The sequence below is a fragment of the Microcoleus sp. N3A4 genome, from assembly GCF_036701805.1.
GTDB lineage: Bacteria > Cyanobacteriota > Cyanobacteriia > Cyanobacteriales > Microcoleaceae > Microcoleus.
The window spans coordinates 1-50,346 of record NZ_JAUBRJ010000060.1 but is presented as its reverse complement, the minus strand read 5'-3'; the positions used below and the strand labels follow the sequence as shown (position 1 = coordinate 50,346).

Genomic DNA, 50,346 nt, shown 5'->3' with positions numbered 1-50,346 from the left:
AGCGGAATGATGGGAAACTATCACGTTCCGTTTTGGAGAGCAGTGGAGGAGGCGACTCCTTCACTGACTTTAATTATTGTTTTGAACCGCTATCCAGAAAACTCCCTTTTCACTGTTGTCGCCTGCTTGATGTGAGCCTTCCCCATGACTGTCAATGGAAAATTTTCCATTGGCGTCTAAGGTGCAGGTTCCTCTGTGCTCTCCTGCAAGGGTGCGGAGTTGGAAGACAGGGCGGTTCAGGCTGTCTGCGTTTATCCATCCCCTGTCGTGTAGCAGGTCAATTAATTCGACTGGCAGACAAGCATTTTCTATCAAATTGCTTCGTACAGACTCCCAGTTAAGTGAGTCGAACCCCGATGTTTCGGGATCGTCAGGCGAGTCTAGTTCGCTTACATCTTCTGACTCAGCGATTAGAGAATCTTTGTCGGTTTCTGAGGAAGTCCCTGTACTGCTTCCTTCTCGCTCTGGTCTGTCAATATTAAAGTTACTCTGCCAGTATATTGGTGAAGAATTGCTCTCGATGCTGCTGTTCCTCATTTCATCGCAGTCATCAGTATCACTATCGGTGTTAGCGTCGCTATTTGGTTTAAAGTTTTCTGTTTCTAAAATCCCGTTCAATTCTGGCTCTTGCAATGGGGGAATGGCTTCCACATTTCTGTCAGTATTAGCAGAGTAAGTGACTCCTCTGTATTTTTGCAACCCCTTGAAAGTGTAAGCTTTGCCTAGATGAGTGCCGCTAAAAGCAATATTGCCTAATTTGTAGCTAATGCCTAATTCGCCTGCGGGGGTGGGTTCTATTTTTACACTAATGCCTTGTTCGACGAGTCGGTCAATCAAAAGAGCGATCGCGGGACTATCAACCGTTGCTAAATCAATTGCTGTTTGCAGTTGCTCCCGCGTACTAATTTCCCCCGTTCTTGCTAACCGTCGGCGTTCGCCTGTCGTGGGAGAGCGGCGTTCTTTATCAAAACTGCGTGCTGCGGGTGTTAAGTCGTACTTTTCTTCTAATTCTTCAATTAACTTTTCGCTGCGTAGGTAGTTCCAGCTATCTGATACGCAAGTTCCTCGTTCATCCAATTTGATGCGGCTGGCTGCAATGTGAATGTGGGCGTGGTCGCGGTCGGTATGGCGGATGATAGCAAATAGGTTTTTATCCAGTCCCATTCCTTCTAGATAATCAAGAGCGATCGCCCGCCATTTGGCATCGGGAATATACTCGCCAGAAGGCACGCTTAAGGTCGCATGATAAACTGGTTTTTCAACTCTAGGGTTGAGTTGTTTGGAGAACAGAAACTCCGCAGCTAATTCCTGGACATTTTCTCCTACCATATTTCCTCCAATCAGTGAAGCTCCTTCTTTGGAGAAGAGGTAATTGAGCAATGGGGTAAAAGTTTTACCGATTTTTTGCTTGCCAATCATTACTAAGCTTAAAAGTTGTGTAGTAAAAAAGTGATGATTTGTGGAGGTTTTTATTAATAATCTTCGCTAGGACATTCTAAATTTCCCTCAATATCGCTTAAATTCATTAGAAGTGGTACGTTCATTTGCTGTTGCTGTACTTGCTTGAGCAGTGCCAAAGTTTGCTCAATCAGATCCTCAAAGTTGGCTGGCTGTGTAATTTTTTCCCCCATCCATAATGCTTGTTCTGTAGCAAGGGCAATCGGTTTGAGGCGGAGGTTAAGTTCGGCTAATTTTTGGCACAAAGCTGGTTGATGTTGTTGTTTAAAAGTGTGGTATCGGAACAGACTGCTGATGCTCACCTGGAGATTTTTAGCCATTGTCTCAGCAAGTTGAAGTTCTTCTGGCGTTAGGTATATGGCTATTCTTTTGATTCGTTTGGATCTCGACATGGCTAGTTTGCTCGCTATTTGGTGTTGGGTAACGAACTTTATCCTTCGGCTGCGATCGGGTAGCGTGCGCGGAGGGCAATCGCGCCTCAGCCACCTGCCGATCGCTTGTTGCCAGGAGTGGCTTTAACGCATGGAAACTTGATGTCAGCCTTTCCAATGGAAAATTTTCCATTGCCACAGGGGCTCAGACTCTGGTTTGGTTGGGTTCGACTCGCGTAGGAATTTCTAGTGGAAAATTTTCCATTGTCACGGAGGCCGAGATCCAGATTTGGCTGAACTTAACAGGCGTGGGAATTTCCAATACACATCTCCGAAAATCAATGATGCGTGCTCTTCCACTTTTGCTTGTATACCCGATCGCCCTTGTCTCTACATCTTTTTTCGAGATGTCTGTCTAATGGAAAATTTTCCATTGAACAGCGACAGGCTGGCAGCAGCGCTCTCCTCAGAGGGGTACTATCCCGTTAGAGAAAGCAGTTTGCACGCACCTCTGACACAGCTTGCTACCAAAAGCTTTGTCCCAGCCTAAGCCGTGAGTCCGATTTTTGTAGATGCTGGAATTCAGACAACTGGCTGAGGGAGGGGAGGTTTTAGGAGGGGTTAATAAGTAGTAAGTGCGTTTTAATCCTTGAATAGTTGTTGTTTTACAGCCTCCTTTTGAGGTGGCACGCTTGGCTTAGCGTAAGGGTTATTTCTGCACGTCCAAACTTACAGGGCTGTTTGTTTACCACTCTTAAAACTTCAATTAGGAAGACCTGCGATATGAGCGAAACTACTATCGAAACTATCTGGCCTCAAGCGATCGCGGCCTGCGATTACGGGGGGTCAGCTACCAAAATTCTCTACGCAGGGGCAAAGAATCAAATTCGATTGCTCTGCATGGAACCGGAGGTCGTATCTGTACCGCAGGAATCTATTTTGGCTTACGGCAGAGACCAATTGGGGTCAGCCGAGCCTGAGAATACGGCTTGGGTTGCCTTTAGAAACGATTACAGGGCAGTGGGGTATTTGGCAAAAGAGAGGTTTCACGCCAATGCCGGCCTTTCGGAGCTCAAATACGAGAGGGCGCTGCACAAAACTCTGGCGGCGATGTGGGCGATTAAGGAAAAGCTGAATTTGCCTGCGAAATTTACGGCGGCGATCGCCGTGTTGTTGCCACCGGGGGAATATGAAGACCGGGGGAGGTTCGAGCGGGTGCTGCGCGAAGCTTTAGCAGATTACCAAACTCCTACAGGTCAGATGAGCGTGGAATTGTTGGCGTTTAACTGCAAGCCAGAGGGGGGTGGCATTTACCTGATGCACAACAAGAAAGTCGGCTCTGTTTTGAAAGAGCGGGTGTGCGCGATCGCCATGATTGGCTACCGCAATGCTAGCCTGCTGGTTGTTCAGCGGGGGGATGTTAGACCTGGAAAAACGAGCGATTTGGGCTTCATCCGCATGGTGGAGAGGGTGGTAGCTAGGACTTCAGGGCAAACTGCTGAGCGATTGACTCCCGCGATCGCCGCAGCGGGTTCTGAGTTTAAGGCAGCTTCTTTGATGCGGTTGGCTCGCAGCACGACTAAGCAAGGGCGGGCGGAAGAAGTACAGCAGATGATAGCAGCAATCAAAGAGGCGCGGCCTGAATATGTGCGGAGTCTTACCAGTTGGTTGGATGAGAATTTGCCGCCGGATTGCGATGAATTGGTGTTCTGTGGTGGGACGGCTGATTATCTCCGTAAAGAGTTAAACGAACATTACGATCGCTTCCCGATTATTTGGAATGCCGATGTTGCTATGCCATCTATTTTGGCAAAGAAAGGGTTTGAAAATCGCCTCAATGATGTCTATGGGATGTTTTCGTATTTCAAGGGAAGTTTGAAAAAGCAGTTCAATTCTCAGGTAAGGGAAGACGCTGTTTGTGGGTCAAAAGATTCTGCTTTAAAGGAGATAGTGGCTCATGGCTAAGGGAAAAGAAAGGGTTGAATTTTTGTGGCGTTATCAGCCTTTTAAATCTACTCCTGATGGAGTTTTAATGTCCTATATTAAAGGCAATTTATTGTTGCCTTCGAGAGAAATGATTCTCCAAGCTCTGCGCCCTTACTGGCTGCCGTTAGCATATCTGGAAAAAGGGGATATCGATCCTATTATTTTAGGGCGGTTATTTAAAAATGCCGTCTATGTTCTGGAAAAGCAAGCTCTCTATTTGCGCGAGCGAGGCGGGCTTGAATATCCTCCTATTCATATAGGGGGAATGCCTATTTCTTCAATATCATCTTCGCGAGAATTACCTGCTGATATTGAGGAGGCAGACCACTCTATGCTGGGTGGTATGAGTAGCTTGATGTCTTCTAACCATTCCACTAGCAAATTGACTGCGGATGACTTATTTGAATTAGAGGATTTTGATGATTCAGGATTTGCGTGATTAGGCTTCAATTGTTGATTTGTTAGAAAGTAAACGTGAAATAGGGGATTGAGATATGGCAAGTAGAAGTAGGAACTCCAAGTATCAAGTTCAGCTAACAGATTCTGTGGTTAAACAGGTTGAGGAAGGAGGAGATGCAGATATGGGTACAGCGACAGAAAACTCGAATGGTTTCAAAGAGTGCGGGTTAGAGAAGGTTGAGAAGTCTGCCACTAAAATTCATCTGATTGATGGAGAGAAAGGCGGAGTTGGCAAGAGCTTATTTGCTAGGGTTTTGATTCAGTATTTCTTGGACAAGAATTTTCCGTTTTTTGCCGTAGATACCGATCGCTCTAATCCTGATGTGTCTCGAATCTATGAGAGTGTCTGCCGTGAAGCTCTGTTTAGTGAGGATGAGAAGAAGTTTTACGAAGCAGATCGGATTTTTGAATTGGCGTTTGAGAAGAGCGTGATTGTCAATTTACCGGCTCAGGTTTATCCTTTGGTGACTAAGTGGATGGGAAGGAACAATTTAATTGAGTTGGGGAAGCAGTCTCGCATTAGTTTTTGCAAGTGGTTTATTTGCACGGGTGGCTACGATAGCGTGCAACTTTTTTTGAAGTCAGTTAAGCATTTTGATAATAAGATTGCTCATGTTCTCGTCCGTAATTTGGGATTGGAGGATGATTGGAGTTCTGTGGAAGAGATGGAGGAGGTGCAGAATGCGATTAAAAAGTATGAGGTGAAGGTGATTGATTTTCCTAAGTTTTATTCGCGGGAAAGGAATGCAATTGATGCTCAGGGGATAACGTTTGATTTGGCAAGAAATAGTCAGGAACTTGGTGTGTTGGGTCGGCAGCGGATTAAGTCGTTTATGTTGTCGGCTTATGAGGCGTTTGAAACTACGGGGATGTTGCCGTGAGTTATGGTGCTGTTGATACTAAATCTTTGCTGGATATTGCTTTAGAGGGGCAATCTGAGGAGTACAGGCGCAAAGTTTTGGAGTTGGCTTTTAAGGGGAAAATTGAGCCAACTGACCCGATTTTTTTGATTTTGTTGGCTACGGGCCGATTGGAAGTGCTGATTCAAGAGAGTCCGAAACCGGAGGATTTTGAGTTGGCGTTCAATCGGTGGGTGGGGCGGATTAATAAGACTTTGGCGAGTTATGAACGGGTGGCGGTTGAGAAGCAAGAGGGGCAAATTGCTGAGGCGGTTAATTCTCTGGTGCGTCAGACGGAATTGAGGAGGGTGGCGACTTCTGCGGGTTCTTTGGTAGTGGCGGCGGGTATTCTGTTGACGACGTTGGGTATCGGTGCTTTGATGGGATGGATGGGTTTACTTTGGTCGCAAGGAGGGTTTGCGCCGGGGAAAGCGGTTCATTTGACTCAGGAGCAGGCGGAGGCTTTGCGGTGGGCAAGTAGCGCTGAGGGGAAGTTTGCTCGGAATTTGATGAAGTGGAATTCGGATAGTTTGACTAATTTAGAATGTAAAAAGGATGTTCGGCGTTTGGGGGTGACTTTGGAGGTAGCGGGTAGGCCAGCTACTTCGGGGTTCTGCACTGTATGGGTTGAACCTGTGCAAAAGCGTAAATTTAGGAATTAAATGTTTGCGGTTTTATGCGCTGTAATGGCGTATTAGACTGCAACTGCGATACAATTAACAGTTAGTTTTCACATCAAGGTTATTAAGTTACTGAGATTTTCCAAACCGATAGGTTAAAGTTAAGCACAGAGAGATTCCTAGGCAAAATGAAGAGGAAATGGATTCTATATGACAAAGATGATAGGCAAGTCACCTGGCCAACTTGCATTAACAATTTGTCACGTATTAAAAATGCTATAGGGTCAGAGTTGCCAACATGGATAAAGCAGGCTTTCAATAGAAAGGGCATTTTCAATGAAGATGAAATGGTTGTTCCGATTCACCCAATTTCAGTTTTAGGACAATGTAGTACGGCTAAATACATTGACTGTCCAAATATTCCAGGACACCACATAGAAAACGCTAGAGTTTGTGGAGGGGCACGCTATCTGGATGGCATTGGAAAATATTACTGGTTTGACTTCGATCTTGTTAGTTCGGACGGGACGCTAATAAAATTGCGTATGGTGGTTAATACAGGGGATGCTGACTGCAATGATGGCTTGTGGGGAGCAGTTTGGAGACGCAATACAGGGGAGCTTGTTGCGAACATCTTGAGTAGTGGCGATATGGAAACAACAATACAAGCCGTTTCAAAGAAATGTATCGATCTGTATAAGTCTTATGATATTTGGATTCCCCTCCTTTTCACTCACAAGTATGCCAACAACCTAGAATTGGAAAAACTTGTTGACCTAGCAATTCAAATTTGTTTTTATCCGAAGGCTGAGATTACTGATACTGGAAATATAAGCCTTTGGGAGTAAGCTGTCTAAAGCACTTTGGCAAAAGCGGGTTGACGAAAGGGTTTAGTAGCTATCTCAACTACAAGCTTGTAACATAGATCGGATCGAATCAATTGAGGTAATTAAACATGAAATTAACAGCAACAATAAAAATTAAAAATCACTCCACCCATCAACAGATATTACAAAACAGAATCGCTCCTTTCTTCACCCTAACCCTAACTTCTTTCGCACCTCCTCACTACTGACAACTTTACCTGCTTTTTGCTGTTGTTTGGAGCGATCGATAATGTTTAAAAACTGAGGATTGCTACTTAAAGAAACCCTTTCAATATCAGCTATAGCTACCAAAAGAGCTACAGGTTTACTTTCAAATGCTGCGATCATCGGTTCTCTTCCCAAACTACGGACATAATCGGCTAATGATGCTGCACAATCTGACGGTTGTTGCTGCAAAGATTTTTTGATTAATATTAGCGAATCTGGACTTGTTGCTAAGGGTAAATTTTCTAAGTCGGCGATTGGTGTTAGGACAGCTACAGGAGTTCCCTTGATGGTAACAAGCAATGGCTCTTTCCCCAAAAATTGAATATATTTACCCAACGATTCAGTTGCTTGTGCGAGTTCTACTGATTTCATAGTTCAATTTCCTCCTGACCGATCCGAACTCGGTTGCGGTTCTTGACTCCAACTGCTTGAATATAGACTACAGAAACTGTATTTTCTTCTACATCGTAGTACACCCGTAAATTTCCGATCCGCAATTCCCAGGTTGCTAAACTGTTAGGTTCCATCGGTTTGCGATTTCTTGTCTCAATTAGGGGTTCATATTTTAGTTGTTCGTCTACAGTATCTAATACAGTTCGTTGCTGCCGAGTTGTTAAAAATTTTAGATGCTCAATAGCAGCGTCAGCATATTCAATTTGATAACTCAACGATCCTCATCTCAATGTTAATAACATATCCAAACATTCGTCTTTCTCCACGCCACCCGACATAAAACATCAGATAGCGATCGTGCTCAGTTCTTACTTATAGCTCAGGTACGCTTCTTTTGGGTAAAATCTCCAGTATCCTTTCAGCTAGAGCATTACCCAATTCCCTCGGTTCCAGCTTATGCAGCCCACCCCCATAAACGCGACCCTCACCCATCAATGCCTCATCAGAAATGCGATCAAGCGCCTGCCACACCTCTTTCAGCAATTCTGGCTTCTCTAAAAGGACTTTGGCAAGAGCGGGTTTAGGATACAGCATTAAATAGACATTGGTAGCCGTCGCCCTTGAATGATTCAGAATAAATCGAAAAGGTCTACCTCTACCAGTATCCTGACGACCCATATAGGTACAGAGCAACGGGGAAGGAAGACGCTTTTCCTGTGAGTACCATGGAGAGCGATGCTTGCACAGGTAGCGATCGCAAATTCCCTGTTTTACTCCCACCTGCAAATATTCCCAAAGCGACGGATACTTAGCTTTCACCTCCAAAGGGGGCAAATCGCACGATAGTAAGAATAATCGACGATCGAGAATCGGATTTCCCAAGTCATTTGCTTCAATTTCATCCAATGATAACAGTCGGGGACTGGGCAAAACCTGCTTGAGAAATTCAAAGGGCAATTGGTAAGCAGAAACTTGCTCTGGTGTCAACACAAAAAAATTGTTTGCTCCCGTCGCCAGTCCCCGTTTGATAGTGAATAAGTCCTTAAGTTTCAACGGCTGCTCTTGAGAATTCATGCTGCCAGACATCAGTCCAAACTTAGTCCACTTAGCTGCACTGCGTAGCGACTCCACCGACACGATCAGCGACATTTTAGATGCTGTCAAACTCCCTCCATAGGTAAACTCAACAGCATGATTAGCAGGTGGCAAAGCTTTCTTAAACCAAACCACTGCTGACGTACATAGTGCATCTTCAAACTGCACCTCAGCAGGATCGAAACAGTGAATTCGCAGTAGAGTAACGCGATTTAGTAAGTAATCCTTAATTTGCTGTCCGTAATTCACATCCATAAATCCACTGGGAATCAGCCACCCCGCTAAGCCGCCAACAGCCATACTCGCATCCGCAATGCACAAAAAATGGCAGTAAAGACTAGCCAACTGACTGAGTTTAACTCCCGCTGTTTGCTGTGCTAGCTGTTGCAGCCGCAGCTTTTCAAGTCGATTCAAATGATGGTGTCGGACATAGGGAGGATTGCAAATGACTAAGTTAGCTTTTTCCTCGTCAGAGTTAGGTGGTGTCGCTTGCGTAAAGTCAGCGATATTCAGATGTAACGAAGTGTCACTCCAAAGCTTAATCGCTTCGTTTCCGTAATGGGGGTCAATTTCATAGCCGACTGCTTTAACAATTTGCGATCGCCCAAATTGCTGCAATAATGCCGAGTAAAAAGAACCTGTACCAAAAGCCGGGTCGAGAAAACGAATCTTAATATCTGACGGCAACAGCATTGAAGCATATTTGATAATATCTGCTGCCAGTGTTGGAGGCGTAGCAAACTGACCTAGCTTATTTCGCTGAGCTTGAGTTCTAGCTTCATCCAGTTGCGATTGCCGCAACATTCGTGTCAATTCAATTGTTGCAGTTACATTCATATTTCAAATAACGCTAAATCATCAATCCGATGTTCCCAAACCCAGTCAATTCCTTCGGCCGCTTCGTAACCCAAATAGCCACTGTCAAAGTAACCGCAAAGAAACAAAATAAAACGCACGTTATTGCCGTAGTTACTCCTCAATTGAGTCATTTTAACTAGACAGACGGGAATTTCCCCGCTATAGGTGTACTCATCTTAGTGGCGGGACGGGCGGGCCGCGTGTGAGCGATTGCCCCGCCGAACAAATTGACTCTTCATAGCTCTTGAGATAGCTCTTGAGATAGAGGGGGGATATGAGTAATTGAACAAATCTATTGTACTTTCCTAGTATCCTTGATACAATATTAGCAGAGATATTAATAAGCGATAATGTATCAAGCCTATAAGTTCCGAATCTACCCAACAGCCGAGCAGCAGACGTATTTTGCGGGTGCTTTTGGTTGTTGTCGTTGGTTTTGGAATTATAGTTTGAACAAGAGCCAGCAAACCTATAAAGATACTGGTAAAGGACTGAGCAGAAGTGTAATTCAAGGATTACTTCCGAATCTCAAAAAGGAATACCCTTGGTTGACAAATGCCTACTCTCAGTCACTCCAAGTAGTTGCGCTAAATCTATCTACTGCCTACAAAAACTTCTTCGAGAAACGAGGTGGGTTTCCCAGCTTCAAATCAAAGCATGGTAGGCAGTCAATTAGTTATCCTCAGAACGTCAAAGTAGGTGATAGCTCCATCAAGTTACCAATTATTGGTGAGGTGCATTGTCGGATTCATCGACCCTTAGATGGCACGGTCAAAACAGTTACTATTTCTAAAAATACTGATGGTAAATACTATGCTTCTATTTTGGTTGATGATGGGCAAGAGACCCCTGAAGGTAATCTAGAAGGCAAGGCAATTGGCTTGGATGTAGGATTGATTGATTTTTGCATCACAAGTGATGGCAGTAAATATGTCAATCCCAAGCACCTCAAGAAACACAGTCGCAACTTAAAGCGTAAGCAGCAGAAGCTAAGTCGTAAACAAAAGGGAAGTAATACCAGACACAAGGCTAAGAAATTAGTAGCTAAAGTTCATTCAAAAATAAAAAGAGTACGCGAAGATTTTCTGCACAAGCTATCCCGCAAGATAGTAGACGAAAACCAAGTTATTGCAGTAGAAAATCTCAACGTCAAAAGCATGATACGCAATCACTGTCTAGCTAAAGCTATTAGCGATGCTGGATGGGGGATGTTTGGAACAATGCTCAAGTATAAAGCTGAAAAACTAGGTAAGATATACATTGAAATAGATCGATTTTTCCCCAGTTCTAAGACTTGCAATAATTGTCTCCACAAAGTATCAGAAATGCCCTTGAACGTTCGTCATTGGGATTGCCCTAAATGTCACAACCGCAACGATAGGGATATCAACGCGGCGAAAAACATTCGGGATGAAGCCTTGCGGGTTTTGGCATTGGGAACCAGTGCTGCTGCCAATGGACGGAATGTAAGTCAACCTGGGAAGATTTCGGTTTTGTCAGATGCTGTTTCGGTTGAAATTGGAAGCCCCTTTCATAGTGGTACTCCACTTGAATGAGGTAGTTCACTAGCTTCTTCCTTGCGTCACTTATTGGGATTGGTATAGTCACCGGCAGATTTCGCTTCAATCAGTAACGGGAATTCACCAGGGCTCGAATTAATTGGCGCAATCGCAACGTCAATAGGGATATTAATTTGTTTGCTGCCGGACTGTAAAAGTACCGGAATATTGAGCCGAAACGAGAAAGTCCCAGGCTGCATGGTTTCAAAACTTAATCCGGCTCCTCCTCTAACATAGGAATAATCGCGCTGTTCCAGCCATTGCTTAATCATAGCAAGCTGCCTTCGTTCTTGAGCGTTACGAACGATCGGGTCAGAAATAGCACCGCAAAGGCGATCGGCAACAATTGTCGCTGCTCTTTGAACTTCAGTCTCCGTTGGCTGCTGTCCGCTTTCTAGCCAAGGAAAAATATCTTTGTCGAGCAGCCGTGCAATAATTTGACTGATTTTTGTTAGTTCAGCATCCAGAGTTGTAATGTCTGCCCGGGGCGGAATTCGCTGTTTTTCTTCCATATTTTTGACCAGGTTTGGCGACACTCCTGCTAAACCGATCAGGCGATCTCGCGCAATTGGCGGCGCTGCCGCCATGCGTAAAATGGGCAAAACCTCTGGATGCTGTCGCAGCAGGGCGGACGTGATGTTGCTCAGATTGGCTGTCTCTGCTAGGGCGGATTTAACTTGTTGAGTTGTAACAATGCGAGTGTCGCGGTAGGCTTTTGGAGCGAACAGCATGAACCAATTGTTATAAAAGTCTACCGACAGAGCAATATCGGGTTTCCACAAGTGTGGTTTGTCGGCATTAACTGGCACTGCACCTCCTCTAATCGCGACCCTCGCCTAAATAGCTTAGATTGCTGGAACGTCTCTGTTGTATTATCCACCAAGCGGTTGCTCTTGAAGCGGATTTAGTCAACTAAACCCGCGCGAAGGGCTCTGACAGCCGCTTGAGTGCGATCGTCGCAAGACAGCTTATTAAGGATGTTACGCACATGAGTTTTCACAGTACCGAGAGAAATGTATAGCTGCTTGCAGATTTCCTCATTGCTGCAACCTTCGACAATCAACTCTATAACCTCTTTTTCTCGTTCTGTTAAAGGGTTCGCCATTAACAACTGACTGTATTCTGGCTCGACTCCATTGATTGACACAGTGGAAATAGTTGCTGAATTAACAGATTCCTTGAAAGGATTATTCATGCGAGCCAAAACGATTCTGGCAATTGAAGAATCGATCCAGTTTTCGCCAGCGTTTGTCTCAACAACGGCTTCCACTAACTTTTCAAAACTGACATCTTTCATGCAGTAAGAGTCGGCTCCCGCTGCAAAAGCTGCCAGCACCGATTCTTCGTTATCCTGCATAGTCAAAATCAACACTTTCGGTTGGTTATCCACGCTGGGGGTTTTTGGAGTTTGTATGTATTCTTTGAACCTTTTGGTCAGTTCAATTCCGTCTACCAACCCCGGTAGTCCGATATCAACGATCGCTACATCAGGCAGGGTTTTCTCCAGTAAAGTTATCCCTTGCAGGCCGTTAGCTGCTTCTCCGATAAATTCGAGTTCTTCGCAGTCTTCTAAAGCTGCTTTGATTCCAGCCCTTGTCAGGTGGTGGTCTTCAATTAAGGCAACACTAATTTTATTCATGGTTTGTTTAAAGAAAGGACAATTGTACTTCAGCGACACCAGTGTGTCCAAGGTAGAACGTATGCGCTCTTTTGTATCCAAACAAAACTTTTAGAGTGAGATGGGGAGCCGTACAGTAAATGTGCTGCCTTGGCCCACCGTTGATGTCACGTCAATGCTGCCAGAATGGGCTTCTACAATCCGGCTTGACAAATGCAGTCCCAGGCCGCAACCTGCTCTAGCATGGTTTCCGGTGCGGAATCTTTCAAACAACGTGGCTTGTTCTGAGGTTCTGATGCCGGGGCCGGTGTCTGCTACGCTAATGCTTACCGACTTGGCATCTGGACGGACAACGACTTTCACACAACCAAAATCGGTGAATTTAATGGCATTTCCGACTAAGTTGGTGATGACTCGGCGGAGTTCAAGGCGATCGCCCTCAATCCGCAGCGGTTGCGAGTCTGACTCGTCGAAAGTTAGGACAAGTCCTTTATCAATAGCCACAGCCTCCTGTTCCTTAACGACTTCTTTGACCAGTTTTTTGAGGTCAAAGGGGGCGATCGCCAGAGTTTTGCAACCAGATTCAAATCGGTGAACCTCTAGTAAAGTATTGACTAACGAAAGCAAATTTTGGTTACTGTTGCCGATCGTGGCGATCGCCTCTACCGCTTGAACGGGCAGTTCACCGAATTTCCCTCGTTTGAGCAGGGTCAGCATTCTATCAGCGGCAACTAGGGGAATCCGCAAGTCGTGGGTAAGACGAGCCACAAAATCCTCTCGTGCCTTTGTCATTTCCAGCATCGCATCTATGCTGTGTTTGAGCCGGAGGAGGCTGCGGACGCGAGCCAGCAAATCATTTACCTGGATGGGCTTGCAAACAAAATCGTCAGCGCCCAAGTCGAGTCCATCTGCTATGGTCATTGAGTTGTCAGCCGCAATTAACAGAATGGGGATAAAGGGAAGTTGAGGATTTGAGCGAATTCTGTAAGTCACTTCGTAACCGTCTACTTCTGGCATCATTACATCCAACAGGAGTAAATCTGGTGGCGACTCCTCAACCTTAGTTAAAGCATCAAGTCCGCTGGAGCTCGTGCTGACGCAGTAGCCTTCTTCTGAGAGAATAGCCTGCATAATAAATAAGTTGTCAGTTGTATCGTCAACCGCCAAGATTTTACTGGGTTTATCTCTCATTGCCCTGAATTTTTCTCCCGCCTCCATCCAAAGCTTACGAAGGAGTCCATATCTTCTGACTCAGCCTTTTGGCGGATAAAACTTAAAAACTGTTGATAATCTTGAAGCTGCTTGGATTCTTCCAACTTTCGCTGTTTTCTGATTCGCAGCAAGTAGTCTTTGAGGCGAACGTACCGCCAACCAACTTGAAACCCCAGTTCGTATATTTGAGTTGCTTTTGGATTCGCGCTCGCTTTGAGTAAGGTTTGTGCGACCATTGGCGAGTGGAAGTCACAAATTGTTCTCCTGCTATGTTTTCCATCCTTGCAACCTCTCCAAAACGCTTGGCTGTTAGTTGAAGTGTGGATGGAAATCTTGTACTCTTGCAGCATCGATTCAAGCCAATCTAAGTCTTGTTTTCTGTCGTTTGAGAGCGAATCGTTGGGCTGGTACTTGTTCCAAGCGCGGGCAAAAGCATTTAGCGACTTTTGAAAATCTGCCAAAAAACAGTCTAACAGGGTTTGATACTTTGACGATGGTGAAAGTCGGCTGCGGTTTGAAAGAGTGTGAGTTTGTGGCATAACTGTCAACATAAGCAAAACAGGGTTTTAGTTGGCTTTTTTCGATTTCATCTCATGTCTCCAACCTATCAACTGCCAAGCTTAAGCGAGTTCTACCTAAAAGCTGATTTTTCATTCAATAATGTTGATTAAGATGCTTGTTAGCGCGACTTTTCTTTTTAGAGGAATAGTTGTAGGACTTACACATTGACAAAATGATTATATAGATGTCAACAGGGTTCGATGGGAAGATGGAGTTAGTGATCAATACTCCGGACAGTTTTTGGAACGATACTACAAGCTTACGCGGGGCAAGGAGGATCGTAAAAAAGTCGAATTAAATGTAAGTCAGGGGTGGAGCTGACATTGATTTAATTATCCACAGGGGCTGCGAAGTCAAGCGAGCATAAGCCATTGGGCCATATAAAAACTGTCCGGACTATTGTGAATTGAGAACTTCAAAAAATAATCACGGTTGCTAACTCCAGTCAAAGGATTGATTAAAGTTAGGCGATCGCAGAGCTATCAGAGGTACTCACAATACAATCATTTTGTCAATGCGTAAGTCCTAAGTTGTTCCCTCCAGTATTGCTAAGCTTTTTTCTAATCTGCTAAGACGGATTCTAGCTCTGTTAGGATTTTTTGGAGGCGCTTCTGCTTCTTTGGATCGCTCCAAGCTTTGGACTTGTTCGCTTTTGTTAAAGCTCCCTTTATTTGGCTTTTGAGATTTTCTTCCGGTTCTTCTCCCGAAGTACCTGCCTTTAAATCGGCGATGCGCTCTTTAATCTGAGTTAAAGATAGACTAAGAGAGATCGCCGATTCTAGAAGCGACTTTCTTGCCTGCTCGTTTTTAACTTTGGCGATCGCTCGCGCCTTGGTGTATTCGATCTGACCCTGGCGCAGGGATTCTTGAATGTCTGTCGGCAGCTTCAGCAGTCCCAGCCTGTTGCTGACGAAAGACTCCCATGACATCCGCCCCAATTCGCTAAAAACCTTGACTACTATTTGCATTTCATGATGAATGATAACGTTATCATTCATCCTCTGTACGTCATTTTGCATCCGGTAGAGCAGCCGCACCACCTCTTCTAGATCGTATTCGAGGTGATGGGAGAGCAGTTGCAAGATACCCTCAGTTTCTTCGACTGGGTTGAGGTCTTCCCGCTGCAGGTTCTCAACTAATGCGACGCGCAGAGCTTGCTGTTGTGTCAAGTCCCGAATGATCGCAGGGACTTCTGTTAATCTTAATTCTATAGCAGCTCTATACCGCCTTTCGCCTGCTACTAACTCGTATTTATCCTCTCCCAAAGGACGGACTAATAAAGGTTGGAGAATTCCATCAGTTTTTACTGACTCAACCAAAGCCTGCATCGCTTGGGAGTCGAAGTATCGGCGAGGTTGAGAAGATGGAAGCTTGATCGACTCAATCGAGAGCAGTTTTTCTGCCGTTGGTTCTGCTACCTCATCATCTCCAAACAAAACGCTCAAATTTGCCTTACCTTTATAGGGCTGGTCATTCTTACTTGACATTGAGTTTCTCCATCTTGGCTGCTAGCTGGTCTAATATTTTGACAACGGGATTTTTAGGTTCGTAAACAGCAAGCGGGACTTGTTTCTCGGAAGCATCCGCAAAAGCAGTTATGCGCGGGATGGGAGTGTAAACGGGGCCGAAGGTCGTAAACTGTTCGCTGATAGCCTTGAGAGTCCGCTTGTCCTGAGAGTTGGCAGCAGCATAGCGGGAGGGAACAAAACCAGCTATCTGCAAAGAGCGGTTTCCTTTCTTTCTGATTCTCGCTACTGTTTGCAACAGGAGGTTGGTGCCCTCAAAGGCTTTGTAGTGAGTCTCAACGGGGACTAAGACGTGAGTAGCGGCTACCAGGCTGATGTAGCTGAGCAACCCTAAACTGGGAGGGCAATCTATGAGGATGAAGTCGTAGTTGTTTTGAATTGGGGCGATCGCATCTTTGAGGCGAACTTCCCGAAAATCCATGTTAACCAGTTGAATTTCAGCCGCGCTGAGGTTGATGTTGGTAGGAGCCAAATCCATACCGTGAATGCCCGTGTGGATGGACATAGGCTCCTCATTGACAATGGCATCAAACACAGTTTTATCCAAATTTTGAGAGTCAATCCCCATGAAAAGTGTCAGAGAACCTTGAGGATCGATATCGATAAGAAGAACCTTGTGGCCTCGCTTAGAGAGGTGGTAGCCGAGATTGAGCGCGATCGTGGTTTTCCCCACACCGCCGGCTTGGTTGAACAGCGAGATGATCTTTGTCATGAATTGCCCTCCGGTAGCGTGCCACCATAGTTCCACTCTTGCGTGCAAAAGGAGGCGGCGGTTAAAACTGTAAGCATATTTGCACTCTTGTTGAAGTTTGGGGATGTCTGTACTTTAGGTATGAACCGTCACTATCCCCAGACCGTTTTGTAAAAAAACTATAGTTATACTCTCATATCACGGTGATATCTCTGAAGGCGCATTAGGAATTTTTTTATTTTTTCCCACTCCCAAAGGCAATTGGCAACAGTGACCATGCCGTTGCTGTAAAAGACAACGGCAATGCGGTCAGGTATAAATGTTGGCAGGTGACGCTAAATTCTTCTAAGCTCGCTCTTTCATTGACTTGTAGGGATAAGGATAGTTGATTGTTAGTTTAAGCGAGCCAGGAAGTACCTCTGGTTGATTAACAATGCAGTAAATGAGATATCCAGCCCGTTCTACTTCTGTCCAAGCCAAAGGCGAGAACTGGGCTGACTCACAAATGGCGCGTTTAACCAGTCCCGGTCTGCTGCGGTTCTCAAACAGAGCTTGCACAAACTGGGTGGGATTGGCTATGGCAGGAGACAGAAGCTTGCAAAATTTTCTAGGATGAACTGTCCGAAGGTAATTGATAGCAGCTTGTCCATTAAATGCTTCAACTAGAGATGGGGAAATTTGCAAGTGCTGGAGCAGCAAGTCCATATCTTCATCAGTATTGGTTACTGCCCATAAATTATCCTCGAGCCACCCCCAAACTATCTGCTCAGCCTCTTTGTGAGTTGCTACCAAAAAGCGATTTCCTTTGTAGGTAAACCCTGATACGTGGGGCAGTTGGGGGAGAGACCAGTCGGCAAAAGTGCGATCGCTGTCCAGTAGTAATAGGATGGATGCTAGTATGTGCCTCCTGCTATGCCGCAGGGGATCGGCGGGTATAGGCTGTCGAGAACTCTGTTGATGGTTAAATTGCATGGGAACGGCGTTCTCCGATTAACAGTAAAAGTTACTGATTTAAGCTAAAAGCTAAAGGCTGTAAACTCAATCCGCCGTCCTTCCTAATTTCCCACCTCAAAAGTCATCGGCAATATTAATCTTGCGGACTATTAAAATGCGATCCAAATGTAAAAACTATCATCCGAGTGGCTGTTGTTTCTTGTAATTCCAGCTAGTTATAGCAATAAGCAAAAAGCGTTTGTTCGACGGCTTTTTTTCGGAACAATACTTTTTGATAAAACAATTACTGGTTCAATGTTCTATGCCTTGAGAACTAAAGTTAGTTACAACTCCAGACGTATCGAAAGCGACAAGAGCGCATGATAGGTTGATTGCTAAAAGATCGATGCGCTTTTAGATGGCGGAATACTTATGTTTTTAGACACCATACAGAGATTTTCCCCTGAGTATATTTTGAGGCTAAAACAAATAGGGCTGGCTTTTTTTGAGAAGATAGCAACTGATCGAGCAATAGCTGGAGAAACCCAAGATTTTTACCAGGGATTACTTGCAGGATTGGATCGGGCAGTTAAATTAATAGACGAAGAAAGCGGAGTACAAACGCTTAGCCTTTTAGAAGCTAAAATAGCAACTTTTATCAATGATGGAGAAGATAACTTACCCCACCAACCTCTAAGTTCGAGTTCAGTAGAAGGCGATTGTAAGCTATCCATTTGTAGGTTGCCGGCTAGCTCCATTTCTCAACTCAGACAAATTGGAAGACAAACCGATTGCGAACTTGTTATAAAAGATTGCATCTGCATCGGCGAGACTCAAGATTTCTATCACGGCTGCCTCGCTGCTATTGATTTTGCCCTCTCCTTGGCAGGTGAGAAATATGCCTATGCTCAAATCAGTCTGGTAAAAACTAATGCAGCCAATTTCATCGAATTAAACAAAGATTGGGAGCGCCGAGTTCTTGAGCTTAAAGGATTATCCTCTTCAAATAGGCAAGATGGGCAACCAAAACAAAATTTGCTGGTTTGGCTTTCGCAAGCAGATGGTGACAATCAAGTTGGGACGCTGGGTAGTGAAGCAGAGGGCGATGACGCTGATTCGCGATCGACAGAAGCGGGGGCTTTAGATACTGAAATACAGGAGCAAGATTTAAAGAGCGATCACTCTGATTCTAGCGAACTAATCGTACCTCTTGCTTTAAGCAATTTGGCTATGTTGAAAGACCAGAATGAAAGTGAAGAGGGAGTCCGAGAACAGTTTACAGAAGAGGTAGTAAAGCTGGTAGAGGAAGAGCGCTTCGAGCTAGAGAATTTGCTATCTAGGACTTTATTAGATGGCTATCAACAGTTGAAGCTGGGGAAATGCAAGGTTATAGAAGATTGGACAGCATTTTTAGAGGAGGGTGAAGCAATTAGGGTGATTTCAGATCGAGACAGTCACATTGTGCTGCGGATTACTTTAGAGGGTGAAGTGCAAAGCGCTTTATCTTATGGCGATGCAGAGGTTTTGGGTGCAACTGTTAAAGAAAACTCTGAGGATTTGGGTAACTGGTTAAAGCCGATAATTCTGAACCCGGCAGCAGGCGATTTGAATGCTGATTCAGTACCGCCAGCAGCCACAATGGATATTCAGCAGGTAAAAATGGCTGAGTCTATTCTGCCAACGGCTCAAAGAGCTTTTGAGTATTTAATCAATTATGCACGCGATCGCGTGGAAGAGAATGATGAGTACACTCGCGTTCGGGTAGGAGATTTGTACGATCTAATCGTGGGAGAGTCGGAGGGGGTTTCGGTGTCTTCTCTGACTGTTTCTGTCCGAGGGGAGTTAATCAAGGTTCGTGGAGAAGATTTGGTTTTAGCTCAGGGGATTTCCTCTGAAGATATTGATTTTTGGGCTGTGGTGGCAGATGAGCTAGATAGGATAGAGGGGAGGAGTAGGGATTGGGAGCGATCGGAATCAGATAGTCAAAGTAGTTTTCAGCACTGAAATGAAGAGTCAAAACTTTCGACATATTGGGCTAGTTACTTGATTAACAAATTCTTTATGTAAAGTAATCTCAGGATAAGTCGTCCTGCTACCATCTATTTTGATAACAATAGTTCCTCCGCAACAACTATTACTAATAAATCCTCTAGCAGGAAGAATATTTAAATGTGTAGGCTTTGAACTAGGAACACTAGCAGCACATTGTTGAGATAATTGGGTGCATAAAATATGAGCATCTGGCACAGAAGAACGCAATCCTTCTATTATTTCTGCACGGGGATTATTGCTAAAGCGATTACGATCAATTGAGAATATGATTAGTTTTGGTTGTATGAAACTACAAACTTGCTGGGCAAATGTTTTGCTATCTCCACCACCGGATCTTCCACCATGATGAGGAAAAATAAGTATGTCAGCACTAAAACTTTTTGGGTCTTGAATCAGATTGTCAAATCCTACATTGTCAATATCTGCTGCTAGTATAGCGACTCGGTGAGAATCGTGAACTATGCCGATAACTGCTGATATTGAGTTAGACGTTAATCTCCGTCCCTGTAAATCTGTTCCTCCAGCACCACCTAAAATTAATTCAGGTGTTGGTGCAAGGACTTCGATATTAACTGAACCAATGTTTAAACTCCCAGTTTTTGTTGTTGTCAATTCTGATGAAACTTTAGTTCCCCGTTGGCGTGCGTCTTTTAAAGCAATGCGTAAAACTCGCCAAATATTACTTTCCTTAATTGCATCAGGGTTTAGATGTACGTTGTGAATTTTGATATCTTTATTTGAAAGTAAGTCAATTATACCTCCAATATGATCTGCATCAGAATGGGAAATGAGGATATGTAAAATTTCTTTAATAGATAGATTTTCAAGAGTCTCTGCCAACGTACCCCCAGGTGGACAGTCAATAACGATTAAATCATTTGCATCTCTGATTAACGTACAATTTCCATGTCCAACATCTAAAATAATCAATTCAGGCAAGTTCATCATCTTCATCTGGTTCAGGCGCTAATTCAAATTTTTCAAAATACAGGTCATCAGATTTTTCTGCTCCTGTGTTTACATGAGCAAATAAACATACATTAGGCTTTAGTGAATCCCTTAAATGTTCAGGAACAAGAATAGCTGGAAAACGAACTGCCTTATGGGGATTCCAACTGGGAACAAAAGCATCTACAACAGTTTCACCAGATTCTTGAGCAATATTAGTAATACTAACTATCGTTCTACGAGTTTTTCTGGTACTCGGTATTTTACCACAAAGTTCTGAGGTACAAATTTCTATTCCCTTAGCAATACTTGAAGCATTGGTTTCTTCTCGACTTAGTAGTACAGGTATTTTATTTCTACATTTTCTAATCGAAAAAGATGTATCCATCTCTGTAAACTGAGTTACAAGCAGGGATGGAAATTTTATATCATATAAAGCTGCTACCAATTTTGCTCCATCAAAATTAGCCAGTCCAGAATTACTTAATCGATGGTCACACACAGCACCTACAGCATTGTTGCTAAGAATAAAAGATACCATTGCATTAACATCTGTAAAATTTCCATCGAACAATAAAAATGGCTCATAACCAGCTTCTATTACATCCCAGGCAGTTGTTTCTGCTAACATTTTATCATCGTCAACTACAGCTATTATTTTATTCTTTAAAACTTTTGTTATTGCCATAAAACTCTTATTATCTACTAATTGGTAATTCTACAATAAATTCTGCCCCACCTAATTCACCTTTTGGAATTGCTTTTACCATTCCTCCAAGATCAGATACAGAATCTTTAACAATTGTCAATCCCAAACCTGTACCACCGGGTCTAGTAGTTCTCCCAGGCAACCATATTTCATCTATTTTTATATCACGGATACCAAGTCCATTATCTAAAACTTTGAGCTTCACATAACCTCCTCCAGTTTCAGTAGATATAATTATTTTGCGTCCTTCATTACATCCGCCATCCACATTAAAAGCGTTGATGCTATTTGTCAAAAGGTTTATAATAATGGACTCTAGAAGAGCAATACTTCCATAAATACAAGGTTTACCATCAATCTTAATTTTTTGAACTTGAATATTACCGTCATCAAAAAAAGGTTGAAAGATTTCAATAATATCATCAATTACGCTGTGAATATCTACAACACTTGAACGGCGTTTTTCTCGTTTTAAAAAATGCAGTGGAAAATTTGAGAACCGTAGTAATGACTGACTTACTTTATAAAGCTTTGAAACAGGGTCTTCTAAAAATTCTTGGTATTTCTCCTTTAGACTTTCTCGACCCTTATTTTCTATTCTCCTCGCTATTTTTTCAATTAATGTTACTGGTTTGCCAGATTCATGAGCAAAAACTGCTGCTGTTGTTCCTGCTGTAGCCAAACTACGATAAAGCAGAAGGTCTTCACGCAATACCTTTGTTTCACGCTCTGTTACAATTTCATATTGCTGAACAGCCCCTAGGACTTTAGGGCGAGATTCTTGAGGAACTTCTGCTTCAATAACTTCTTCGATTCTTGCTTTAGCTTCTGTAATATCATGAGGAACTTGTTTCTTAACCCTTTCTCTTTGCGTTTCAGTAACCTTAAGCCTTTCTTTAGCCATCCATTCTAATACATCAATTGCAAAGCGTTTTAACTCTAAAAATGCTTCATTTTCAATAAAACCAAGTCTATCCGTTTTTTGAAGTAACATATCTTCAGAGTCTTGGACAATCACTCTACCAATAACTGTTTTTGTAGAAGGACGTACCTCTGGATTTCTAGATCTTGCATAATTTAATTTCAACCAATCATCGTCTTGATCACCATAGGGTTTTACCCGCAGCCCACGGTGGTATAGACGAACATTTCCAGCTTGAGCAAGCCATTCTCTAACTTGTGTGGTAGACACAGAAGAATTTTTAGCTGAAAAGCTTTGAGGATTTAGTAAAAATACCCACAATTCAAATTCTGTTGGGGGTGTTTTGTAAGGTTCTTGAGAATTTACTTGAGAAAGTTTACTATGTTCTGCATGAACCCTTACTTTTCCCTGCCAGTCTAGTAAACTTGCTTCTGCAATACCACTTTCATTTATATAAGCTTTTAAATGATATTCAGCATCATCAAAATAAGCATTATTGACTTGTTTTTCAATTTCAGAAAATTCTGAAGCAATAAGTTGAAGACGGAAACCAGCCTGATTATTAAATGGATCTGCTAGCAGTAAAAGTTCCCTAGCTAGTCTTTGGATATCGCGTTTAGTGAATATTTTTTTAAGATTGCTTACTATAATGTCAGTCCCATGCCGTTTATCCGTGCTACTTTTTTGGACATTAAAAGGAACATCTTCTACTACATCAGCGTCCTTAAAATCATTCCAATTAATCGTTAAAGAATATTCAACTCTTGGCTCATCTTCAGGTCTAGTTTTCAAGATTACTTGAGAACCTTGCTGTAGAGCAGCTAATCTACCTAATCCTTTATTTCCTACAGGTAAGCGACCTAATTTGGTAACTTCACGGATAGCTTTTTTCGAGCGACCTAGCACCAGCCATCCCTCGCTAATGGCATTTTTATCCATACCAAAACCGTTATCTGAAATGATAATCGAGCCACCTATGGCGCTAGTATTGATAAGTTCTACTGTGCATTCGGTAGCATCGGCATCATAAGAGTTCTTAACCAATTCGATGATTCCTTGGTCTGGATTCGGAACAAGTTCTTCTCCCAGCCTTTGCAGAATTTTTGGTGAAAATTTAAAATGCATCATTATTTAGAAGCCTTTAGAACAGCTATGTTTTTTCGACTTTTTGTTCGCGTAGCGTGTGCTTTGCACATATAGCTAACAGTTCATCATGACGTATTTGCTGCATCTAAAGCCAATTTGGGCTTGTTTGGGCTTAAATTTTGTTTAAGTCCCCTTAGCACAGTGCCATAAGTGTGATGTTAACGTCTGTATCCCGGCTTAGGGGTGAATGGTGATCGCAAAGCTTCAGGCATCATCAGAGCAGAGTGTGCGATCGCTAACTTCAACTTTCAACAATTCCTATCGTAGTCTTACAAAAACCATAAAAACCATAAATTGCTCATTTTTATTCCCCTCTTACGTCTATTTGACATGGCTTGCTATGCGACTACCCTACATATTACGAGGATTTAGGAGGATTTAGGAGGATTTAGAAGGGTCTAAAATACAAAAAATCGCGTTAAAAGCAACAATTCTTTACAAAAAATGATGAGTAGTTATACTCATTACGAGGCTAAAAGTAGGAAATAGAAGGTGTAATGAGTAATAAATGTGCTGTTTTCTCCTCTTTTTTCCTCCTTTTTTAGCCCCTTAAAATTCACATCCAGGTCAAATATAGTTCTAACAAAATAAAATAGCTCTCAATCAAAGGGTGGGTGGGTGGGTGGCAATAAGCTTCCCCACTCCTAGAATGAGGAGTAGGGAAGCTGCCCTGAACGGGCATTGACATTCTTAGTTACTCAAGCGGCTCAATCCAAATCATCGATGTCGTCGTCAGCAACATCCACTTCTTCATGTACACTTTGTGAGCTTGAAGCAACTCCGCTGCTCTGACGGGCGAGCCGTTGATTGCGAATGCCCCGATGCTTGGCGCGGCGATCGCGGATTGCATCCATGTCGGTCAATCCGTATAGGATGCGACCAGCACGCATCAATTCCTTTAAAGGTGTTTCACTGTAGTCAGCGCGAAATTGGGCATTATGTGTTTCCCAATCAAATTCGCCACCGTTAAAGCGAGCAACACTTGCCAGTTCCCGACCTGATTCTTCTCTCAAAACTTCTAGTACCATTAGGCGAAGTTTATCGTTGTAACTAATGCACTTGTCGAGGGCTTTTATTTGAGTCTTATGAGCTTTAGCGGTATGGGTTGCATTAGTCTTTTGAACTTTTTCAGTGACTCTCATTTCTCAATTTTCCTGAATTCAAGTTTGTTCATATACACAGCAGCCATCGCTGCCTCTTTAAGTTTAATTATTGGGCTTAACTTTCAAATAAAATATTAATAACTGTATTTAAAACTAATTATAGCCTTTCTCATAAAGATGAGGTATGATGTTACTGACACTCATTCATGAGGGTCAAACAGAGAACACACATCGAATGAACTATAATTATATGGTTCAGTCAAGCCACCCGAAAGCGATAGCACACATAATAGCATTTTTCTGACAGCACGAAGAAGTTGACTCACAACACGTTTACTTGTACTCCTCTTCATACATTGTTAAAAATGAAAACTTATTCGATTGATTTTAGACAAAAAATCCTTGATACTTATCATACTGAACCGATTTCACAAAAAGCAATAGCTAAACGTTTTTCTGTAGCCCTCAGCTTTGTACAAAAATTGCTTAAACAATATCGTGAAACAAAAAACATTAGTCCCCGAACTCACCGATGTGGAGTCAAAGGCAAACTGAATGCAGAGCAACTACTCATATTGGGGGAATTGATTGAATCAAACAATGATGCTACTCTTGAAGAACTTCGTTATTTACTTTATGGGAAAATTGGATTTTCCGTTAGTAGAGCGACAATAGCAAGAAGGATAAAACTCTTAGATATTACTGTCAAAAAAAAACTCTCTTCCCCTCGGACAAAGGCACCGATCGAGTTCAACTCCTGCGATGTGAGTTCTGGCAAAAAATAAAAAAAATTAGTTTGAAAGACTTAATATTCATTGACGAATCTGGAGTTAATTTAGCAATGGTTAGGTTATATGCTAGAGCTTTGAAAGGTCAAAGAGCCCGGGGGCCAAAACCAACTAAACGTGGCAAAAATGTCTCAATAATTGGAGCAATGTCAGTCAAGGAAATTTTGACATCGGTTAATCTAATAGGCCCAACTGATGCAATTACATTTGAAGCTTTTATTATCAGAAAACTTGTGCCAAAACTATGGAAAGGTGCTTGTGTAGTTATGGATAATTGTCCCATTCACTTGGGAGAAGAAGTGAAAAAAGCGGTCAAAAAAAAAGGGGCAAAATTAATATACTTATCTCCTTATTCACCAGATTTCTCACCAATTGAGAATCTCTGGTCAAAGCTTAAAATTATTCTCCGTTCTATCAAGACTACTAATTATCAAGAATTAGCCAAAGCCATAGAGTGGGCGTTCAGTCAAGTTACATCATCAGATATTTTTAACTGGTTTACACACTGCTGTTATTGTACCTCATCTTTCTGAGAAAGGCTATAACTTGAAAGTAATTAATACTTTAAATATTTCCCTGAAAGCTGAAATTTGATTAAAATACTCATAATATGAATAAAATAAAAAACTCTACTTTACCGTTTTTAGGTAGAGCAGAGTTTTACATATTCAACAAGAGCGACGGTGAAGGAAGCTGTAAAATTTGAGCGAGGGTGAAAGATTATTCTAAATCTTCGTCTTCGTCCTCATCTTCATCAGCATCATCTTCCTCATCTTCTTCCTCGGTATCGAAATCATCTTCGCTGTCTTCGTCCAAGTCTTCTTCGGATTCATCTGTTTCCTCATCTTCATCAGCATCAAGTTCATCTTCTAAGTCATCATCATCTTCATCATCGGATTCATCCTGCTTGTTATAGCTATTGCGTTTAGCCAGCGATTCTTGATTGAATTTGACAAGACCTTTAATTGCTTCTTGCGCGTCAACCTCGAAAACGTCGTACAGTTTGGCCATCACAAGAGCAATGACTTCAATATCGTGGCGCAGTGCATCAGGTTGACCGAATAAAGCTGGAAACACTTCATTATTCCAACGCTGCCAGTTCATCGTTTTGCCGCGTTTTTTCAACTGACCAGCAATATCCAAACCAAGTTTTTCTTTGGTAGCGTGACCTACCTTAGTTTGGAGACGTTTTTCGCGCAGTTGAATTTTGACTCCAAACTTTTTCAGAATGGTAGTTCGCACGCGGTCTAGAAGTGCGTCTGCTTGCTCTTCTACAGTGAGTGTCGAACGGCGACTGACCTGCGATTGGGTAGCTGTCGCTGGGCTCTTTGACTTAGCAGCACCATTGCTTTTGCCATTCAAAGTCACCGCTCCATTGGATGGGCGAGAGTTATGGTTTTTAGCTGTTGTTGTAGCCATAAAGTTTGATTTAATTAAACTACTTCACGGCTAACAGCGCCGTTAGGCGCTCTCAAATTTCATCAAATTTATAATTAGTTTTTTTTATTATCATTAATAATAATTAATAGTTTTTCCTGTGAAATAAATTTCTGTAATATTTCGGTGTATCTTTTTTTGAGTAGCCGAAATACATAATTATGTATATTGAGGAAATTAGGTAAATAATTCCTAAGAATTAAAAGGAGGTTTGGCTGCTGTAGAACTATTGGCTGATGGCAACGCTCGACCGTAGCCTATCAATGAGAAAAGTACCTTTGAATATTTCTTACCGTGGAATTTATGCGTACCATTAATGACTGGCTCGCTTTGGCCCAAAGAGGCATTAAGATTGTCGGGCTGGAGTATTACACGCCTGACCGAATCAGAGTGTTAGCACAGTTCCACAATTGGGGGCAGGAGCTGCATTTGCCTGTTTTCTTTTGGAACTCAGGGTACAGTTGCTTGCAAGAAATTGTGAGTGGAGAGGGTGAGTGTATATTACAAAATAGTGACTTGCGCCCAGATTCTGACGTGCTTCAGTTCCTATTAGAAAGTAGGAGAAAGGGAATTTACATTCTCGAAGGAGTGCTAGATTTTGACGAATCGGGTCAGGTGAGTTCGCGTCTGGGGTTTCAATTGGCAAATGCTTACTATCACTCATCTTGGTCTGCCGCTCCTCAGTTTTGGGTGATGCTGGAAAACTACATACAACTGCCGGTGAACTTGCAGCCTTTGATTCCCGTACTGACGACTCCATTACCGTCCCGAGTTGCAGCGCAAAAGGTGGTGGAGTTGTTTTGCGATCGCCATCCTGGGCTTGGCGACAAAAGTAACGAGGTGTTGCAAGCTGGTTTGGTTCGAGCTTGCCAGGGGTTGCCCCAAGGTGAGATCGAGTTAATTTTAGAGCGATCGCTAGCTTTTGCTTCGACTGTAGAGGAAATGGCGCGGTTGGTACTCGACCATAAGGTTAATAAGCTACGGGGGCGAGGCCTAGAGTTTATTGCCGAGGCAGATGTGCCGGATGCAGGTGGTTTAGACTTGCTAGACGAGTCGCTGTCAAAGGTGGCTTCGTTGTTGAGTCCAGAAGCAGAGAAATACGGACTCAAATTTCCCAAAGGAATGATTCTTTGGGGGCCGCCGGGTACGGGCAAAAGTCTGAGTGCTAAACTTGCGGCTAAGAAGATGGGAGTACCGCTGTTGGCGGCTGATTGGGGTTCGATTGTCGGTTCTTCCAGACCAGATTTAGCTTTGCGCGAATTGCTGGAACTGACTCAGGCTTTAAGTCCTACAATTCTCTATTGGGATGATTTTGATAAAGGTTTTGCAGGATGGGATTCCAATGCAGATGGCGGAGTTTCTAGGCGTTTATCCGGGAAGCTTTTAACGTGGATGCAAGAGCATCAATACCCAATTTATATCGTGGCGACGGTTAACCGTTTGGGGATGTTACCACCGGAATTAATTCGTCGCTTTGATGATATTTTCTTTGTGGATTTGCCTCACGAAGGGGCCATGTATGAAATTTTTAATCTTCATCTCAAAAAATATTTTCCTGAGTTCCGCAATGCTTGTATTTCGCCTTGGACGGATGATGAGTGGCGGATTTTATTGAGAGAGTACAGGCTTTGTACGCCTGCAGAAATAGGCAATGCCGTGAGAAAATGTGCTGAGGAGATATATTATCGCGATCGGGTACAAGGGAAACAGCCGGATGAATTGAAAGTGACTTTGAACGACCTCCGACAACAGCGCTATCAGTTTACGCCGTCGATGCTGCGCGATGAAGAGCAAATTTTAGCGATTCGCAATCAAGCGACTTATGCTCGATCGGCTAGTGGAGAGGATCGATCGCGATTTTCTATTCCGTTACAGGAATTGTTTGGTTAGTGGCTTTCTTGCGAGCGTCGCAAAGAGTGTAAATTTTTCTGAAGCAACATCGGAGCAGTTGTAACTTTGTCTTATAATTCAGAACACATTCTGCAAAGATTACTGTCGCGCGTATCAGACTTCTCAGAAAATTAGAGCTTGACGCGGCTGATTGAGAATTCCTCAAAGCTAATGGAGTAGAAACAAGCATGTCTGCATAAGAAGTAAGGTGATTTGAGGGAAGGTGACTTGTATCCAGTGTAACGATCGCCAGTCATCCAGTTGCAAGCCCAAAGTTCATTGACTAAACGCAGCTCCGATACGGGGTATAGGGTAAGCCTATGTTCGCTAACTCAAACAAAAAAAGCGACAAGCAAGCCACAGAGTCAGATAAAAGTTACGTCTCACCACCTCCGACCGTATCCCTACCCAAAGGAGGAGGAGCGATTAAAGGGATGGGTGAGAAATTTGCAGCTAACCCAGTGACTGGCACGGGTTCCATGAGTGTACCCATTGTTACCAGTCCCAGTCGATCGGGATTTGGGCCGCAGTTGTTGCTTTCCTATGATTCGGGTGCTGGTAATGGGATATTTGGTTTTGGTTGGAATCTATCGCTGCCCTCAATTACCCGCAAGACGGACAAGGGTTTACCCCGCTATCAAGATTTAGAAGAGTCCGATATCTTTATTCTTTCTGGTGCAGAAGATTTGGTTCCTGTGCTGAGAGCAGATGGCAGCCGGGAGAGCTTTAATTCACCCGATGGTCAGTTCAAGATTCAACGCTATAGTCCCCGAATTGAGGGCTTGTTTGCTCGAATTGAACGCTGGACAAAATTAGATTCAGGAGAAGTTCATTGGCGATCGCTTTCCAAAGACAATATTACCACACTTTATGGCAAAACCGCCGAAAGTCGGATTGCCGAACCCAGCGATTCAAACCGTATTTTTAGCTGGTCAATCTGCGAAAGTTATGACGATAAAGGTAATGCAATTCGTTATGAATATAGATCGGAAGATTCAGCAGGAATAATTACAGCACAGGTACACGAACGGAATCGAACTCCAGAGAGTCGATCGGTCGAACGCTACCTGAAACGAATCAAATATGGCAATAAGAATCCTCGATACCCCAATCAATATCTATCACTGCGATCGGACTGGATGTTTGAGGTGGTGTTTGACTATGGAGAACACGATATAATCAATCCAAAACCGAATGATTCAGGAGTTTGGATTGTTCGTAACGATCCGTTTTCATCCTATCGATCGGGTTTTGAAGTTCGCACTTATCGCCTGTGTCAGCGGGTGCTGATGTTTCATCACTTCTCGGAAGAAGAAGACGTGGGAGATAATTGTTTAGTGCGATCGACCGATTTTACTTATTCCTACGAAGAAAACCTCACCGATGTTCGCAATCCTCTTTACTCATTATTACTTTCAGTAAAACAGACAGGATACAAACGAAATCAGTCAGGTGGGTATATTCAGAAATCCTTGCCTCCTTTGGAATTTACTTACAGCGAAGCCCATATTGATGAAACGGTGCGGGAAGTCGATCGGGAAAGTCTCGAAAATTTGCCTCAAGGACTCGATGGTACGCGATACCAGTGGGTAGATTTGGATGGCGAAGGCTTATCGGGAATTTTAACCGAACAGGGGAATGGATGGTTTTATAAACGCAATCTCAGCCCGGTTCCGGTTAATACGCTTGAAATCGCTGGTGATAAGCAGATTAAAGCACGTTTTGCCTCCGTTGAGTTAGTTGCTAATAAACCTGCAACTGGTTTAAACAATGGCGCACAGTTTCTTGACATAGCAGGAGATGGTCAACTCGATTTGGTAACTTTACGCAGCCCTAATCCCGGTTTTTACGAACGGACTCACAACGAAGATTGGGAATCATTTGTTGCTTTTAAAGCTTTACCCAATCTGGATTGGGATAACCAGAATTTGAAATTTATTGACCTGAATGGCGACGGACATAGTGACATACTAATTACAGAAGATAATTGTTTTGTTTGGCATCCATCGCTGGCAGAGGATGGGTTTGATGCGGCGGAACGGGTGTATCAATCCTGGGATGAGGAAAAAGGGCCGCGCGTTGTGTTTGCCGACATTACCCAGTCGATTTATCTGGCAGATATGTCGGGAGACGGTCTGACAGATATTGTGCGAATTCGGAATGGTGAAGTGTGTTACTGGGCAAATCTGGGATACGGGCGATTTGGCACTAAGGTAACGATGGATAATTCGCCTTGGTTTGATGCGCCGGATATCTTTAATCAGCGACGGATTTTATTAGCAGATATTGACGGTTCTGGAACCACGGATATTCTCTATTTGAGTGGGGAAGGGGTACAGGTTTATTTCAATCAGTCGGGTAATAGTTGGTCAGTAAAGCGAGTTTTGAGCAGTTTTCCGGCGCTCGATAATGTGGTTTCGGTGACAACAGTTGATTTGTTAGGAAATGGAACGGCTTGTTTAGTGTGGTCTTCACCATTGCCGGGGAGTGCGCCCAGCGTGATGCGGTATATCGACTTGATGGGCGGGCAAAAGCCACATTTGTTAATTAAAAACGCGAACAATATGGGTGCAGAAACTGTTGTACAGTATGCGCCTTCTACGAAGTTTTATTTGCAAGATAAATTGGGAGGTAAACCTTGGATTACGAAGTTACCTTTCCCCGTCTATGTGGTGGAACGGGTGGAAACTTACGATCGCATTAGCCGCAATCGCTTTGTGACGCGCTATGCCTACCATCATGGCTATTTTGATGGAGTGGAGCGAGAGTTTCGCGGCTTTGGCATGGTGGAACAGTGGGATACAGAAGAGATTGGCACGATTCAGTCTGGAGATACTACATCCGACAGTACCAATTTGGATGCAGCTTCTTTTGTTCCCCCGGTGCTGACTAAAACCTGGTTCCACACGGGAGCCTATTTCGGTAGGGAAAAGATTTCTCAACAGTTTGAGCATGAGTATTATCGAGAACCCAATGAGTCAGACCAGACATTTGCAGCTTCGCTGTTGCCCGATACGATTCTGCCTGCTGGGTTGACGGCGGACGAAGAACCGGAAGCAGCGCGATCGCTAAAAGGGCGGATTCTCCGGCAAGAAATTTACGCCCTGGATCGTTCAGATAAACAGCCCCATCCCTACAGTGTTTCCGAGCGCAATTACGAAATTCGCCTGGAGCAAGCTCTGCAAACCAACCGTCATGCGGTGTTCTTTGCCCACGATCGCGAAACGATCGATTATCATTACGAACGCAATCCCAACGATCCTCGAATTACCCATGCAATCACGCTGGAAGTGGATGAGTTTGGCAATGGGTTGAAGTCAGTGGCGATCGCCTATCCTCGCCGGAAGCCTGCCTATCCAGAACAAGCAAAAACACTAATTACGTATACCGAAAATCGAGTTACTAATAAACCTAACGAATTTGACTGGTATCGCGTTGGTGTGCCAATTGAGACTCGCACCTACGAAATTACTGGTTTAACTTCGACAATTCCATTTGCACTAGACTTCATCCGTAGTCAGTTGTTAAATGCGATCGCAATACTTTACGAAGCAGTTCCCACATCTGGCACGTTACAAAAACGGTTAATTGAGCGAGTGAGAACGCTTTATCGCAAAGATAGCGAAGCCAATACTACCGATCCAACTCCGTTATCACTAGGAGAAATTGACTCTCTGGCATTGCCCTGCGAGAGCTTTAAATTGGCATTTACAACCGGACTACTGGCTCAGGTTTACAGCAGTAAGCTAACCTCTAGCGAGCTAAATGCGCTACTAAGTAACGAGGGGAAATACGTACAGCAAGATGGTGGCTGGTGGATTCCATCCGGTCGGCAGGCATTTGACGCAACTCAGTTCTATTTACCCGTTCAAATCAAAGACCCGTTTGGTAATCTTTATACCAGTATTTACGATACCTATCACTTACTCGTCACTCGGACAATCGATCCGCTAAGTAATACGGTGCAAATTCAGAACAATTACCGCACAATGCAACCGGAACAGGTGACTGACCCAAATGGCAACCGTTCCGAGGTGAAGTTTGATGCACTGGGAATGGTAGTTGCTACAGCCATCATGGGCAAGAAAGGTGAGAACAAAGGAGACACATTTGCGAATTTTAAAGCTGACCTGACCGATGATGAAATTAAAGCTTTCTTTGATACTAACGGCCCGCATTCATTGGCAGCACAACACCTGGGAACGGCAACGACGCGGATTATTTATGACTTGAATCGCACGCCTGTCTGTGCAGCATCTATTGTTCGCGAAACCCATATTAATGACTTAAATGCAGGACAGCAATCCAAAGTCCAACTAAGTTTTGCCTATTCCGATGGCTTTGGACGCGAGGCGCAGACTAAGGTGCAAGCAGAACCCGGCCCCCTCGATCCAAATGTGCAGAATTCACCTATTCTGAATCCGCGTTGGGTGGGTACGGGAGCGACAATCTACAACAATAAGGGCAAACTTGTCAGGCAATACGAGCCGTTTTTCAGTCCTACTCACAAATTCGGTATTGAAAAACATGGGGTCAGTAGTACGCTCTTTTATGACCCTGTTGAGCGTGTTGTCGCTACGTTGCATCCGAATCATACCTACGAGAAAGTCGTTTTCGATCCCTGGCAGCAAAAAACTTATGATGTCAACGATACGGTGACTTTTGACCCCAAAACCGATTCGGATGTGGGTGCATTTTTTACTAAACTGCCGGATGGGGATTATTTGCCTACTTGGTATCAACAGCGGATTGGTGGGGCATCAGGGATTGAGGAGAAAGGCGCAGCCCAAAAAGCATCAAAACACGCTGATACCCCTACTATTGCCTATTTAGACACGCTAGGACGCACATTTTTAACCATTGCTGACAATGGAAAAGATGCTAATGGCAATGAGCAGAAATATCGCACTCATGTTGAGTTGGATATTGAAGGAAATCAGCGTGCAGTAACGGATGCTCTCGATCGCCTGGTGATGAAATATGACTACGATATGCTGGGCGATCGTATTCACCAGTCTAGTATGGAAGCGGGCGATCGCTGGATACTCAACAATGTGGCAGGCAAGCCCATTCGGATGTGGGATAGCCGTAACCACATTCTGCGTACTAATTATGATACGTTATTGCGTCCAACTCAATTATTTGTCAAGGCTGGTAATGAGCCGGAAATCCTGACAGAAAAGACGGTTTATGGTGAAGGACAAGGCGATGTCAAAAACCATCGCGGCAGGATTTATCAGCATTTTGATAGTGCAGGTGTGGCCACAAATGTAGAATTCGACTTTAAGGGAAATCTGGAAAAAAGCAAGCGCCAATTGGTGAAGGATTACACAAAAATTCCTAATTGGTCGGGCAATCCCGTTTTAGAAACTGAAATCTTTAGCAGCAGTACCCGTTATGATGCGTTAAATCGACCAATTCAGTTAGTTGCACCCCATAGTAGCAAGCAGAATACGAAACTCAATATCATCCGTCCTGGTTACAATGAGGCGAATTTATTGGAACGGATGGATGTTTGGCTGGAAGAAACGGCTGAGCCAATAGCATTACTCATTCCGCAATCAGCTAATTTTCATACTGTCACGAATATCGACTACAACGCCAAGGGACAGCGCACGAATATTGAATATGGAAATGGGGCAAAAACTGAGTATACCTATGACGAAAAAACCTTCCGTTTAACTCATCTTAAAACCACGCGGGGTGGTGCGGTATTCCAAGACTTGTTTTATACCTATGACCCTGTTGGCAATATTACCCGGATTCGGGATGATGCCCAGCAAACTATCTTTTTCAAGGGACAGGTTGTATTGCCGCAATGCGATTATATTTACGATGCAATCTATCGACTGATTGAGGCAACGGGACGGGAACATATCGGACAAATTGGGCAGCCAGAAACCAGTTGTAATGACGAGTTTCGCGTGAGTTTGCCGCCTCCTAATGAGGGACAGGCGATGCGGAATTATACCGAACAATATCTCTATGATGCTGTTGGTAATTTTGATAAATTAATTCATCAGTCTGCGAATGGGAATTGGACTCGTGCTTATGCTTATAACGAAGGGAGTTTAATTGAACCATCCAAAAAGAGTAATCGTTTGAGTAGCACGAATGTGGGGGCAAAAACTGAACCTTACGCCTACGATGCTCACGGCAATATGATGAGTATGCCTCATTTGATGCTGATGCAGTGGAATTACAAAGATGAGTTGAGTGTAACTTCGCGACAGGCTGTGAATGATACGCCACCACCTGAGAAAGTGCCGGAGATGACTTTCTATGTTTATGATGCTAGTGGCGAGCGCATTCGTAAAGTTACGGAACGGCACAATGGTCCCCGCAAGAATGAGCGGATTTATCTGGGTGGGTTTGAGATTTATCGGGAATTTAATAGCAATGGGAATGATATTAAGTTAGAGCGCGAGACACTGCACGTGATGGATGATAAGCAGCGCATTGCTTTGGTGGAGACTAAGACTATTACTAATCCTGATGATGAATCTCCCGCGCAACTGATTCGGTTTCAGTTTGGTAATCATCTTGGTTCGGCTTGTCTGGAATTGGATGATAAAGCTAATGTCATTTCCTATGAGGAGTATTATCCCTACGGGAGTACCGCTTATCAGGCAGTGGATAAGAGTATCAAAACATCAGCAAAGCGGTATCGCTATACAGGGAAGGAGCGAGATGAGGAGACGGGGCTTTATTATCATGGGGCGCGATATTATGCACCGTGGTTGGGTAGGTGGACAAGTTGTGACCCTGCTGAAATAGTGGATGGACTGAATATTTACACATATGTGCGTAATAATCCTACAAACTTTGTAGATCCGACTGGTAATGATGCGATTAGCGCGATTGAGACAACGTACTTGATGCCTGGAAATTCTCACGCTCGTGAAAATCTAGCACTGGTTATCATGAAGCTAGGTGGTATATGCTATGACCCTAATAAAACTTCCTATGAAAAGCTTTGGTCAGAATATGTGAAGCTTAGGGATCAAAATCAACCTAAACCATACGCTTACGATGGCCCATCAATTGGCCCATCAAATGAGCCTTATGATCGTCGTCGCCGATATATCAGAACTCCTGTCGATGATCCGCTCCAATACGAACTCACTGAGGTTTACGCGACAGCCGAGGAAGCTGAGCAAATACAATCCCAGGTCAACCGTCAAGAATTTCTTAGTAGAGCCTATGCAGCCTTGGCAGCAGGTGCTTCGGCGACGCCAGGATCAACGTCAAGAGGAATTGTACCAGCTCGTGGGGGTGCTGCTTACGGCAAACCATCCACTTATGATCCACAGGGGGGTGCGAATAAGCCGACTTTACCCCCGTATGGTGGCTTAGTGCCCCCGAAGCCGGGTGCACTAGCCGCAATGCGAGGATTTCAAAATGAAGCAGAAGTAGTACGGATTACAGGTGGGCGGTTAGCTCGTGATCCACAACGTCCAGATGATGATCTAGTTATTCGCTTCAAGCGTCCAAATGGTCAAGGTGGGGCAGTACGGGTCGATGTGATTGGTTCAAATGGCGAATTGATAGCTGTAGGAGGTCCTGCAAAAGGTGCAGATTTAGGGACGTTATCTGCTCGCTTGAACGATTTAAAGGCTGCGGCTGATGCAAATGGAGTTCAGGCACAAGCCTATTTTACAAAAGACACTGGTGAAGATGTATTAGTAAAAGCAAGATATATCTTGGGATCGAATAACGTTCATTTATTTGATAGACCAAATTATAAGTATCCATAGCCCTCCCAGATTTAGCAGTGCGATCGCCCGATCTTGTTGGTTGGGTTGAGGACACAAAATCCAACATGATCTCTACAAAAGCACCAATTATATTTCAAGAGGTTTTTAAGTTATGACACAGCAAACATTGCCAATCAACGGACGCATTATTGACTGCAATACCAACAAAGGAGTCGCCGATTTACAGACTGAAGCATGGGACAAAAACCTCATCTTCGACGATCGGGTTGGTAGCGTAATTACCGATGCTCAAGGATACTTTCAGATTGAGTTTACTCAAACCCACTGGAAAGGATTGGAGCGAATTTATTACACCGTTATGCACTTCAATATCAAAGATGAAACAATCTGGCTTCAGCACAATGCAACTGACATCGATATCGGCCAATAATTGCTGGAAATGAGCGTTGCTAAAGAAGACATTATACTTGGGTTGCATCCACCTTACAAGCGTCCATATACAGGGTATGGAGTTGCTTGATAAATGCGTTACACACCAAATTACCGAAAAATAACCAAATAAGAGTAATGCCCAAAATACTAGCCGATCGCAATCCCAAAATCCAACAACGATTAGGACTCTCCCTAATCGAAATTTCTACATTTTGTCAGCAATGGCAAATTGTAGAAATGGCACTATTTGGCTCAGTGTTGCGCGAAGACTTTCAAGTCGATAGCGACATTGACATTCTCGTAAAATTTGCACCCAATGCCCGCCAGGGATTGTTAACCCTTGCCAAAATCAAACACGAACTGGAAACACGCTTTGGGCGACCCGTGGATATTGCGATTAAACAGTCGATCGAAACCAGTGAAAATTGGATTCGCCGCCACGAAATTCTTGACACAGCACAGGTGATTTATGAGCAGGGATAAGGCTTCATTACTAGATATCGCCAATGCTGTACGACGAGTTTTGCGATTTGCTGAGGGACTCGATAAATCTGCATTGGCGATCGATGAAGAAAAGCAATCTGCTATCTTTTATCAAGTCATTGTCATGGGAGAAGCTGTTAAGCGACTCTCAGCCGAATTTCGGAACCAGCATCCTGAAGTTCCCTGGCGAGATATTGCTGGAATGAGAGATATTCTCACCCATCATTACGATCGAGTTAACCTCGACACCCTATGGGATGTGATTCAAAGTGATATCCCAGAACTCCTCGCATTGCTTGAACCATTACTCCCTAATCCTGATGAAAGGGAAAATGAATAGTTTAAAAGTGCGATCGCTCATTTCTCTAAAAAAGCATCAACTTAATTTCTCAGTTAATAGGAGATATTTCACATGATCGCTCAAGCTAAATTTCAATTCATGACTCCCCAAGAGTATTTGGAATGGGAAGAAAAACAACCCATTAAGTATGAATACATGAATGGGGAAGTCTTTGCTATGACTGGGGGAATTCTGCCCCATAACTCTATTGCATTGAACCTAGCCTCTGGACTAAAAAATCACTTGCGGGGTAAAGGCTGTAAAGTCTTCATGGCAGATGCCAAAGTGGGAGTTTCGGAAAACGGACCATTTCACTATCCTGATGTGATGGTGAGTTGCGATTCGCGCGATCGCACTGCCCGTAAAGTTATTTATCATCCTTGTTTAATTGTCGAAGTGCTATCTCCTGGTACAGAAGCATTCGATCGCGGCAAAAAATTCAAACATTACCGTCAAATTGAAACTTTAAAAGAATACGTTCTGATTGAAGCCGATCGCCTGAATGTGGAATGTTACCGCATCAATGAGAAAGGCAAATGGGAACTCACGGCTTATTCCCTTGAATCAACGACCAACGACACGGAACTAGAAGTTGAGTTGACTAGCGTTGATTTCCGCTGCCCGATTTCTCTGCTGTATGAAGATGTTGTTTTTCCTGAAGATAATTCAGAAGAAACTCTTGATAACTAGGTCAGGGCATAGTGTTTGATAATCGGGGGGTGAGTAGTCTTTCAAAAAATCGTTTTAAAAAATCTAGTAAAACCAAACTTAATAATTTAGGAAAACTAAGTCATGTCTCAGAAAAAATTCCACATTTCCGGTCGCGTAATTAACCGCCAATTCCACATTGGTATTCCTAGCTTGCGAATTGAAGCTTGGGATAAAGATTTAATCTTCAATGATTTGGTTGGTAATGTTGTCACTGACGAACAGGGTAACTTTCAAATTGAGTTTACCGAAGTTCATTTTCGCGAATGTTTTCTAGACAGACAACCAGACCTCTTTTTCAAAATATTTAACCAGAATGGCGAACTTCTGGGCAGTACCGAGAATTCAGTTTTATGGAATGTAGAAGTGGGAGAAACTAAAATGACGATCGCGATCGATTTTCCGACCCCTGAAGAACCAAAACCAGATGGCGAGCAGCCTAAACCATTTATTGTTAAAGGGCAAGTTCGGAGCGAAGATGGTAACTTACTTGTCGGTGTAACTATTCGAGCATTTGATAAAGATTTGCGGAGCGAACAGTTGTTAGGAGAAAAAGTCAGCGATCGCCAAGGATACTACGAAATTCACTACACCGCTGCCCAATTCTGCCGCGCCGAAAAGAAAAGCGCAGATTTAATTGTGCGGGCATTCAATTCTCAAGGCACAGTTATAGTTACTTCACCTATTATTTTTAACGCTCAAGCTGTTGAAGTTGTAGACCTCATGGTTGGTGGCGGAGAATACAAAGGACTCTCTGAATATGAAAAATTAATGGAAGAATTGCGATCGCTTTTAGGCGCTCAGCAACTGGCAGACCTGCGAGAAGACACAGAAGAGAACCCCCAAGAAGGTAAATTCCGGGATATTAGCTTTTTGTCTGGAGAAACTGGCATTAACCCAGAGTTAATTAACTTTCTGGTGATTGCCGCTAAATTCGGAAATCAAACCGATCTACATCCTGCCGTTTTCTATGGCTTTTTCCGGCAAAACTTACCCACCGAGCTCTCTGCCTTATTAACCCAAAGTCAGGAAATTCAGCGCCGCGTATTGGAAACTGCGTTGCACGACAATATCATTCCTGCTGAATTGAAGGATCGATTGGAACAGATTCTGCAACGCCTGCAATCTTTGCAAATCCAACAACCTGAGTTTTTAGTTAAACCAGAGGTACTGTTTAGCAACTTGACTGATTTAAGCCACCTAAACGAGGAAGAATATGACTTCATTACTGCCAAGTTAAACGAGCGTCTCCGTCGTGAAATCCTCAACCTGGCAAGCAGTGTCAGTGAGGCAATGACCAACGCCTTACAAACTGCCGTTACCCGGATTAATTACCAGCAAGTCAAGGATGCTGAACTGGCAACTGTCTTGAAAGAAACTGTTTTGCCAGAAATCAAGAAAAATAAAGTCCTAGCAGAAGAAGCAATCCAAATTGAAAGTCGCCTTGCTCAGAACCCATCAGGAAAGGTTAGTGATTTGCTATATCTGGATGTGCCTTTAAAAGAAAATCCCCTATTTGATGCTGAGGTTCGTCGAGGCAAAACCTTTGCCTATACCAAACTGGCAGGATTGAATGAAGAAGTTGCCAAAAACTTGGTTGTTAAGAACATATCCCTGGACGATCTTGATGATACAGTTCTGGCAGATTTGGTCAAAGACGGGATTCTCAACGACCAACAGAAAAACACGCTGCAAGTCACGGCAGATCTGGGTAAACTCACGGGTGATAACCTGCCGTTTGTCAGCACACTAAAAAACAGAGATATGCAATCCACTGCTAATTTTATTCATTGGGACTTAGCCGACTGGCAGCAACTGATTACAAACGAAAATATTGCTTTACCCCCCAGAGAAACGACTGCTACTTATGCCGAAACAATTCTGTTTAACATTGAGAAAACCTACCCATCACAAGTTCTATTTGGCCGTCTGCTCAACTCCCAACTGACTACTCAATTCAATCTATTGGACTCAGTTAACACACTCCTGAGAAATAATGAGAAACTTATTGATGGAACAAACCCTGCCTCCATAGATTGGCGAGGAGTTGGAGCCGAAAACCGTGAAAAATTGCAAGCCGAGCTGCAAAATTTGACTACCTTTGCCAACAGGTATCAGCATTTGGGTATTGCTGACATAATCAATGACAAAACTGTTGATTTGGTTCAGAAGAAAGAGATTGTCAATGCCCGTCTACAATCTCTCGATAGGTTCTACAAAAACAATCCGAACTTAGACCTGCGATTGGTTAATTTCTTTGACACTCAAGATAGCACTCTCAATTGGAGTAACATTTCGACAACCGATCGACCTTTGGTTAAGAAACAATTAATGGCATATCAGCGATCGCTCAATTTGGCAGAAACGGTTTCTGATAGTCAAGTGCTGTTGAGTCAGGGATATGATTCTGCGATCGCGATCGCCAGTAAACCTGAAGCAGAATTTATCAAAACCAGTGGGTTAGAACTAGGCAAAACTCGGTTAAGCTACGCTAAAGCCCAAGAATCTACTCTAGCAGTATCTCACAACTTTGAAACCATCCGTGATGCAGTTTGGGGACGGTTCAAAGATATTTTTGTTGGTAACATCGATCCCGGATTGGTCAATGATTTACGAGAAATTGATGGATTTGCCGAACTATTTGGATGCCAGAATTACTGCGATTGTGAAGAGTGTAAGTCTATCTTGAGTCCGGCGGCATACTTTGTCGATTTGATGTCCTTCATCGAGCAGCATATTTCCAAGCCTGTTTTTATCAGTACAAATCGAACCAATCATCCCTTGTATCTCAAGAACCGCCGCAGCGATCTGTGGAAACTCAATCTCACCTGCGAAAATACTCACACGCTGATTCCTTATCTAACCATTGTCAACGAAGTCTTAGAAACCTATCTAAATACGGTCGTCTCCGGCGACATTTTTGAAAGACTTAGCCACAGTTCTGAAAACATTTCCTTTGGGCTACCTTTCAATCTGCCTCTGGAACAACTGCGAATTTATCTGGGACACTTCGGAATTACTCTGTCTGAGATATACCACACCTTAAAACAGACGGATGCCAAAATCTGGCGTGCTCGACTTAACCTTTCCCAGGAAGAGTTTGCGGTTATTACCACTCCCGATCTAGTTGGAGTAAAGTTCCGCTTTGGTAATCCAGCGTCGTTCAATGACTTTGATGTGCAGGACTTTATCCGACTGGCAGGCATTAGCCGAGAGCAATTGGATGAGTTGCGATCGCTCACATTTAACCCTGAATTGAAAGCCGTTTGGGTGGGTAACAAGTCGAATCCTGATGACTTACAAAGTTGTCAGGAAGTGATGAGAAATTTAACTGAAAGCCGTCTTGATTTCATCCACCGCTTCATTCGCATCTGGAAAAAAACTACCTGGAGTATTCCAGAACTCGATTTGGTGTTGACCTCGTTAAAAGATGCAAATTTGATTACTTCAGATTTGAATGATGCTGCTATCTTCTCCCTGGCTCAACTGGTCGATCTGCAAGAAAAACTGAAGCTGACAGTTGAAGAACTCTGCCCGATGGTTAATCAACTACCAGTTTCCAAGGCGTTTCCCATCCCTCCCGCCAAACAGGGCGATCGCCGCCTGTACGAGCGTTTGTTTGATCTGAAGAAAATTTTTGGAGAAAAAGACCCCAATACCCATGAAATAAATCCCACGGTCACATTCCATCATTACTCGCTCAACACAGTCAATCCTAGCGACAAGACCATCGATCCCAACACACCCCTTTTGCTCGGTGGCTTAGGTATTTCCGAAACCGAACTGCTGCTGCTATTCGATTTGCTCAAAAACGAAATGCCCTTCGATGCCAATGGTGATTGCACGCTCGATCGCAGTAGAATTTCCTTGCTCTATCGCCATGCCAGACTTGCTAGAGCATTAAAATTCAGCATTGAAGATTTTATCCAGGCACTTCGTCTCAATTTGGCTCTAACCAATTTAGTTATCACAACGTTAGAGCAAATTCATCAACTCGTAAAATTCAAAGATTGGCTCAAGTCTTCTCCCTTCAAAGTTTCTGAGCTTTGCCTTATTCTTAAAGGCGAAGAAAGTACAACGATCAAATTCAAGCTGGATCTCAGTGCTGTAGGAATATTGGTGCAAGAAGTTCAAGCAGCCTCAGAACCGAATAAAATAACAGCCCTAAAAGCCAGTCTGGCTAGAACTCTCAACCTCACTGTTGACCAGTTGACAAATGTTTTGGGTTGGGTCAACACTGACATCAACAGTACCGGAATCCAGACTGCACTGACCACGACGTTTACTAATGGCGTACCCAACAATCCGACTGACTTGAACGCATTGCTCACCTTAGTTAGGGAAGCAGAGCGCATTTTGCTGCTATTTGGCAACCTCAAATTCAAACCGGAAACCATTGCTTACTTGACTCAAAAATCAGATGTTTTGGGCATTACCAATCCCAAGAATTTGACAATCAACGATCTCAAAGCGCTGACGTTTTACAAAGACCCGATCGCTTTGAGCGATGAAGCAGAACCACTGGTTCAAGACGTGTTAGATAACTATCTGGCTGCCAGTGCCTTTTCGATTGAGGATACTGCTAAACTGGCGGATTTGTGGAAACAGGACAAAAGCCTGATTGCATCGCTAACGAACTCGCTCAGTTTACCCACTGTTGCGATCGCAGCCCTGCAATACCTCTGGGAATGCCTCAACCTTTGTCAAACTCTTGGCATCAACGGGTTTTCGCTGCAAAAACTAGCAGACGACACAGATTACACCAAGCTCATTGCTGCAAGAGATGTGGCACTAGGAGCCTTTAGCTCGAAATATGATGATGAAAAAGTTCGCAAGGAAAAACTGGAACCTTATCAAGACAGAATCAACGTCAAAAAACGAGATGCGCTCTGCGATTACATTATTGCCCGCCAAAAAGATTTAAAATTTAAGGATTTGCATGACATCTACGCCTTCTTCCTGCTTGACGTGGAGATGAGTGGTTGTTTCCGTACATCTCGCCTGGTCTGTGCCATTTCTAGCTTGCAGTTGTATGTGCATCGCTGCCTGATCAATCTGGAGCAATCTGATCTCAAGCTAAATCCAAACATTGTGGATATTCAAGTAAATCCAGCATTGATTCCAGCAGACGAATGGGACTGGCGAAAGAACTACCGGGTCTGGGAAGCCAACCGCAAAGTATTCCTTTATCCCGAAAACTACATTGAACCCGACCTACGGGACAACAAAACTCCCATCTTCCAGGAACTGGAAGACGAACTCCTGCAACAAAAAATTACTAAAGAATCTGCGGAAGCCGCTTACAAGAAATATGTCTCCCAGTTTACTGAACTTGCCCATCTCAAAATTGCTGGTAGTTATTACTATGAACACGAGAATACTAAAACTAAAACCAAAACTAAAACCTATTACTTCTTCGGTCGCACTCAACAAGACCCGCCGCAGTTCTACTACCGCAAGTGGATTGACAACAAAGTTTGGACAGTCTGGGAAAAAATTGAGTTGGCGATTAATTCTGAGCGAGTTGCAGCAGTCATTCATCTTGGTAAGTTGTACTTATTTTGGGTAGAAATCAAAACACAGGAAAAGTCAAAAATTGAAAATGGCAACAACAAAGTTGTGAGTTTCAATTACTCTGTTGTATTGAACTACTCATTCTTAGATGAGAATCATCGCTGGCACTCTCCACAAAAGTTAGACTTCACAGACTGGATGTATGAAGCGAGCGCTTTCAATAAAGTTTCACTTGAAGAATTTAATACTTATTGTGAGAATAGCAGAGCTTTCAAGAAAATTTACGCTCATGTCGCAGCAAATATAATCTATGTTCACTATCTGGAAGACAGAAAGCAACTTCACGATAATAAGGAAAAACGAAGTGAACGTTCAGCAAGACTGAACTTATTTTTCAATCGTCTTGACAAGCCTGGTCAACGCAGCAGCAACGCATTTTCAGGCGCTCACGTTAAGTTGTTTAAGAATTCTAACGCAGCTTTAGCATTGTATTGGTTTAATTCCTCTACAGTTTCTGAAGCTGAATTTCACTCAGTTACCAATGACCCTAGTGGACTGAAATTCTTGACGAATCAATTTAGCATTGAGGAGTTTCAGCCAGAAATCGCACTGATACAAGGTAAGCCAGGTGACTACATTGTGAAGATTAGCGACCAAAATTATACAGTACAATATGCTAACTTCCAGCTACTTTTTTTCTCTTTCAAACGTGTCTCTTTCAGAACTAGCACATCACTTGTAGATGAATTAGGAGAAATCCTATTTACTAAAGGACTGAAAGCATTTCTCTCACTGGAAACTCAAAAACGCAAAGAACATCCTGTAGGTATCAGTTTCACCAATCCATTTGAACTACTAGCACCATTTGATAACCCTAACCATGTCGATTTTAAAGGAGCTTATGGTGAATACTACCGCGAATTGTTTTTCCATATTCCATTCCTGATTGCCAATCACTTTAACGCCAATCAAAAATTTAAGGAAGCCAAATGGTGGTATGAACGGATCTTTGACCCGACTGCCAGTGAGCCATCCAATCCTGCAAAGCCAGCCGATCGTAACTGGCGCTACATCGAATTCAGGGATGTGACGCTTCAGAAGATGAAGGATACTTTGACGGATCAAGCCGCGATCGAGCAATACAAGCAAGATCCCTTCAATCCCCATGCGATTGCCCGTTTGCGGTTGAGTGCTTACCAAAAGGCGATCGTGATGAAATATATTGACAATCTACTCGATTGGGGCGATTACCTTTTTGCTCAAGACTCAATGGAATCGATAAACGAAGCTACGATGCTCTACGTGCTGGCATTCGATATCCTAGGTAAACGCCCTGCCAAACTGGGTCAATGCGAAACGGCTAGCGACGAAAAACTAACATACGAGAATATTGGTCCAGGGATTAGTAAAGGCTCCGAGTTTCTGATTACCCTGGAGAACTGGAGTTGGAGTAACTCGATCGCGGCAGTCACGTCTAAGATGAAAACGGCGATCGCAGTGAATGCCGGATTAGTTTCAACAACAACCTCCCGATCATTCCCTACCAATGTAGAAGCAGTCACAAGAGAAACAGTTAACCCAGCAACAACTGCTCTGAGCGATCGCATCAGCATGGTTGAACTCAAGCCTCAGTATCGAGTTGCCTCCTATGCCACCGCAGTTCAAGATAAAATACGTTATGTGGGAGCGATAAAGGATTGGGAAGTTGCTCCGCCCATCATCAAGTATCCCGGATTTCACTTCCATATCCAAACCACACCCGTTTTCTGTGTACCACCCAACTACGACTTGCTGAAGTATTGGGATCGAGTAGAAGATCGTCTGTTCAAAATTCGCAACTGTATGAACATCAGTGGCGTGCGTCGGCAGTTAGCTTTGTTCCAACCACCCATTGACCCAATGGCGCTTGTCCGGGCAAGGGCTGCTGGACTGAGCTTAGAAGATATCCTGGGTATGTTGAATGCACCCCTGCCACCCTACCGCTTCAGCTACCTGATTGAAAAAGCCAAACCGTATACTCAAACAGTTCAATCCTTTGGCTCGGCGCTGTTGAGTGCGTTAGAAAAGAAAGATGTGGAAGAACTAACGCTACTGCGATCGGTACACGAACGCAACATCCTGCGAATGACGAAGGACATCAAGAAGCAGCAGGTGAGGGAAGCACAGTATCAGTATCAGGCGCTCGTTGAAGCCAAGGCTAATGTTCAGAACCGGATTGATTACTATCAGGGATTAATTGATGCAGGATTAACAGGTTGGGAAGTTACACAACAGATTTCAAGACATACTGGCACTATTCTAAAACTCGCTGAAAGTATAGTTCATTTACAAGCTGGTATCACTTATCTCTTTCCTCAAGTTGGCAGTCCTTTTGCTATGAAGTATGGAGGTAAAGAACTAGGAGATAGTGGTGTAGAATTTGCACAATGGACTTCAAGTATGGCAGCGATCGCTGATGCCGTATCTGCCTCAGCAGGTTTAGAAGCCACATTCCAACGGCGCGAACAGGAATGGAAGCAGCAACTCCTGCTTGTTCAGGAGGAATACAAACAGGTTGAACAGCAACGACTAGCAGCCGATGTACGGCAACTCATTGCCGAGAAAGACTTAGAAATCCATGAGAAAAATATGGAACAAGCAGATGAACTGCATGAGTTCTACAAAAATAAGTTCACCAGTCTGGGACTCTACAACTACCTTTCCACTACCCTCAATCGCCTGTATCGCGAAGCTTACAACGTCGCCTATGACATGGCAAAAATGGCAGAGCGCACCTATCAGTTTGAGCGAGATGATGACACCATTTTTATTGCAGGCGATAACTGGCATTTTGATCGGGCTGGACTACTAGCTGGAGAACGATTGCTCTTGCAACTGCAACGCATGGAAAAAGCCTACCTTGAACAACACAAACGCGATTATGAAGTGACGCAATCGTTCTCGCTAACCTTATTAAACCCATCGGCGCTGGTTGGGCTTAAGCAAAGTGGAAATTGTGAATTCACAATTCCTGAAATCATGTTCGATCTGTTCTACCCAGGTCAATTCAAACGCCTGATCAAATCGGTGCGGATTACGATTCCCTGTGTAACAGGTCTCTACACCAATATCAGCGCCAAGCTCACGCTCAAAGAAAGCAAGGTCAGGAAAGCGGCAACCGCTGACCCCGCTGACCTGATTGATGTACCAAGCCAGAAATTGACCTCTATCGCCACTAGCAACGCTCAGAATGATGGTGGTTTGTTTGAACTCAATTTCCGAGATGAGCGCTATCTCCCCTTTGAAGGTGCTGGAGCAATTAGCACTTGGGGGCTTGAATTGCCATCAAAACTCCGTCCATTCAGTTATGACACAATTTCTGATGTCATCATTCACATTAGTTATATAGCGAAGGATGATGGAGCATTCCGAACTACTGTCGAAAATCAGATCGCTGATGCTCTGACTGACTACGCTGCTTCCAATGGACTCTATCGCTTGCTAAGTCTCAAACACGAGTTCCCCAATGCTTTTTATCAATTACTGCATCCATCAGGAACAACTCAGACCACTGAATTTGAATTGAGTAAGCAGCACTTCCCCTATTTCCTAGCCGATCGGGATCTAACGCTACTCTCTCCAGTGACGGTATACCTGAAACCCAAAGACAAGGACGGCATAGCAACGACTGGTCTGACGCTGAAAGTCAACAATGCTAATGTCAGTAGCTGGAACGACTTTGCTGAAAATATGAAAGCTGGAATAGTTTCCCTGTCAGGAAATCCCATCAAGAAATGGATAATCGATGCTGAAACTAACAGCATCGATAAAGACAAGCTGGATGATATTTTGATTCTTTTGAAATATACAGCTTAATACGTATTGATGCTCTAGTTGCTTATTTCAGTCCTACTGCTATCGGATGGTAATTCCAAAGCAAGCGCAACGTCTGCTTATCTACATGATTTACCGGACATTCTGGAATGGATAACTTCATTATTCAAGCCCAAGAAGACTCAATTTTTACCTCTACTTCAACCGGAACTTGCTGCAAATATAGCTCTCCAGCTTCTACCATCACTTTTTTTAGAATGCGACTGGTTCTTTTTAGATTTGTTTGCGGACACTCTAACAGAATCTCGTCATGTACCACACTGATTAACTTTGCGCCAGTCTTGGGTAAGAGCTTAAACAAACGAGCGATCGCCACTTTCAACATATCAGCCGAAGTTCCTTGAACCGGGTGATTAAGCAACTCAGAAAGCCGGGGTTTCTTTGCCCACCGTCTTCTACGTCCGCCAATTGTACGAATTTGCTTGATATCTTTGACGTACACCCTTCTCCTGATGCTGTCATGCCATCTTTTGATTCCAGCATAAGCTTGAAAGAATCGTCTTCTGAACTCTTTAGCTTCCTCCAAGGTTAAAAAAACATCGTACTTTTCTTCAGCATAAGCTTGGAGTTTGGCAGCACCCATGCCGTAAATTAATCCGAAATTAACTGATTTAGCTATCCGTCTATCCTCTGCCGTTACCTCCTCTAACGGCTTTCCCGTAATCAAAGAAGCCGTTAAAGTATGCAAATCTTCACCTTTAGCGTAGGCATCTAACATTCGGCGATCGCCAGATATTTCAGCGACAATCCTTAGCTCGATTTGGCTGTAATCTGCTTTAATAATTTGATATCCGGGAGCGGCAATGAAGCACGCACGCATCCCCTTTGCCGTACAATTTCTGGGAACGTTTTGCAAGTTTGGCTTATTGCAACTAAAGCGTCCAGAACGCGCACCGCATTGCCGATAGCTGGGGTGAATCCTCCCCGTTATCGGGTGAATGTGTTTGGGCAATGCCTCAGCAAAATTTGAACACAAAGATGCTAATTTCCGATAATTAAGTAGCAACTGGATAATCGGGTATTGACCAGCTAGAGGAATAAGTTCGCTCTTGGTTGTTGACTTGATTGGAATGTTGAGAGCCTGAAGAGCACTTAAAACTTGTACAGACGAGCGGGGATTTATAGTTTCTACCATCTCGGGAAATAGCGAAAGTTGGGGATTAGGGGCTGGTTTGAGACCGGCTTTCACTAATTCAACCAGCGTAGTCTGCTTTTGAGCTTTCAGTTCCTCCCCCACCAAATGCCATTGTTCTGCATCCAGTAAGATTCCATTTAGTTCCATTTGGGCTACAGCAGGCATCGCTTCAAATTCAATTTGGGCGGTTTCTAGTAACCCAGCACTCCGAAGTTTTGAGATGAGTCGCGCTCTAAGTTTCAGCAGGATAGAAGCATCTAAAGCGGCGTATTCTAACTGAGAAGCTGATAGCTTACCTCCGAAATTGCTCGACTGTAGGCTCTTGTCAAGTTTGATTCCTAAAAATTCAAGAGCGAGGGATTGTAGATCGTGGTTTTTCTTGAGTCCCGATCGCAACACCTGGCTCGCTAGCATGACATCAAAAAATGGGCCAGACGGTCTAAGTCCAGCTATTTCTAGTACCTGCCAGTCGAACTTACCATTTTGAAATATTTTGAGCGCACTGCTGTTTAGAAGTGCTTTTAAAGGCGATAATTCGCGATCGGCAAAAGCAGCTAGATCGACAATTATTACTGGGCGTTGGGGAACAGCTATTTGGATGAGTCGGATGCGTTCCGTAAGTGGATCTAGCCCGGTGGTTTCTGTGTCTATGGCTATAACACGAGCTTTTATTAAAGGCGAGAGAACATCATTTAGTCTGGAAAAGTTTGTAATCAGCTCGTATTCCACAATAGGATTTGGGGCGAAGTGTGGGGAATTATTCATGGGAGTAGAGGGGTTTTAAAGTAATAGTTTTAGTCGTAAAATTGATAGAACTAGCAGAGATATTGGGGCAGACATTCGGTATTGAAGTCTAAGTTACATTCTTAATATTTATTTTGAAAGATACTAATAGTAATTTGTTGAAAGGTAAGTTGTGCTGTCCCCACTAACCAAACGGTATAGTGGGGAAGCAATCGTCTATTTTTTGTCTATTACGACTAGGTAGCTCTCAACAGTCACCGGGCGATCGCTCCCCCAAAATATTTCTAAGGGAAGTTCAATTTAAAATCCGTAATTGTAACCATCTTTCCTCTGCACGATTTGACAGCATTTGAAACTAATACCTTGAACTAATTTAGTGGCGGAAATATTGAAGGAGCCAGTTGTTCTGACTGCAACTCTTCCCATATATCTGCCAACCTTTTTCCCGTTGACGACAATCGCTTTGACGATATCCCCAGTTTTAAACCCTTTGACAGACTTGAATCTAGGAACATATCGATCGGGGAATCCAAACTTATCAGTCCGGCACATTTGTCGTGTTCCATGCCCCGTAGCTTTGATTAACAATGGTTTGTTTGTTAATAGCTTGAGTGAGTCAATTTTCCCCACGCAAGCCGCATCAATCCAATGCGTTTTAGGTAAGTTTAATCGGGTTCGATTAAACTTTGTCAATCCACCAGAACCAGTCGAAATAGGTAAGCCAGTTTCTTTGAGTTTGTTGAACAGTGCCCATCGGGTTGAATTGACTGCTGCTGCATCCTTGAGGGGACGTTTTGCTTGAGCAAGAATGCGCTTTAATACCTCCGGTTTTTTAGCTAGAAACTTCTCAATTGATTGAGTGCCTTTCTTTTGGTTACACTTGGAGCAGGCTAAACAAAGGTTAGAAATTCTGTTGCTACCACCGTTAGCTTTGGGGTGAATATGCTCAACTTGTAACGGCACATTTTCAAGACCGCAATAAGCACATTTTCGCTCCCATTTGTTAGGGTCGAACGGGGTATCGCTACCCCGAACTCCCATGCAAAACCGGACGTGATAGTTTCCCGTCAT

Annotated in this window: 36 protein-coding genes and 1 pseudogene; 17 read left to right on the top strand and 20 right to left on the bottom strand. The window is 43.5% G+C overall.

Annotated features, from left to right (window positions below; translation table 11 throughout):
• Positions 1 to 69: 69 nt before the first annotated feature.
• Both QUA56_RS27215 and QUA56_RS27210 read right to left on the bottom strand, forming a co-directional pair.
• Positions 70 to 1,419: a relaxase/mobilization nuclease domain-containing protein gene (locus QUA56_RS27215; protein WP_333364237.1), complete on the bottom strand. Its 1,350-nt coding sequence runs from the start codon at positions 1,417 to 1,419 to the stop codon at positions 70 to 72.
• A 53-nt stretch (positions 1,420 to 1,472) separates the two neighbouring features.
• The gene (locus tag QUA56_RS27210; protein WP_333364234.1) at positions 1,473 to 1,778 is read right to left on the bottom strand and encodes a hypothetical protein; all 306 of its coding nucleotides are present in this window, start codon (positions 1,776 to 1,778) and stop codon (positions 1,473 to 1,475) included.
• Between the two features lie 37 nt (positions 1,779 to 1,815).
• Between QUA56_RS27210 and QUA56_RS27205 the strand changes: the two genes are divergently transcribed.
• The 7 genes from QUA56_RS27205 (at position 1,816) to QUA56_RS27175 (ending at position 6,641) form a co-directional block, all read left to right on the top strand.
• Positions 1,816 to 1,977, top strand: a complete 162-nt coding sequence (locus QUA56_RS27205; protein ID WP_333364233.1) for a hypothetical protein — start codon at positions 1,816 to 1,818, stop codon at positions 1,975 to 1,977.
• A gap of 270 nt (positions 1,978 to 2,247) precedes the next feature.
• Positions 2,248 to 2,379 carry a hypothetical protein gene (locus tag QUA56_RS27200; protein ID WP_333364230.1) on the top strand — a complete coding sequence of 44 codons (132 nt, stop codon included), beginning with the start codon at positions 2,248 to 2,250 and terminating at the stop codon, positions 2,377 to 2,379.
• 233 nt (positions 2,380 to 2,612) lie between these two features.
• Complete coding sequence (locus tag QUA56_RS27195) at positions 2,613 to 3,794, top strand: ParM/StbA family protein (protein ID WP_333364228.1); 1,182 nt, start codon at positions 2,613 to 2,615, stop codon at positions 3,792 to 3,794.
• A complete protein-coding gene (locus QUA56_RS27190; RefSeq protein ID WP_333364225.1) occupies positions 3,787 to 4,254 on the top strand; it encodes a hypothetical protein in 468 nt (155 codons plus the stop codon). Before QUA56_RS27195 ends, QUA56_RS27190 begins: the two co-directional genes overlap by 8 nt.
• A gap of 55 nt (positions 4,255 to 4,309) precedes the next feature.
• Positions 4,310 to 5,155 carry a mobilization protein gene (locus tag QUA56_RS27185; protein ID WP_333364222.1) on the top strand — a complete coding sequence of 282 codons (846 nt, stop codon included), beginning with the start codon at positions 4,310 to 4,312 and terminating at the stop codon, positions 5,153 to 5,155.
• Entirely contained in the window at positions 5,152 to 5,835 is a 684-nt protein-coding gene (locus QUA56_RS27180) for a DUF6753 family protein (protein WP_333364219.1), read from the top strand. The genes QUA56_RS27185 and QUA56_RS27180 overlap by 4 nt, the downstream gene beginning before the upstream one ends.
• Positions 5,836 to 6,050: 215 nt before the next feature.
• Complete coding sequence (locus QUA56_RS27175) at positions 6,051 to 6,641, top strand: hypothetical protein (protein ID WP_333364217.1); 591 nt, start codon at positions 6,051 to 6,053, stop codon at positions 6,639 to 6,641.
• A gap of 186 nt (positions 6,642 to 6,827) precedes the next feature.
• Here the strand turns inward: QUA56_RS27175 and QUA56_RS27170 are convergent, their stop codons facing one another.
• The 4 genes from QUA56_RS27170 to QUA56_RS27155 all read right to left on the bottom strand — a co-directional run bounded on the left by QUA56_RS27170 (position 6,828) and on the right by QUA56_RS27155 (position 9,364).
• Positions 6,828 to 7,259, bottom strand: coding sequence for a hypothetical protein (locus tag QUA56_RS27170; RefSeq protein ID WP_333364214.1), 432 nt, complete (start codon positions 7,257 to 7,259; stop codon positions 6,828 to 6,830).
• The gene (locus QUA56_RS27165) at positions 7,256 to 7,555 is read right to left on the bottom strand and encodes a type II toxin-antitoxin system RelE/ParE family toxin (RefSeq protein ID WP_333029199.1); all 300 of its coding nucleotides are present in this window, start codon (positions 7,553 to 7,555) and stop codon (positions 7,256 to 7,258) included. Before QUA56_RS27165 ends, QUA56_RS27170 begins: the two co-directional genes overlap by 4 nt.
• A gap of 97 nt (positions 7,556 to 7,652) precedes the next feature.
• Positions 7,653 to 9,212: an Eco57I restriction-modification methylase domain-containing protein gene (locus QUA56_RS27160; RefSeq protein WP_333364212.1), complete on the bottom strand. Its 1,560-nt coding sequence runs from the start codon at positions 9,210 to 9,212 to the stop codon at positions 7,653 to 7,655.
• Positions 9,209 to 9,364 (bottom strand): XamI family restriction endonuclease, encoded by a 156-nt coding sequence (locus QUA56_RS27155; protein ID WP_333364209.1) that lies wholly within the window; start codon positions 9,362 to 9,364, stop codon positions 9,209 to 9,211. Before QUA56_RS27155 ends, QUA56_RS27160 begins: the two co-directional genes overlap by 4 nt.
• Positions 9,365 to 9,583: 219 nt before the next feature.
• Between QUA56_RS27155 and QUA56_RS27150 the strand changes: the two genes are divergently transcribed.
• A complete protein-coding gene (locus tag QUA56_RS27150) occupies positions 9,584 to 10,789 on the top strand; it encodes an RNA-guided endonuclease TnpB family protein (protein WP_333364207.1) in 1,206 nt (401 codons plus the stop codon).
• A gap of 26 nt (positions 10,790 to 10,815) precedes the next feature.
• On the opposite strand, the gene QUA56_RS27145 is transcribed toward QUA56_RS27150, so the two are convergent.
• The 7 genes from QUA56_RS27145 to QUA56_RS27115 all read right to left on the bottom strand — a co-directional run bounded on the left by QUA56_RS27145 (position 10,816) and on the right by QUA56_RS27115 (position 17,372).
• The gene (locus QUA56_RS27145; protein WP_333364204.1) at positions 10,816 to 11,601 is read right to left on the bottom strand and encodes a XamI family restriction endonuclease; all 786 of its coding nucleotides are present in this window, start codon (positions 11,599 to 11,601) and stop codon (positions 10,816 to 10,818) included.
• Between the two features lie 95 nt (positions 11,602 to 11,696).
• A complete protein-coding gene (locus QUA56_RS27140; RefSeq protein ID WP_333364201.1) occupies positions 11,697 to 12,431 on the bottom strand; it encodes a response regulator transcription factor in 735 nt (244 codons plus the stop codon).
• 90 nt (positions 12,432 to 12,521) lie between these two features.
• Entirely contained in the window at positions 12,522 to 13,601 is a 1,080-nt protein-coding gene (locus tag QUA56_RS27135; protein ID WP_333364198.1) for a hybrid sensor histidine kinase/response regulator, read from the bottom strand.
• Positions 13,598 to 14,173, bottom strand: a complete 576-nt coding sequence (locus QUA56_RS27130) for a hypothetical protein (protein WP_333364195.1) — start codon at positions 14,171 to 14,173, stop codon at positions 13,598 to 13,600. Before QUA56_RS27130 ends, QUA56_RS27135 begins: the two co-directional genes overlap by 4 nt.
• A gap of 570 nt (positions 14,174 to 14,743) precedes the next feature.
• The gene (locus QUA56_RS27125) at positions 14,744 to 15,670 is read right to left on the bottom strand and encodes a ParB/RepB/Spo0J family partition protein (RefSeq protein WP_333364192.1); all 927 of its coding nucleotides are present in this window, start codon (positions 15,668 to 15,670) and stop codon (positions 14,744 to 14,746) included.
• A complete protein-coding gene (locus QUA56_RS27120; RefSeq protein WP_333364189.1) occupies positions 15,660 to 16,421 on the bottom strand; it encodes a ParA family protein in 762 nt (253 codons plus the stop codon). Before QUA56_RS27120 ends, QUA56_RS27125 begins: the two co-directional genes overlap by 11 nt.
• 324 nt (positions 16,422 to 16,745) lie before the next feature.
• On the bottom strand, positions 16,746 to 17,372 hold the full coding sequence (locus QUA56_RS27115; protein ID WP_333364186.1) for a hypothetical protein: 627 nt from the start codon (positions 17,370 to 17,372) through the stop codon (positions 16,746 to 16,748).
• A 393-nt stretch (positions 17,373 to 17,765) separates the two neighbouring features.
• Here QUA56_RS27115 and QUA56_RS27110 point away from each other — a divergent pair, with 393 nt between their 5' ends.
• Complete coding sequence (locus tag QUA56_RS27110; RefSeq protein ID WP_333364183.1) at positions 17,766 to 19,337, top strand: hypothetical protein; 1,572 nt, start codon at positions 17,766 to 17,768, stop codon at positions 19,335 to 19,337.
• 9 nt (positions 19,338 to 19,346) lie between these two features.
• Here QUA56_RS27110 and QUA56_RS27105 read toward each other — a convergent pair whose 3' ends face one another.
• The 4 genes from QUA56_RS27105 to QUA56_RS27090 all read right to left on the bottom strand — a co-directional run bounded on the left by QUA56_RS27105 (position 19,347) and on the right by QUA56_RS27090 (position 24,252).
• On the bottom strand, positions 19,347 to 20,333 hold the full coding sequence (locus tag QUA56_RS27105) for a ComEC/Rec2 family competence protein (protein ID WP_333364180.1): 987 nt from the start codon (positions 20,331 to 20,333) through the stop codon (positions 19,347 to 19,349).
• The gene (locus QUA56_RS27100) at positions 20,317 to 21,021 is read right to left on the bottom strand and encodes a hypothetical protein (protein ID WP_333364177.1); all 705 of its coding nucleotides are present in this window, start codon (positions 21,019 to 21,021) and stop codon (positions 20,317 to 20,319) included. Before QUA56_RS27100 ends, QUA56_RS27105 begins: the two co-directional genes overlap by 17 nt.
• 10 nt (positions 21,022 to 21,031) lie before the next feature.
• Positions 21,032 to 23,092 (bottom strand): sensor histidine kinase, encoded by a 2,061-nt coding sequence (locus tag QUA56_RS27095; protein ID WP_333364174.1) that lies wholly within the window; start codon positions 23,090 to 23,092, stop codon positions 21,032 to 21,034.
• A 725-nt stretch (positions 23,093 to 23,817) separates the two neighbouring features.
• Positions 23,818 to 24,252, bottom strand: a complete 435-nt coding sequence (locus tag QUA56_RS27090) for an aminoacyl-histidine dipeptidase (protein WP_333048787.1) — start codon at positions 24,250 to 24,252, stop codon at positions 23,818 to 23,820.
• 326 nt (positions 24,253 to 24,578) lie between these two features.
• Here QUA56_RS27090 and QUA56_RS27085 point away from each other — a divergent pair.
• Positions 24,579 to 25,534 (top strand): IS630 family transposase gene (locus QUA56_RS27085; protein ID WP_333364172.1). Its coding sequence is split into 2 segments (ribosomal slippage): positions 24,579 to 24,894 and positions 24,894 to 25,534, totalling 957 coding nucleotides; the frame shifts between segments, so codons are not numbered across the junction.
• Between the two features lie 187 nt (positions 25,535 to 25,721).
• Here the strand turns inward: QUA56_RS27085 and QUA56_RS27080 are convergent.
• The gene (locus QUA56_RS27080; RefSeq protein WP_333364169.1) at positions 25,722 to 26,420 is read right to left on the bottom strand and encodes a hypothetical protein; all 699 of its coding nucleotides are present in this window, start codon (positions 26,418 to 26,420) and stop codon (positions 25,722 to 25,724) included.
• 321 nt (positions 26,421 to 26,741) lie between these two features.
• Between QUA56_RS27080 and QUA56_RS27075 the strand changes: the two genes are divergently transcribed.
• The 7 genes and pseudogenes from QUA56_RS27075 to QUA56_RS27045 all read left to right on the top strand — a co-directional run bounded on the left by QUA56_RS27075 (position 26,742) and on the right by QUA56_RS27045 (position 47,378).
• A complete protein-coding gene (locus QUA56_RS27075; protein WP_333364165.1) occupies positions 26,742 to 28,328 on the top strand; it encodes an AAA family ATPase in 1,587 nt (528 codons plus the stop codon).
• Between the two features lie 320 nt (positions 28,329 to 28,648).
• Positions 28,649 to 36,085, top strand: a complete 7,437-nt coding sequence (locus tag QUA56_RS27070) for a SpvB/TcaC N-terminal domain-containing protein (RefSeq protein ID WP_333364162.1) — start codon at positions 28,649 to 28,651, stop codon at positions 36,083 to 36,085.
• 112 nt (positions 36,086 to 36,197) lie between these two features.
• Positions 36,198 to 36,566: pseudogene (locus QUA56_RS27065) on the top strand (element excision factor XisI family protein).
• Positions 36,567 to 36,613: 47 nt separating this feature from the next.
• Positions 36,614 to 36,961, top strand: coding sequence for a nucleotidyltransferase domain-containing protein (locus QUA56_RS27060; RefSeq protein ID WP_333364159.1), 348 nt, complete (start codon positions 36,614 to 36,616; stop codon positions 36,959 to 36,961).
• A complete protein-coding gene (locus QUA56_RS27055; protein WP_333364157.1) occupies positions 36,948 to 37,301 on the top strand; it encodes a DUF86 domain-containing protein in 354 nt (117 codons plus the stop codon). Before QUA56_RS27060 ends, QUA56_RS27055 begins: the two co-directional genes overlap by 14 nt.
• Positions 37,302 to 37,373: 72 nt before the next feature.
• Positions 37,374 to 37,991, top strand: a complete 618-nt coding sequence (locus QUA56_RS27050; protein WP_333364155.1) for a Uma2 family endonuclease — start codon at positions 37,374 to 37,376, stop codon at positions 37,989 to 37,991.
• A gap of 102 nt (positions 37,992 to 38,093) precedes the next feature.
• Positions 38,094 to 47,378, top strand: a complete 9,285-nt coding sequence (locus QUA56_RS27045) for a Tc toxin subunit A-related protein (RefSeq protein WP_333364152.1) — start codon at positions 38,094 to 38,096, stop codon at positions 47,376 to 47,378.
• Positions 47,379 to 47,502: 124 nt separating this feature from the next.
• On the opposite strand, the gene QUA56_RS27040 is transcribed toward QUA56_RS27045, so the two are convergent.
• Together QUA56_RS27040 and iscB are read right to left on the bottom strand one after the other, a co-directional pair.
• Complete coding sequence (locus tag QUA56_RS27040) at positions 47,503 to 49,296, bottom strand: bifunctional 3'-5' exonuclease/DNA polymerase (RefSeq protein WP_333364149.1); 1,794 nt, start codon at positions 49,294 to 49,296, stop codon at positions 47,503 to 47,505.
• A gap of 279 nt (positions 49,297 to 49,575) precedes the next feature.
• Positions 49,576 to 50,346, bottom strand: a 771-nt coding sequence (iscB, locus tag QUA56_RS27035; protein ID WP_333364146.1) for an RNA-guided endonuclease IscB, incomplete at its 5' end; no start/stop codon positions are given.

Coding starts and splice junctions, on each gene's coding strand:
- QUA56_RS27095 (WP_333364174.1), bottom strand. CDS start 23,092: ATGATGCATTTTAAATTTTCACCAAAAATTCTGCAAAGGCTGGGAGAA.
- QUA56_RS27200 (WP_333364230.1), top strand. CDS start 2,248: ATGGAAAATTTTCCATTGAACAGCGACAGGCTGGCAGCAGCGCTCTCC.
- QUA56_RS27090 (WP_333048787.1), bottom strand. CDS start 24,252: ATGAGAGTCACTGAAAAAGTTCAAAAGACTAATGCAACCCATACCGCT.
- QUA56_RS27150 (WP_333364207.1), top strand. CDS start 9,584: ATGTATCAAGCCTATAAGTTCCGAATCTACCCAACAGCCGAGCAGCAG.
- QUA56_RS27060 (WP_333364159.1), top strand. CDS start 36,614: ATGCCCAAAATACTAGCCGATCGCAATCCCAAAATCCAACAACGATTA.
- QUA56_RS27170 (WP_333364214.1), bottom strand. CDS start 7,259: ATGAAATCAGTAGAACTCGCACAAGCAACTGAATCGTTGGGTAAATAT.
- QUA56_RS27195 (WP_333364228.1), top strand. CDS start 2,613: ATGAGCGAAACTACTATCGAAACTATCTGGCCTCAAGCGATCGCGGCC.
- QUA56_RS27140 (WP_333364201.1), bottom strand. CDS start 12,431: ATGAATAAAATTAGTGTTGCCTTAATTGAAGACCACCACCTGACAAGG.
- QUA56_RS27075 (WP_333364165.1), top strand. CDS start 26,742: ATGCGTACCATTAATGACTGGCTCGCTTTGGCCCAAAGAGGCATTAAG.
- QUA56_RS27105 (WP_333364180.1), bottom strand. CDS start 20,333: ATGATGAACTTGCCTGAATTGATTATTTTAGATGTTGGACATGGAAAT.
- QUA56_RS27080 (WP_333364169.1), bottom strand. CDS start 26,420: ATGGCTACAACAACAGCTAAAAACCATAACTCTCGCCCATCCAATGGA.
- QUA56_RS27115 (WP_333364186.1), bottom strand. CDS start 17,372: ATGCAATTTAACCATCAACAGAGTTCTCGACAGCCTATACCCGCCGAT.
- QUA56_RS27120 (WP_333364189.1), bottom strand. CDS start 16,421: ATGACAAAGATCATCTCGCTGTTCAACCAAGCCGGCGGTGTGGGGAAA.
- QUA56_RS27070 (WP_333364162.1), top strand. CDS start 28,649: ATGTTCGCTAACTCAAACAAAAAAAGCGACAAGCAAGCCACAGAGTCA.
- QUA56_RS27055 (WP_333364157.1), top strand. CDS start 36,948: ATGAGCAGGGATAAGGCTTCATTACTAGATATCGCCAATGCTGTACGA.
- QUA56_RS27160 (WP_333364212.1), bottom strand. CDS start 9,212: ATGAATGTAACTGCAACAATTGAATTGACACGAATGTTGCGGCAATCG.
- QUA56_RS27155 (WP_333364209.1), bottom strand. CDS start 9,364: ATGACTCAATTGAGGAGTAACTACGGCAATAACGTGCGTTTTATTTTG.
- QUA56_RS27045 (WP_333364152.1), top strand. CDS start 38,094: ATGTCTCAGAAAAAATTCCACATTTCCGGTCGCGTAATTAACCGCCAA.
- QUA56_RS27110 (WP_333364183.1), top strand. CDS start 17,766: ATGTTTTTAGACACCATACAGAGATTTTCCCCTGAGTATATTTTGAGG.
- QUA56_RS27040 (WP_333364149.1), bottom strand. CDS start 49,296: ATGAATAATTCCCCACACTTCGCCCCAAATCCTATTGTGGAATACGAG.
- QUA56_RS27100 (WP_333364177.1), bottom strand. CDS start 21,021: ATGGCAATAACAAAAGTTTTAAAGAATAAAATAATAGCTGTAGTTGAC.
- QUA56_RS27185 (WP_333364222.1), top strand. CDS start 4,310: ATGGCAAGTAGAAGTAGGAACTCCAAGTATCAAGTTCAGCTAACAGAT.
- QUA56_RS27210 (WP_333364234.1), bottom strand. CDS start 1,778: ATGGCTAAAAATCTCCAGGTGAGCATCAGCAGTCTGTTCCGATACCAC.
- QUA56_RS27190 (WP_333364225.1), top strand. CDS start 3,787: ATGGCTAAGGGAAAAGAAAGGGTTGAATTTTTGTGGCGTTATCAGCCT.
- QUA56_RS27130 (WP_333364195.1), bottom strand. CDS start 14,173: ATGTTGACAGTTATGCCACAAACTCACACTCTTTCAAACCGCAGCCGA.
- QUA56_RS27205 (WP_333364233.1), top strand. CDS start 1,816: ATGGCTATTCTTTTGATTCGTTTGGATCTCGACATGGCTAGTTTGCTC.
- QUA56_RS27215 (WP_333364237.1), bottom strand. CDS start 1,419: ATGATTGGCAAGCAAAAAATCGGTAAAACTTTTACCCCATTGCTCAAT.
- QUA56_RS27125 (WP_333364192.1), bottom strand. CDS start 15,670: ATGTCAAGTAAGAATGACCAGCCCTATAAAGGTAAGGCAAATTTGAGC.
- QUA56_RS27050 (WP_333364155.1), top strand. CDS start 37,374: ATGATCGCTCAAGCTAAATTTCAATTCATGACTCCCCAAGAGTATTTG.
- QUA56_RS27135 (WP_333364198.1), bottom strand. CDS start 13,601: ATGAGAGATAAACCCAGTAAAATCTTGGCGGTTGACGATACAACTGAC.